Raw genomic sequence first — 57,671 nt, 5'->3', positions numbered from 1 at the left:
CGGCAGTGTGCAGCTTGTGCAAGTGGACTGCGAGCTCTGCCATGGCCTGTGCACGACTCTCAGCGCCGCCCGAAGGCATATTGGTTGCCTGATCCCAACTACATATAGCGCGGAGATGTTCAAAGTTATGAATAGATTGGTAGTGTGCTACTAGTTTTTGATAATTTTTCATTGGTTCTATTTTATTTCTTCAGCAATTTCTGCAATTTTTTGACGTAGCCAGATGTGGCTCGCATCTCTATGTAGCAGTGGGCTCCAAATCATATCAAGCTCAAAAGGGGGAATTGGGAAAGGGGGCTCCAATATTGCCAAAGATGGGTCATCCTTATAAATATTTGCCGCTTTAGAGGGCAAAGTTGCAACAAGGTTTTGCTCTTTGGCTAAGTGAATGGCGACGTGATAGTTGCGTGTAAACGTGGCTATATTTCTATGTTTACCAAAATGAGCAAGTGCTTCATCAACCCAACCAAGCTTTTGCACATCTTCAGGGTCCATACCAACGCCAACACCAAACCCGGTTTTACTAACCCAAATATGTCTCGCTTTCAAATAAGCATCGAGGGTAAAGCTTTCCTTGATTGGGTTATTTGATTTTACTAAGCAACAAAAGCTATCTTTCCAAATTTGCTTGTGGTGAAACGATTGCGGTAAGTTCTCAAAGCGATTAATGGCCATGTCCACTTTGCCATTTTCCACGTCATGAAATGTGACGTCACTAGGTGTCAATATATCCAATGTGGTGTCAGGGGCTTCGTTATGGAGTTTTGCAAGCAGCTTGGGGGCAAGTGTACTTGCAGCGTAGTCACTCGCCATAATCCTAAAAACACGCTTACTTTGGCTGGCTTCAAACTCTCTATTTGGCGCAAGCGTTTCTTCGAGTGTCATTAGGATGCCACGAATTACTGGCTGTAACTCGAGCGCCCTTTCTGTAGGCACCATGCCTTCACTCGTTCGCACTAAAATGGGATCATTAAACAAGTTTCTGAGGCGTTTTAGGCCATTACTCATCGCAGGTTGCGTAATACTGAGTTGGTTAGCAGCCCGAGTGACATTGCACTCTCTAAGGAGAGTGTCCAAGTACACGAGTAAGTTGAGGTCTATTTTACTGATATTCACAGTGTTCCTTTATTCTTATTGTGCTGTCCAAACCGCTGATTTTGGGGATAAGGAAATACGTGTTTCGTTATGTGCTGGCGGATGTTGCGCTGCGCTTGCTGCCAATAATCAGGAGTTAATAATTCTGGATGGAGACGTTCAAATATAGCTCTGAGTTTAGGGTTAGTTAGGACAAAAGTACATAGCTGTTCTGGAAATACGTCATTTGGCGCAAAAGATAGTGCGCTTTCGCCACAATAAAGGTCATTTAATGATGTTTTGGGTAAAGTTTTAAAATTCATTTCGGTGAGGTATTGCACCTCGTCGTAATCGTAGAAAATTACTCGTTTATGGCGGCTCACACCAAAGTTTTTTAGTAACATGTCGCCGGGAAAAATATTAACATGCAACATCTCTTTAATGGCGTGGCCATAATCGTCGATTACAAATTCAGCTTCAGCGTCAGAGGCATCTTGCAGATAGAGATTCAGTGGTGTGATCCTGCGCTCTATATACAAATGTTTAATGACTATGAATTCTTCGTCTTCAATAATACTATTTGCCAACTTGTCCCTCATTTGTTCTAGCAGCTCTGCATCTATTTGACTTTTTCTTATAACCACATTGGAGTATTCAAGAGTATCGGCCATTCTTCCTACGCGGTCATGATTCTTAACTAGTTGGTAGCGCTCTAGTACCGTATCTCTGCCAAAAGGTTTGCTTTCTGAAAATTGGTCCTTAATAACTTTAAAAACATACGGAAAAGTCGGCAAAGTAAACACGAGCATAACCATCCCAGGTGTGCCTGGTGCAACACAAAATTGCTCATTGTGGCTATTTTGATGAGATAGAAACGCACGGTAAAACTCTGTTTTACCGTGCTTGTGAAACCCAATTGAATTATACAGCTCAGCTTGTGTTTTGCTGGGCATAAGTTGATTGAGAAAGCCTACAAGTGCAGATGGAGCATGTGTTTGAACCATAAAATAGGCCCGTGCAAATCCGAAGATTAAGCTCATTTGCGTGCTATTAGTAATGAGCGCATCAATCTTCAATTTGCCGTTTGCGTCATGAAGTACTGCAATGATGAATGGCTGGGTTCCTGTAGAAGAAATAACCCTACCAACAATGTACGCACTTTTATTCCTATAAAAAGGTGTATTCAATATGTCGAAGCGCATTTTAAAATGTTGTTGGTGAGTGTTTGGGGCCTGTTTTATAAATGCTTTTTGCAGTAAGCGAATATCACCTTCAAGATCACCAAATTCACATAGGAAATTAATATTTGAGATAATTTTATGAATGGTTGGTTTTAGTCCATCGACGACAGGGAAGTAGCTTCTGTATTCTGCTTCTACAGGCAGTGTTGTAGCTGAACTAAGCGAACTGGTTACAAATATAAAATTATTATTGAAGTAGCTATGGTGAAAAAGCTGACAAAAAACAGAGTTATAGAAAGTTTCAGCCAACTCAGCTTGAGGGTGGAAAGAGAGTATTTCGATATACGCTTGTTTTACCTGATACCAGAGCTGGTTGTTGACTTGCGAAGTATTAAAATGCAAGCGCAAAATATTAACTGTATCTGATACCCGCTCGTCGTAATGGCTTATCCTAGATTTGTTTACTTTTTCAATAATGTGCCATTGCTGTGTCGCGAATGCGTGAGGTACTTGTTCAGTAATATCTTGAAATAAAGAGTAATGCTTTCTAAACCCAGAAATAATCAAAAAAGCAATTTCTTGAGGGGCCATATAGCCTCCTTGCATGCTGTTGAGCAGAATATCCCAATAAACGGTAGCACTATATTTGTGGATTAATTCCGTTATTGTTTGATACAAATGAAGTTATTGTCTACTCTAGCCCGAAAGTTCTTCAGTTAGCAAACTTAAATGTAAAGCTCAATTAAGATACAAAACAATTATGACAACATTTATTAAGGCAAATTTCATTGAGAGTGTAGCAGGGCAACAGCAGTGCTTTTGATATCTTGTAGATAACGCTACTCCATTCTTTTTAACTTTTTCTCTATTTGTGCAATTTCTTTATTGAGTACTTTTACTTGTTTCAAATAGTCTTTATTGATTGACTTAAGTTGTTGTTTTACATCTTTTACTGTTGCTTTGCGTTTTTCATCATCCATTAGTCGCGTAACTCTGCGCTGTTGCTCTCTTGCAGCTTCATCTCGCTTTCGTCCTAGGATTGCAGCATGTTGCTTCTTGGCCCTTAGTGCATTTTTCAGGTTGCGAATGATCTGTCGTTTTTCAAGCGCATTAAGGGTTTTATAATGCTGTTCAGATGGCACTTTCGCTTGTGGATCAGAATGTGTAAGCGTTAATTGTTGAGCAGAATTAGAGCAAGGGTGCTGACTGAAAACGGTGCTTTTATCGGTAACACATTTATAATACGTGACTGTAGACTTTGCGCTACAAAATAATGGTATTAAAAGTATAAAAAATAACCTGAGTGATGTCATTGCTGAAGCTTCCTTGTTGTTACCTGATTTATAAATATAGACGACAAAGATTAAAAAGGCAGCAATAAAATAAGCGTAAAAAACAACGTGTTTATTAATATATATTAAATATGGATATATTAATAAGCAACTGGCCTAAAGGCCAGATGCTTTACCTGTAAACTGCTTTAGTCGTTTGATACTTTGAACTAAGAAAGGAGTATCCAGCTTTTGGTCTAAATGAAATCCCTCTTTGGCTGAGATTTGCTTATGACTACCATCATGATTGACCAATATAATCCTGTCTTTCTTGTAGGCAATCAAAACACCTTGAGAATAATTTACACCTTGGTTTACGGATTCTGAGCCAACAACATTGCCAAGCATTGTCTGCTGTGCCAATGCACCGCAATTAAAGTGTTGGTCTAGCAAGGTCATCATAATATCATTGCCTTGCATCAGGCCATTATGATTGGAAAAATAAGGTAAGTTTGTGTGCAGTTTTGTTTGTGCCACAATCGACTTATCTATACTTTTTTCAATCACGATATAATTTTTGTCTTCATTCACCTCTGGCATCTTAGGGGAGAACAAAAACGACACTTTGCTGTGTTCAATATCTTGTTCAAGATAATCGAACGGTGTAGCACCAGAAATAGAGAGCGTATTAGCTGTGTTCCATACTGGGGTTAGCCGCCTTTCTGTTACTGTGCTGCGGTAATAAGCAGGTAAACCATAAACCAAGTTAAAATACTGATCTAACGTGTTTGTAGGTACCAGTAACTGTGTCTGTGTAAACCATGCCTTATCGGAAAACAGTGAGTTATCAGTGTCGAGCGGCTCAGTTAAAACAACAATTTCGACTGGTTCAGCATTAAATTCACACGCTGGTAAATTAGCAGGCAGTTGATAGTTGGTGGTCGCGTTTTCCAAACGAACGGTTCTTGCTTGTTGATACTCGTTTAAATCAAGTAGCTCATGCCTTGCGAGCAAAGTTTTTGCTGTTGTCGGGTAGGACAAAGGCAAAACGTTATCTTGCTTAGTGATGTCAAAATAGTTATTTGCATCCGCCCAAACATGCATTAAGTGACTGATAGCAAAGCAACTAACAAGCACACCGGTTGCGTACCTAGGGAACTTATAAGATTTAAGCTGTTCTAGGTGGCGCCAAGCATGATTTCCAACAATCAGCTCAAAGGTCAGAATGGCTGCGACTAAGAGAATTAAAAATAGCGCGGTGGCAAATGATAAGCCATTGATCATACCAACTAAAAGAGAGACTATCTCGGGCAGAGATTGCAAACTAATATGGTAACCCTGTTGGTAATACACAAACGCATCTAAACACAACGTGAGAATACCGAGAGTTGCGATAATGGCCGCCATCCCTCTGATGTGCCTCGGATAGGGGAACACTAAGCTTAATGGGAATACGGTGAGCACAAACGCACAAAAAGTAATAAAACTAGTGTGACTTAGCCATGTGACGAGCATATAAGCCCAACCAGCAATACTGTTTGGTGCAGAGTCCGCTGCTAGATAAGTTAGTGCAATAACAAGCACTAACCCAATATTAGCAAAGGTAAACCAGTGCCCCCAACTTAATAGTTGACTCGCTTTTGACGAAAAAGGACTGTGTGGTGTGAGATTCATTCCGTTATTTTACCGATTGAATAAGCGCCTTAGCGAAATTTTCAGCAACTTCCTGTCTTTTAGTCTCTGGCACATGTTCTTTTACTATGTGCGTGATAGAATTTCCTAAACACATTAGACTCAAATCGACAGGTGCTTTGTGCTCTTGGAGTACATTGATTAAACTATCAACAATTTGTTCTACTTGTTCATTGGAATATTTAGACTGAATTGGCATCGGTTGGTTCAAATTAATAGAGTTACAATTCTTCATATTCTAACACCAGAGGCGTTAAAAACAAAGATGAGCATTGAGGTGAAAAAGCTTGTTGTACATTATGTAGACAAGCGTGACGAAGAAACAGAGATCCATTTACGCGAAAATGAAATGGTGATTAACGATCGTGTAAACGTTTTTATCGAACAATTACACCATGCATATAATGGTAAACCGGGTAAAGGTTACTGTGCATTTGACGGTGATAAAAATAGTACCGTGGCTTCTGCAATGCAAAGTTATCGTAATAGTGAGCTTGGGTTTTGGCACATGACGCAACAAGCGACAGAGGTGCTAAAAGAAGAGCTAAATAAATATGCATTTCACGAAACGGGTTATTTAGTTTTTTGCCATTACCAATACGTAGGTTGCGATTATATGCTGATTGCGCAAATTAGCATCAAAGAGCACTACTCGATTACCTCTGAACTGGATTTGGCAAGCTCTAGACACCTAGATATTTCAAGGATGCAATTAGCAGCTCGCATTGATCTCACTGCTTGGGATACACAAGCAGACGAAAACCGTTATATTTCATTTATTAAAGGAAGGGCAGGGCGTAAAGTTGCTGACTTCTTTTTAGATTTCTTAGGTTGTGCAGAGGGCGTAGACCCTAAGCAGCAATCTCAAACGATGTTACATGCTGTTGAAGATTACTTGTCTGAACAACAGTTTGATAAAGCTGAAAAAGATGGTATCCGAAAAGAAGTTTTTGACTACTGTAATGATTGTATCAACAGTGGCGAAGATGCTGATATCGAGGGGTTATCTGGTACTTTATCTAAGTCTTCTGACGTTCAATTTGAAGATTTTTATAAGGAGCAAGGTTACGAATTGGAAGAGTCTTTTCCTCTAGACAAAAAGACTGTAACAGCGATGGTGAAGTTTTCTGGCATGGGCGGTGGTGTCAGTGTTGGTTTTGAGCGCAAACACTTGGGTGAAAGAGTGGTGTATGACCCAGTTAATGACACCCTTACTATCAAGGGTGTACCACCAAACCTGAAAGATCAGTTAGAAAAGTACTCACAAGAGAATTAAAAAAGGCCTATCGGCCTTTTTTATTTAAGATTCACCGGTGACAACAAATTTAGCTAATTGTTGACCGAGTTTACTTGCAAGTTTACCCATGGCATTACTTTTGGCGGTATCTTGGAAACTAGAGGCTGCCTTAACTTTTGCATTAAAGTGTGCTTTTTCTTCTCCCGCCTCAGTGATAACAAGGAAGCTCTCTGCGAGACTGTAGTAAGTTCCGGACTTATGCATCTCTTGCCAATCAACTCGAAATTGCAGCGCAAAATCGGCGTTTTGTTCTGTGATTTTAATACCTTGACTGGTAAGTGCGCGAGCAAGTAAATCTCTTACTTTGCCATGTTTATCGCTATCAGCTGAAATACTGAAGCTAATGCTATTCAATATTTCGTCGGCCAATGCCTGTTGGTTACGGACGGTGCTAGGCATTGCAACATGAGCAGTCTGAAGCATACTAAGGTATTGATTGAGCTTACTGCGTTTTACAACAAGTTCTTTTAACGCCACAGCACGTTTTAAAATCAGCGTTTTATTACCCGCACTTTGTAAATTAAACTGAGTAATTTCGTCATCTAATGAGTTGATAGACAATTCAGTTTGCATAACTGCTTCTGTGCGATTGAAAGCAGCGAGCGCGTATGCAGTCTGTTGCTGAGTATTAAAATACTCATCTTCAATTTTTACGCCCTGAAGTTGTATGCTAGGCACTTTGGACTGAATAAGCTCATCAATATGAAAAGTCATAGACTTGTCATCAGCTTGTTGCTTGATAGTCGTATTCGCAGATATTGTAACGTTTAGTTGTTTTGCAAGAGCTAAACGAGCTGACTCCTGTGCTGCGAGTTTAGCTTGTTGCATATCTCCAGTGTTTTGAGCGGTTCCTACACCATAAACCATATAATTAGATGTGGGTGTTACAGAGGTCCATTGAGGTGTAGCACTCACAGTATGCTGACTGGCTGAATTTGATTTACAGCCAGTTAACACAGATACGCTTATCAATGCAGCAACGAGTGATTTAGAAGCCAAAACGTGAACGTTCCTGCAGTTTTTGAATTTTCTTTTGTCCATTCCATACCTCACGGTTTGATGTCATATCAATTAGGCGTAAATCAACCTGGTAGAAAGTCACTCGGCTGCCGCCTTGTTCGTCGACAAATGAATTAATGGTGCCAGAAAGTGCATAGTCAGCTCCTTGCTCTTGGCCCATCTCATTTTGCGTTTCAAGGCTTGAGTTAAGCTCTTGATCTTTTCGCTCTTCGCGGATCTCTAATCGAACGTCTTTATTCGCAACAAAGTCAGCTTGACCGCTGCGCAAAATAGAACGCTTTAGATCGTTTAAGAACGTATCCACCGCAATATGTTGATGTGACTTATTGCGTACCGACTGAATGATGATAGCAGGTCTTTGACCTTCTTTTTGTAAGTGATCGTTAACCCATGGGAAGCTTAACATGTCATTGATCATGGCTTCAGCAACGAGTTGTGAGTCCTTTCCGTTCCATTTGTCAGATAATGCAACCTCTTGATTTGCATCTACTCTTTGTACTTTGGTTGAAGAGCAACCTGATACAGCTAGTGTGCATGCGACAATGAGTGGTGTGATTTTTAGCAAGGTTTTATTACATTTCATAACATTTTTTCCATTATAAAAAAGTTGATTCTGGTGCAGTAACACGAGACTGCTGTAAGAACGTGCGGGTGTGCCACAGCGTTATGTTGTCTGATACAGTAACCGCTTCGGATTGCTCAATTACTTTTCCTGAGCTCAGGTGTGTTTTTAAAGTAATCTCATAGGTTCCTTTAGAGAGCGGTATCTGTGCATAGTTGATTTGTGCTGGCAGCGACTGCCACTGTCTTAAGTCAGCCGAAGCTGTAACCGCATTAACAACCGAAGTCGCAAACTTTGCAAATCCGGCAAATGATTGGTCTAACCCTGTTGCGTTAATGGTTTTTTGTGCGGTGATTGCTTTGATGATTTCTCTTGTTAAAGCGACTTGGATTTCTGAGTTTGCATTTCTTAATGCATCTTGTAGTGTCAACAAGCTCACTGAATAAATTTTGTCTAATTCTGCTGTTTTCTTACCATTGACCCAGACTTCTGCGCTTTTGACCTGTTGCTGCAATGGTTCAAGGTAGGTGACAGAAATGCGGCTACCATATTCTAGTGCTTGAACAAGGCCAACGTCCTGCGCATCATCCCAAAGGGGGCCTAGGGGAATTCGCTTCGTCAGGGCGCCCATAGCGACGTCTCCAATGTCTCCCATTGCATAGTTTTGTACAATGTCGAAAACGCTGGTGTCGGCAAACAGCATCTGGAACCACTTCATTTGGGCCCTGCGTTCTTTTTCGGTTCCCCAAAGAATTGGTGTCATGACCAAGGCTTTGGATTCATGATCTGCTTTTAGCAGCAAATTAAACTCTTTTCGTTGCGGGCCAATACCGACATTTTGAATTACATTGAGCAGAGGTGTTTTTGTGACGCTAGGTGCTTTATCTAATTTTTTATTCAGTTTGCGAATTTCATTTTTGTAGCCTCCTGCTTTAGTCATGACGCGAATTAAGTCCGTATGAACTTGGGAAACAATTTTTTTGTCATTGAGGTTGTATTGTTTCGTAAAGCCATTTTCAAATGCACCAAGTGCTCTTTGGTATTGTATTCTAGCTGAGTCCAATTCATTACTACGCTCGAATAGTACACCACTGACGTAATGAGCAAAGGCATCATCTTTGTAATCGATATTAACGAGTAAGTCATTAGGTGCAAAGATTGGCTGGATCAGCCTGTATATTCTATTGGTCAAATCATCCGAAGTCGGTTCGTTGTCACCAGCACTGTTGTAGCCCCCTGTTTGCTCTTTTAAATTACTAAGGTAGGTATCAAGTTGTCTCATTTCTACCATAGCGGAGTCTAAGTATTGCTGCTTATTTGGACCGGCACGATTTGCTAGCGCATTATAATTAAGTGCTTTGTATAGATTAATAAGGGGACGATGATAAATCTTACCTGCATATGTTGTGTAAGTCGGACCACTTACCAAAGCAACCGCAGATTCAACCACACTGATGGTATATTGCGCCTCAATGATATCTTGGGCTTCACTAAGAAGCACATTGCTACGCTCGTAATTACCTTGCAAGTGATTCAGCATCCCCAACTCCAAATAATGCAACAGTTTGCTCTTCCCATTAGGAGAGTAATCAGTTCTGATTGCCTGTTTTGCCGATTCAAAATTGCCTTGTTGCGCTAAAAGAATGGCGCTTTTATTTGCGGGCGTGGATTGGCAGCCCGCCAACAAAGATAAGCACAATAGACATGTGGCAAGATAAAAATGATTAAAAACACTAGATTGCACGTTGACATCCATGACTTGTAAAAAACATATCGGTGACTATACCAACAATTTCAGTTATATTGTCTCCAAGTTTAAGATTTTTTTAGTTTTTTTAAAGAACAAAGTTGTAAAAAATCGTTCTTACAATTTATTACTGTAATTGGCTCAGCCTTTTGATAAATTTAAATCATCGCTTTAGGCAATTAATCTGACGAAGGAAAACACCATGAAACTTAAATCGCTACTTACTACAGTGCTTGTTACAGGGATATTGGCAGGGTGTAGCTCAACAAAAGAGCAGTCTGCCTCTCAATCAAAAGTAAATATACCTGATTGGGTACTCAATCCAACTATTGAGAACGGCATTGCGGCTGCGGATTGTGTAAAATTTTCTGGTAATATCTCTATTGATCAAAAGAGTTCCGTAGCAAATGCGCGTTTAGCGTTAGCGCAACAAATCGAAACACGTATTGAAGGTTTGGATAAAACGTTTGCAAATAGAACGGATGCAAATGATGAGACGACTGTGGGTTCTACATTCAGCTCTGTATCAAAACAATTGACTAAACAAACACTTCGTGGTTCACGCGTAAACAAAGCTGACGTTGTAGAAATTGCTGGAAAAGACTATTACTGTTCTCTAGTTGTGCTATCACCTCAACTAACACAGTCTTTATTTAAAGATGTTATTAAAGAAAGTAAAAAAGACATTAATCCACAAGATGAAAAGTTCCTATATCAAGAGTTTAAAGCTTACAAAGCTGAAAAAGATCTTGAAAAAGAGATTGCTAGATTGACGAATTAATAAAACGCGCCTTTGGGTGCGTTTTTTGCTTGTAAGGATTAAAAAGTGAAGAAAGTACTAGCATTGACTATTTTGTCTCAACTGGTTGCTGGTGTTGTTTATGCCAACAGTACATCGCCTTTTGACGAACTGTCAAAGGAAATGCGAGGCTATGACAGCAAATCCCAGACCTCACCTAGAGATAGTGAATACAGCAGTGAATTTGAACAGTTTAAAGCTGAGCACTTAGGTGAGTATGAACAGTTTGTTGAGCAGCATTTGGCTGAATATGATGCATTTAGGGATGAGTTAATTAAACATTGGGGAGAGGCCAAAGTGGCGTCTCGCAGTGAATATGTCGCTTATTCTGAAGACAGCTTATCGCGCCTTGAAATTGACTTTGAAAATAACGAGTTAGTTTTAAGTATTCGCCATGATGGAGAAGGTGCACCTTCAGAAGCTGAAATCAAACGCGAATTTGAACGTTTTAGGCAATCTGAAAATGCGGTATTACAGAGCTTTTTAAACGGCGAACAAGCAAAGATCAGTGAAGCCTCTACTGATGCTTATAAAATTGATAGAAGCCTCAAAGTTAATGCAATTATTGATGCTAAGGCAAAAATAAAGCAGCAGACGATTGAGCAAAAGCAACTATTAGATAGACAAGCCGACGAACAACTTGCGCTTTCGCAAGGAGATGAAAGTAAAGTTATTGAAAAGTTGAATGGGGATAAAGCTAAGCTAGATCAATTAGAGATCAAGCGGATTCAAAACTTGGCACAATCTGTCAGACAAATTGCCGGACAAAATGACGAGAAGGTGACTAAGGTAACCGTTAAGCTACCACAAGGCAGCTTAGCTAAGAAGCGAGCCTCAAACTATACAGGGCACATTTCCAAGCAAAGTGAACGCTTCGATATAGATTCTAGCTTAGTGCTCGCTGTGATGCATACAGAGAGCCACTTTAACCCATTAGCCAAGTCTCATATTCCAGCGTATGGGTTAATGCAAGTTGTACCAACCAGCGCGGGGGTTGACGTCAATCGCTTTTTATTTAAGATTGATGCACCAATGAGCGCACCATACCTTTTTGTTGTAAACAATAATATAGAAGCTGGAACAGCGTATCTGCATTTATTGAACGACAGATATTTACGGAATATAAAAGACCCGATCAGTAGGAAGTACTGTATGATTGCAGCCTACAATACTGGGGCTGGTAATGTTGCTCGGGTGTTCAATAGCGATGGTTCTAGAAATATCAATAAGGCTGCAAAGGTCATCAACTCCATGTCTTCAGACAGAGTGTTGGAAGCTTTGCAAAGTGGATTGCCTTACGATGAAACTAAGCATTACTTGAAAAAAGTGCTGAAGACCGAAAAGCTATATATTTAATCCGCTCAATCTCTACTTAGTCAGGTTATATATTTTTAAAATATATAACCTGATGAACAGCTAATCCCATTCCATTTATCACTGTATAACACAGTCGTTTCCACTATGTTTATCTAAAAAGCTACGTTTTATATTGAGAGCGTTAATCTAACGCTTTTAGAAGCACTTCACCTATTGATGACAATGAAAGAGACGTCGGTAGAAAGGAATTGAGTCTAACTTAGAGAAAGGTTCACAAAAAACCGGCCACAGTTGTGGCCGGTTTTGTCGATTAGGTATTTCCTAACTGTGTTTACTCAACAGGTGCTGGCGATGCCATTTGCGCACTGGCTCTTGCTGATGGTGCTTTGGAGCCTGAGCCTAAACTGCTGGAGCGAATAATTGTACGCAATTCGTCAGGCATTGCACTTGGTGTAACCGAGTTTGTAGACTCTTCACTTGGACTTGCTTTAGTCATCGGTGATGCAGCGCTTCTGTTAAAACGAACACGTTCTGATGTTGTATGCACAGGTGTAGCCACCTCCTGATGTACCTCAACTGCTTCCGGAGCTGCTTCAGGTTGTGGCGTTTCTGCAACTTCAACAGGCGCTTCATATGTCTCAGCTTTATCTTCAACAACGTCTGTTGATTCTGCTTTTGGCGCTTCTTCCACAGCTTCAATTTGAGCCTCTTGAGAAGAAGACTCTACAGTCACTGGTTGCTCAGCTTCGCACGGTGCCAAATCAGCTTCTTCGTTAGAAGTTGCTACTACAGGCTGATCGATTTGTATATCTTCCACTTGCGATTCTTCAGCATTCGCTTGAATATCAGTTGGCGTTACTTCTGTTTGTGGCTCTTTTAGTTCGACAGGAGCTACTTGAGCAGTTTCGGCTTGCGCTTGTTCTGCAACAACTTCTTGAGCAGGTTCTGTGGTTTCAGTTTGTTCACTTTCAACCTCAGTCGCTTGTGTCGATAGAATACCACCTTCTTCATCCGCGACAACTTCCACTGTAGTTGTTTCTTTTGCAACAACTGGCAGTACTTGTTGAGTTGCTGGAGTCGATTCGACATTTTCAAGTGTCGTATCTACAAGTTCTACTTGGACAGTCTCATGCTGAGGCTGGTTATCAACCGTACGCTGTTGTGCTTCAAATTCAGCAGCAGCTTGATCTGCAACTGGCACGAATGCTGGAGTTGAAGAACGGTTCGGATTGTCGTTACGCTTACGTCGTTGACCAGCAGCTCTAAGGTGACGAGGAGAGCGTCTTGAGCGGGTCTTCGCTTCACGCTTGTCGTCCTGATCTTCTTCAACTTGATTAATCAATGATTGATCACCAGATTCCAAAGTTTCAGCGATAACTACATTTTCCTCTGCTTCTGCAGCCTGAGTTGGCGCAGACTCTTGCACTTTAGGAGACTCACCGTTTTTGTCTTGAGCTTTCGAGTTTGACACAGTCTCAGTGATTGGTGAATCCGCAGCTTCTGATGTTGCAGCAGGCTTAGATTCAACTACCGGAGCTGTTTCTGCAACCTTAGGTGCCTCTGGCTCTTTGACACTTTGCTGAGTATCAGCAGGTGACTGCACGTTTTGCTGCTCAGATTCAATACGAACTTTTTTGCGTAAATTACGTCTTTGACGACGCTGCTTCACAGGTTTTTCTTTAACTTCCTGTTGAGCCTCATCTTTTTGCTCGTTAACTGCTACGTTCTTTGTTTTATCACCATCTGTGCGCTTGCGATTGTTTTGACGACGACGCTTATTGCGATTGTCAGAACGTTCTTGATTTTCATTACGCTCTTTCGTTTCGCTCTTTGATGACTCATTCGAAGCATTTGCATCTTTTTGAGTTTCGTTGCGCCCTTTACCTTTACGGCGCTGGTTGCGACGACGGTTATCTTGCTTGCCACGACGCTTATTGTGTGGTTTTTTCTCTTCCTCTTTCGGCTGTTCTTCTTCAGCAGAGAAAAGGCCTTTCAACCAACTACCAACTCGCGACAACAAGCTTGGCTTCTGCTCAACTGGTTTTGCAGGTGCTGTTTTTGCTGCAGCTTTAGAAGGTGATGTCTGGGCAGCTGGTGCTGGCGCTGATGGCATAGGAACGCCTTTCAAAGCCGGCTCTTCTTTTTGCACAACAGGGGCCATTTGTATTTCTACAGCTTCGGCTTCTGGCTCTGCTACTTGTTCATAACTAGCAAGTTCTGGCACATCATCTTTACGCAAACGTACTACTTCGTAGTGCGGAGTTTCTAAATGCTGATTTGGGATGATGACTACATGGCAATTGTGTCGTTTTTCAATGCGCTGAACTGCACGACGCTTTTCATTCAATAAGAATGAGCCTACTTTAACTGGCACCTGCGCATTAACTTGAGCCGTATTTTCTTTGATAGCCTCTTCTTCAATCAATCTCAAGATTGACAGTGCGATTGACTCGTTTGAACGAATTGTGCCTTGACCACTACAGCGAGGACAAGTGTGCTGGCTAGCTTCACCCAAAGATGGACGAAGGCGTTGACGAGACATTTCCAACAAGCCAAAGCGAGAAATTTTACCAATTTGAACTCGGGCTCTGTCTGCGCGTACAGCTTCTTTTAAACGGTTTTCTACTTCTCTTTGATGACGAGGAGGTGTCATATCGATGAAGTCTATAACAATCAAACCACCTAAGTCTCTCAGCCTAAGTTGTCTTGCAATCTCGTCAGCTGCTTCTAAGTTTGTATTCAAAGCAGTCTCTTCGATATCACCGCCTTTGGTCGCTTTTGACGAGTTGATATCGATTGATGTGAGTGCTTCAGTTGGGTCGATTACAATTGAACCACCTGAAGGAAGTCTTACTTCTCGCTGGAAAGCAGACTCAATTTGACTTTCAATTTGGTAATGAGTGAACAGCGGTACATCATTTTTGTATAATTTAACGCGGTTGATGAAATCAGGTCTGAAGCGTTCAATATGTGCTTTAGCTTCGTCAAAAACACGTTGTTTATCAATCAAGATTTCACCGATATCACGACGTAAATAGTCACGAATTGCACGGAAAATTACGTTACTTTCTTGGTGAATTAAAAATGGAGCCTTGCGACTGTCAGCAGCTTCTTGAATAGCTTGCCAATGCACAAGTAGTGCTTTTAAATCGTATTCTAACTCTTCGAATGACTTACCTACACCTGCGGTACGAACAATAAGCCCCATACCTTTTGGTAGCTTTAAGCGACTTAGAGCTTCTTTTAGCTCTATACGCTCGTCACCTTCGATACGTCTTGAGATGCCGCCTGCACGAGGGTTGTTTGGCATTAAGACTAGATAACTACCAGCTACACTTATAAAAGTTGTTAAAGCCGCACCTTTTTGGCCGCGTTCCTCTTTATCGACTTGAACGATAACTTCTTGGCCTTCTTTAATTACATCTTTGATGTTTGGGCGACCATTGAAAGTGTAACCTTCAGGGAAGTATGTTTTCGCAATTTCTTTAAGAGGTAGGAAGCCGTGACGCTCTGCGCCATAGTCTACAAATGCAGCTTCAAGGGAGGGTTCGATTCGAGTGATTTTGCCTTTATAAATATTGGCTTTCTTTTGTTCGTGACCAGGGCTCTCTATATCAAGATCGTATAGACGCTGGCCATCAACCAGTGCAACGCGCATTTCTTCTTGCTGCGTCGCATTGATTAGCATGCGTTTCATATTCTTATGTACTCTATTTACTTTAATTTACCCACCAACAATTAGCTTTATTTTGGTCGGATAAATTTAACTTACACCATTCTTGTGCGCCAATGCAGGCTGTTTAATTGTTCCTGTTACTGATGCAGTCTCACGACTGGGGAGAAGGGAACTTAGTCTGTTTTAACACTTACTGCCTGATTACTCTCAAAGGCGGGTTAAAAATTAGCTTTCACTTTGCCTACAGAACTCGCTCGGGTTAAACAAACCCGCAAATCTACACAAGACACGATAATTTTGCTTCTATTTACTTGTTTGTCGTGTATGGCCGTAATGGATGAACTGTTACACGCTTCACCTTATGCCAATCACACGTAATAATTGTACTGAGTCGGAGATAAAAGCTTTGGAAATATTAGCTCTGATCTGTATGATCCTCCACCCAAGATGTGCATCACGACAGTATATTTGCGATAAAAAGCAACGCTCGCAAAGTTTGCGAGGCGATTATCCCACTAATAACTGTGTGATAGCAACTAAATTATTACTCAAATCAGTGATTAGGCAATGTCAGAAAAGAATGCTTTACAAGTTACCTTTGTAACTATCACCGAAGATCAGCTAGGTCAACGTGTTGATAACTTTTTAGTAACACACTTAAAGGGTGTGCCAAAAAGTGCGGTTTACAAGATCTTGAGAAAGGGTGAAGTTCGCGTCAATAAGAAAAGGGTTAAGCCCGTATACAAGCTACAGATTGACGACGTAGTACGGATCCCACCGATTAAAACGGCGGAAAAAAGTGAGTTTGTACCAAAGAACTTAGATAAGGTTGCAAACTTAGAAGATTGTATCTTGTATGAAGATAAGTATCTGATTGTAATTAATAAACCTTCTGGTATGGCGGTGCATGGTGGCAGTGGCTTGAGTTATGGTTTGATTGAAGCTATTCGTGCGTTGCGTCCTCAGGAAAAGTCTTTAGAACTCGTGCATAGATTAGACAGAGATACCTCAGGCTGTCTGTTAATCTCAAAAAAACGCGCCGTATTGAAAGGGCTACACGAGCAGCTGCGTGAAAAAACCATGGAGAAGAACTATTGGGCTTTAGTTGCGGGCGAGTGGTCTGCAAAGCACAAAAATGTTACAGAGCCGCTTAGAAAAAACACTCTGAAGTCGGGTGAGCGGGTAGTGCGTGTAGACCATGAAGAAGGTAAAGCCTCACACACGCGATTTAGAGTGTTAGAGCGTTTTGCTGGGTCAACATTAGTACAAGCTTCTCCGGTGACTGGCCGTACGCACCAAATTCGTGTTCACACACAATGCAAAGGGCATCCAATTGCATGTGACGATAAGTATGGCGATCAAGCATTTGATGCGCAAATGCGTAAAAAAGGCCTCGGAAGGCTGTTTTTGCATGCCCGTGAGTTGCGATTCCTTCATCCAAAAACAGAAACCACACTTCATGTTGAGGCGCCATTAGATAAAGCATTGACCGCTTGCTTAAATACGTTAAGAGCCGCTGATGAAGTATAAGTTAGTAATACTGGATTGGGATGGAACTGTTATGGATACAGTTCCGAAAATAGTTAACACTATAAATACGGTTGCTGATCAATATTCGTTCCCTCGTGAGAGTGAAGAAAAAACTAAGAGTATTATAGGGCTTTCACTAGAGAACGCTCTGGAGACTTTATTTCCGGAGCAAGCTAATCGCAGTAGTGAGTTAGCAGCAACATATAAACACGTTTACAAAGAAGTAGACAAGACGCCAACCAGTTTATTTGATGGTGTTGAGCACGTGCTAAAGCAATTAACCGATCAGGGTGTAAAGGTGGCTGTCGCGACGGGTAAAAGTCGTCAGGGCTTGAATCGCTTGATGGAAGAGACAGGCTTGGCTGGCTATTTTGTCACGACACGCACTGCTGATGAAGCTGAGTCCAAACCAAACCCAGATATGTTGAATCAAATTATGTCTGAGCTTGGTATTTTACCATGTGATACGGTTATGGTTGGCGACACCATCATCGATATGGAAATGGCGCGCCTTGCTAACGTTGATGCGATTGGTGTTACCTTTGGTGTTGCGTCAGGCGAGCAATTAAAAGCTGCTGGTGCAAGGTATATTACCAGTCAATTTGCCCAGTTAGTCGATGGACTGCGATAGCACATCGATACCAAACTCGGCTAAAGATTTAGTTAATTCGATGAGAGGAAGTCCAATAAGTGTATTTGGATCTTCTCCTTCGAGTTTTTCAAATAAGCAAATACCCAATCCTTCACTTTTGAAGCTACCCGCACAATTATATGGTTGTTCTGCGTCAAGGTAATTAGAAATTTGGCACTCGGAGAGCGTTCTAAAATGAACATAAAAAGGAACGACTTTAGTGATGCTTTTATTTTTTTCGATACAGTATAAACTGAGCCCAGTATAGAATGTCACCGTTTGTCCACTGAACATGCTCAGTTGTTTGATAGCGTTTTCTTTTGTGTGAGGTTTTCCCAAAATCTGATTATCAAATACAGCGACTTGATCTGAACCAATCACAATGCCTTTTTCATACCTGTTAATTGCGGACTTTGCTTTGGCTTCACTGAGTCGATACACCAAACTTTCAGGAGATTCAAGCGCGATAGGTGATTCATCAATATCTGGTGAGAAACTATCAAATGGTAAACCAATTTTTTTTAAAATTTGCTGCCTAAAAGGTGAGCTTGAGGCTAATATAATAGGTGTGTTCATAAGCGAATTAGTACCTGAACTAAATATTTGACACAAGGATAAGCGTTAGTAGTCGAAAAACAATAGGAAAGTTTATTTTTACTTTGACTAAACCACTAACAATCTATATGATGCAGCCCCTATGCAAAAGGTGAAAATTCCCATCACTCTTGATCCAGGCAGAGCAGCACAGCGCCGAGCTAGTTATGACGGCATTGTTAAGCTTGAAGAACTTTCTCGACTGCAGCAAGTTGTGCAGGATCAGGTAGGTGAAATAGCGGTAACTATTCATTGCGATGTTGATCAGCAAGGTTTGGTGGTTGTTCGAGGCTCAGCTCGAGCTAAGCTAACTGTGTTGTGTCAACGTTGTAATGATGAATTAGGGTTGGATTTGGCTCAAGACTTTGCGTATTCGCCAGTCGGATTAGGTGCAGAGTCGGAAGATCTTCCTGAAAGCTACGATGTGGTGGAGTTAGATGAAGAAGGCGAAATCAATCTTCGACAAATAATCGAAGACGAATTGATTTTGGCGATTCCTATAGTTCCTATGCATGATGAAGCTTCATGTTCTTTTTCTGATAAGCCTGCGAGCTTTGGCGAAATTGAAGCAGAAGAAACTAAACCAAATCCATTTGAGATTTTAAAACAACTTAAGAAAGATTCTTAGGAGAAGGCTAATGGCGGTACAAAAAAGCAAAGTGACACGTTCACGTCGTGGCATGCGTCGTTCACACGATGCTATCAGCGGACCAGCTTTAACTGTAGACCAAGTTTCTGGTGAGACTCATCGTCGTCACCACGTAACTGCTGATGGTTACTACAAAGGCGTTAAAGTAATTTCTAAGTAAGAGATTGCTTGATGCTGACTAATCTAACCATTGCGTTAGATATGATGGGGGGCGATTACGGCCCCCGTTCATCTATTCCTGCGGCAATTCTCGCCGTAAAAAAATATCCCAATTTAACTTTATTACTATGCGGTAATGAAGATGTCTTGCGACAAGCCCTACAAAAAGAAAGTCACCTTGATCATCCTAGGCTTATCGTCAAACACTGTGAGCAAGTTGTAACCAATAATTGCGAACCTGCACATGCGTTAAGAAATAAACGTAATTCCTCTATGCGTATTGCACTCGAATTAGTGAAGTCAGGGCAGGCACAAGCTTGTGTGAGCTCGGGTAATACTGGCGCACTGTTGTCCATGGCACACTATGTGCTCAAAATGCTTCCAGGTATTAAGCGGCCGGCTTTAATCACGTCAATGCCGACAGAAAAAAAACAACCTGTGTATCTTCTTGATCTGGGTGCAAACGTACTCTGCGATCCTGAAACTTTATTCCAATTTGCGATTATGGGCTCCATTGTCGCAGGGGAGGCACTAGATAAAGCACAGCCAAAGGTGAGCTTGCTTAATATAGGTGCAGAAGACATTAAAGGGCATGACGGGATAAAGCAGGCTGCCAAACTGATGTGCGAATGTGAACATTTAAACTATCAGGGCTATTGTGAAGGCAGCGATATTTTCTCGGGTAAATCTGACGTCATTGTATGTGAGGGCTTTGTTGGCAATATTGCGCTGAAAACTTGCGAGGGAATTGCCAAACTTATCATGCTAAAATTCACGAATGCACTTAAAAAACACTTTTTTTACAAGGTTCTTGCATTTTTACTGCGCCCAGTGATAAAAAAACTCTATAAAAAGGTGAACCCCGACCAGTATAACGGAGCAAGTCTGGTAGGATTGCGTGGTATTGTCGTTAAAAGTCACGGAAATGCTTCGAATAAGGCATTTTTAGCAGCTATCGATGAAGCTGTTAGAGAGGTTAATCGACGCATTCCCGAAAAGATACAGACTGCTTTCGAAAGAATGGCAAAAACAGAAGAGGCATCAGTAAGCCAAGATTAAATTAGGTTTAGCTGTTGGTCTCTTTTTGTCGTTTTGAGTGGTTGAGTCTGAGGATAGTAATCCAAGTCATACTGCAGAAGGTTGGTTGCTGAATTAGGCAATGGTCTGAACGCTAAGTATGCAAATTGAAAACGAGTTAAAAGAGCATCGTATGTCACAAAAAATAGCTTTACTTTTCCCTGGCCAAGGCTCGCAGAGTGTTGGCATGTTGTCAGAGTTATTAGAGTCTTCTGAAGTTGTAAAAAATACTTTCGCAGAGGCGTCAGAGGCGCTTGGGTATGATCTACAAGCTTTGGTACTGAATGGTCCTGAAGAAGAATTAAACAAAACACACAAAACTCAGCCTGCTTTATTAACAGCGAGCGTGGCAATTTTCCGTCACTGGAGTGCAAAAAATGTAGACGCTGAATTGGTTTTAGCTGGTCATAGCTTAGGTGAATACTCTGCATTGGTTTGCGCAGATGTGATCAGTTTGGCTGAGGCAGTGAAGCTAGTTGAAAAGCGTGGACTTTACATGCAAGAAGCTGTACCTGCTGGTACTGGCTCTATGGCTGCAATCATTGGTTTAGATGATGATACAATCGCAAAAGTGTGTAACGAGGCTGCAGAGGGGCAGGTTGTCTCTCCTGTAAACTATAACTCGCCAGGACAAGTTGTTATTGCTGGTCACAAAGAAGCTGTTGAGCGTGCGAGTGAAGCATGTAAAGAAGCTGGTGCTAAGCGTGCCTTGCCACTGGCAGTTAGTGTGCCATCTCACTGTGAACTAATGAAGCCAGCTGCAGAGCGTTTAGCTGAAGATCTAGCTGCATTAGAATTTTCAGAGCCTAAATATCCAGTTATTAATAACGTCGATGTTGCAGTAGCTAAAAGCGCTACAGAAATCAAAGAAGCATTGGTTAAACAATTATTCAGCCCAGTTCGCTGGACTGAAACTGTACAAAAGCTTGCTGCAGATAACGTTACTACCGCTTATGAATTTGGTCCAGGCAAAGTGTTGACCGGTCTCGCTAAGCGTATCGACAAATCAGTCAAATGTGCTGCTGCTAATGATTTAGCGTCAGTAGAAAGTGCAGAATAATAGAGAAGAAAAATGTCAAATATTTTTGGTCTAGAAGGTAAAATCGTATTAGTCACTGGTGCTAGTAGAGGTATTGGTAAGTCGGTAGCTCAAACGCTAGTGGCACAAGGTGCAACAGTGCTAGGAACAGCTACAAGTGATTCTGGTGCAGAAAAAATCAGTGAATATCTTGGCGAAAGTGGCAAAGGCTACAAGCTTAATGTAACTGATGTTGAATCAATTGAGTCTGTATTAAAGCAGATTAAAGCTGATTTTGGCGATGTTGATGTTTTAGTAAATAATGCTGGTATCACTCGAGATAATCTACTTATGCGTATGAAAGACGATGAGTGGACAGATATCATTGACACAAATTTAAGTGCAATCTATCGTTTATCAAAAGCGGTACTTCGCCCAATGATGAAGAAAAAGTGTGGTCGTATTATTAACATTGGCTCTGTTGTGGGTACAATGGGTAATGCTGGTCAAGCAAACTACGCAGCAGCTAAAGCTGGTGTCATTGGTTTTTCTAAGTCACTTGCTCGTGAAGTTGCGTCTCGTGGGATTACAGTAAACGTTATCGCACCAGGTTTTATCAAAACTGATATGACTGACGAGCTAACTGATGAGCAAAAAGCTGCTACGCTTGCAAACGTTCCTGCTGGTCGTTTAGGGCAGCCAGAAGAGATTGCGGCAGCAGTTGCATACTTAGCTTCAGATGCTGCGGCTTACATTTCAGGTGAAACATTGCATGTTAATGGTGCAATGTACATGGTTTAAAGATTACAATTTAATTTAAATTTTTGTGATCTTGCCGCAAACGAGCTTGAAATTGGCCTTAAAATAGGCGATAAAGTAAAAAAATATTTCGTAACAGGTTTGACCAGACAAAAAAGTCATGGTCAATCCTTGAATCCATACATGATGCGCCGTAAACTACGCCGCAATCTGAAATTAACGCAAAAAGCGTTTTAATAAAGGAAAGAAGAATGAGCGACATCCAAGAACGCGTAAAAAAAATCATCGTTGAACAACTAGGTGTTAAAGAAGAAGAAGTTAAATCTGAAGCGTCTTTCGTAGACGACCTGGGTGCTGATTCTCTTGATACTGTTGAGCTAGTAATGGCTCTAGAAGAAGAGTTCGACACTGAGATCCCTGACGAAGAAGCTGAGAAGATCACTACAGTTCAGGCAGCGATCGACTACGTTACTGCTCACGCTGAGTAATTAACGGATCTGAAGGGCAGCACTCGCTGCCCTCATTCATTCTACCCCCGCAAAATTTCAAATCCCTTTTTGGAGGAAACCGTGGCTAAACGTCGAGTCGTAGTAACTGGCTTAGGTATGTTGACGCCGCTAGGTAATGATGTTCAGTCAACCTGGCAAGGCCTGTTAGAAGGTCGCAGTGGCATTTCAAATATCACGCATTTTGATACATCGAGTTTTGGAACTAAGTTTGCTGGCTTAGTTAACGACTTTGATGCGACAGAATACATGTCCAAAAAAGACACAAAAAAAATGGACTTGTTTATTCAATATGGTATCGCAGCTGGTGTCCAAGCATTAAAGGATTCAGGTTTAGAGATAACTGAGCAAAACGCAGCCCGTGTAGGTGTAGCAGTTGGTTCAGGTATCGGTGGCCTAACACTCATTGAAGAAAACCATCACAAATTAATTGCAAGCGGCCCTCGCAAGCTTTCTCCTTTTTATGTGCCTTCGACAATCATTAATATGATCTCAGGTCACCTATCCATCATGCATGGACTTAGAGGACCGAATATTTCAATCGTAACGGCTTGTACGACTGGTTTGCATAACATTGGTCACGCAGCTCGTATGATCGCATATGGTGATGCAGACGCGATGGTTGCAGGTGGTGCAGAAAAAGCATCAACTCCAATTGGTATGGGTGGATTCAGTGCAGCTCGAGCGCTTTCGACTCGTAACGATGACCCTCAAGCTGCTTCTCGCCCTTGGGACAAAGACCGTGACGGTTTTGTACTTGCAGATGGTGCTGGTGTGATTGTACTTGAAGAGTACGAACATGCTAAAGCCCGTGGTGCGAAGATCTATGCCGAACTAGTTGGTTTCGGTATGAGTGGCGATGCTTACCATATGACATCTCCACCAGAAGATGGTTCAGGCGCAGCATTGGCGATGGAAAATGCATTGAATGATGCTGGTGTTAACGCTGAGCAAATAGGCTATATCAACGCGCATGGTACTTCGACACCAGCTGGTGATATCGCTGAAACGTCAGCTGTTAAATCTATCTTTGGTGATGCCGCTAACAATGTGATGGTTAGCTCATCTAAATCAATGATGGGTCACCTATTGGGTGCAGCAGGCTCAGTTGAGTCGATCATCAGTATCCTTTCATTGGTTGACCAGAAGGTATCACCGACAATTAACCTAGATAACCCTGATGAAGGATGTGACCTAGATTATGTACCTCATACTGCTCGAGATGCTAAGCTTGATTACGCTTTGTGTAACTCGTTTGGTTTTGGTGGTACGAACGGTTCTTTGTTATTTAAAAAGATTTAATTTAAGTAACGCGAACGAATAAAGCCTGGCATAGCCGGGCTTTTTTATTTTTGGAGAACAAGTATGGATTTAAGTCATAAAGATAGGGGTTTAAATTACGGAGATGGCTTTTTTACAACAGTAAAAATTACCTCTGGAAGACTCGCTTTGTGGGACTATCACCTAGAACGACTCCAAAAATGTGCAAAAGTTTTGGGTTTTCCTGCCTTGGATTACATGAGTTTGACCAGCGATTGTCAAGAGGTCGCTAGGCAACGTAAGTGTGGCTTTTTGAAGGTACTGGTTACTCGAGGGTGTGGCGGTAGAGGCTATGGTGTGCCCGAAAAGCCAAGTCCAACCATCATTATTTCCCAAGGTGAGCTGCCAAGTCATTACGTTGACTGGCAAAGTAAAGGGGTGTCACTTGGCTATAGTGAAATACAACTTGGTCATCAACCTTTGTTTGCTGGACTCAAAACGCTCAATCGCTTAGAGCAGGTGATGATTAAACAGGCTGCTCAAGGTAGTGTGTTTGATGATGTGATTGTCGAGGACATCGCCGGTAATGTCATTGAAAGCTCTGCAAGCAATATCCTTATCGTTAAAAATGGTAAAATGCTAACGCCAAAATTAGATTTGTGTGGCATTTCTGGTGTGTATTTAAGGCATCTATGTAGTCAAAGAGAGATCACTGAGCAAAGGGTGAAACGGCAAGATTTGGAGGCTGCAGATGCCATTTTCATCTGTAATAGCCTGATGGGGTTGGTGCCAGTTAAAGCGCTAGACAAACAAGTATTTGATGTGCAAACTGCTTTGCAGATAAAAGAAGAGATAGAAACGTCTAAATGATCCGCTATTTGTTGTTTGCCATGGTGTTGGTATCCACCATTCTAATTTATATTGGTTATAGTTTATTTGAGAAAGTCCATAATGAGCCCCTTTCTCTTGGCAAGCAGTATGTGCAAGTCGATAGCGGAGAAACATTTACCAGATTGTGCGCCAAGTGGCAGTCTGAGCATGCGTTGAGTAGCTGTTTGCCATACAAGGTGTATAGCAAACTGTTTCCAAGTCGCTTCACGCTTAAGGCGGGCGTCTACGATCTATCCTCTCACACAGTGTTTTCAGCAATAACCAAGATTAACAAAGGTATTAAAGCTGACTTCACATTTACCATTATTGAAGGTGAAAGCTATCAAAGTATTTTTGAAAAGCTTAAAAGTAGTGAATTTCTTGTTTTTGATGTGCAGGAGATTGACGTTAACCAGCACTTCCAATTTGGCAACGCTCATCCCGAAGGGTGGTTATTCCCCGAAACATATCACTATGAAGGCGGTACAAAAGCATCATCCTTAATTGCCAGAGCCCATGGAAAGATGAAACGTTTGCTAGATGAAACCTGGGCTCAAAGAGATCCTAAAATCCCACTTAACAACAAATATGAAGCGTTGATCTTGGCGTCAATCATAGAAAAGGAGTCGGGCACAGCTGCAGAGCGCAGCACGATATCCTCAGTGTTCCATAATCGATTAAATAAAGGGATGCGCCTGCAGACGGATCCTACAGTTATTTATGGTCTTGGAGAGCGCTTTGACGGTGATATAAAACGTGTTCATCTACGAGAGTACACGCCTTACAACACTTATCGTATCGATGGCTTACCTCCCACTCCCATAGCAATGCCATCAAAGGATGCATTGCTCGCGGCAGTTAAGCCAAAGAGTACAGAATACTTTTATTTTGTATCAAAGGGAAATGGAGAGCACCACTTCTCAATAACTCTAAAAGAGCACAATAAAGCGGTAAGAAAGTACATTTTGAAGCGTTAATTACATATGAGCACTGAATCAGTGCTCATTTTTATAGTTTATCGGTTTATGATTATACCTTTCACCTTGGAATGAGTACCGTCATGACAACCTGCTAAGAATATGTCTACGGTTTTGTCGGCCATCATTGCTGCTAGGCCAAGAGAAATAATAGTTTGTGCTTCGTTTTCCGCTTTAGAAAAATATCTATGTTGGCTTGCTTTACCACTTGTGCACTCAGGGCTTGAACTATTTTCAGTGGTGATGTATCCATGGCCAGAATTGATGTCATACCATCTAACGTCGGTTATTTTTGTATTGTGAATCCATTCCGCTTGAGATGAAAAAGTAGCCAGTAAAGCGATAATAGAAAGGACCGTTTTCATTATATAGTACCTGATATGGGTTTTTGGAAAGAGTGTATTTATTTTAAAGCTATGTAAATCAAAAAGTTGTAAGAGTGGTGGATTAATATAAAAGGCTGTAAAAATACAGCCTTCGTCTTTGTGGATTTACTTTGTACTGAATTCTACTTTAAGGGTCTGATTAGTTGTTAAGTTTTCAAATGTATATTGTGTGATCGGACCCAAGCTCACACCATTGACGAAAACGTTTTTAACCTTTGCATCCGTCGCAGCATTAAAAAAGAAAGTTTGCCCTTTGCTGGCGTCAATTAGGACATCGCCATAGGTATCGCCAGTTGGGGTGACTGATCCCAAATGTTTAACTTTAGTTGCTTGCTCTTTGGTAATTAGTTTCCAAGGGTCATAATCAGCAGCGAGTGCACCCGGCGCAGAGTCAGCGTACCATTTCGCTTCAAAATACTGGCCATCATGGTAAACCTGATCGCCTTTGTGATAGATGCTCCCCTGAATGAATGTAGGGCTGGCACCAATGCTCTGGACAGTCACAACCTTTCCATCTGTTAATGGGGTTGGGTTGCGCATCCACTCAACAATATCTTTAAACGGCACGATGCGCACCACAGGTTGGCCATTCACTTTCAAGTTCAATGCATATTGGATGAACTCTTCAATGGCTTGCTGGCGCTCAATAAAGGTGGTTGCTCTACCACCTTGGTCATATTCAGATGCATAAATATTTGCATGTGCGCCATAAAGTAAAGGAGAACGGTTACCAGCTAAGCGCAAATGTAGATTGTGCTTTAGAATTTCAAGCACTTCATCTTTACTCATGGCACTGCCGACCCACATGTTAGTGTCAAATGCGACCATTTTTCCGCCAAGTGGTTTTTCAAAAACGTTAGAGGGTAATTGCCATAATCCAGGGAAGCTGCCAACATCAGGCTTGCCAACGCGCTTAGTCGGCGTTCCGTTGTTCATAGTATAAGGCCAAGGGTTGTTAGTCCCGTTGTATTGATTACCCCAACCCTCTTCAATACTTGTGTCATAAACAAAGTTACCTTTTACTAAAGCAGAGAAAAGGGCATTGTTATGATTCAGGTAGGGCGTTCTGAAGCCGATAATCTCGTTTACGGGAACACCTGGTCCTGCAGCATCATTGGCTCCTGTATTAATTTCATTTGGATCAAAAGGCTTACTCAGCCAATTTTGCGTAATATTAAGTTCTTCTGCCCATTCTTGCTCAGAGAAATTATTAGTATCAGGCCCTCCATCTCGATGACTCCAAGTATGGTTGCCCACTTCATGTCCGTCTAGCCAAGCGTCTCTCCAGGCGTGCTTAATACCAACGGGGTCATTGGCGATAGACTCTATGTATGATGGCGTGTGGTAAAAACTAAATCTTACCGGTGCTCCGTCAAATGTCGCTGCGTTATTTGTTCCTTTTGCATTTTGCAGTTGGCGAGTAAAGTTTGTGATCCAATCCATTCCTTCTTTGGAACCATTGTCGTCAAAGCCAATAGAAATAAAAAGCGGTACTTGCACAGGCCTTAATTGCGCGGGAGGCATTTGACTCCACGGTTGGTTGTCAGAGTAATCGTACTTTGTTGTTTGGATTTTATCACTTGTACTAGATGTAGAAGCTGCATAGGTATGTGCGCAATTTGCAGCGGCCATACTAGAGGCGATACCAAAAGCAATTGAAGTGAGCTTAAACTTCATCATAATTTCCTTTTTTAGAGCCCAGCGCCAAATAAAAACTGATTTGGCGTTGGGCGATGGGTTTTTAGAAGTAGATTTTCAAGCTTAATTGTACTCAAAAATACATTTATAAAACCTTGATTTAGAACATGGGAAGTAAATGGTGTTTTCTTTGTATTATTTTTATAAGTATATAAATCAATGATTTAAATTTATTTCATGAGGCTGTTGAGTAAGGTGATTAAGTCTAATGAATTTGTAATTGTTGCTTATTGTATAATACGAGTTTGTCGCTGAGTGATTGCTGTACAATACTTGTCTCATATGGCTGTATATTGTCTACAAATGTGGTATTTCTATATCCGAAAAATAGTTAAAAATACTCTAGGAGTGGCTCACATGAATAAGCTAAATGCGCTCGCTTTAGCGGTAATGATTGGTATAACAGGATGTGCTCAGGAAACAACATCCAGTAAAATGAACAGTGGCGAAAATGTAGCATCACAGAAGAGTGTTAGTCGCCAAGACGTTGATAAAGTGGTTGAGCACTATACTCGAGAGTTTATTGCACACCAGCCAGCTATGGCGACTTCACTGAAACTAGACAGCACAGACTACGGCACATACGCAAATCGCTTACCTGACTATTCTGTGGCAGGTATGCAAGCCTTGCAAATAGACATGGAGCGTGCTGCCGAGCAATTAAAGCAACTTCAATCGGCTAACCTAGATAATAAAGATCTTTTACATGTTCAGGTAAATGAGGTAATTGCACGTTACTATGCTGGTGACAAGGTATTTGCAGCAGGCTACATAGATACGTGGGGTGGTCACCTGCCATATATTGTAAATCAAATTTCTGGGCCTTTGATGGATGTGCCTGGCGTTTTGCAAAATCAGCACGGTATTGAAAATGAAGCCGATGCGAAAGCATATATTGAACGACTGGGCGCATTTGCCAAAATGGTAGATCAGGTCAGAGATAAGGTTTTGGCTGATGCTAAGAGGGGAGTGATCCTACCTAAGCCGCTATTTCCAAATACCCTTTCATATTTGAATAGTTACACTCAACCAACTGCGCAAGAGCATGTGTTGGTCACTTCGTTTGGAGACAAACTTAGTAAGCTAGATACGCTAGGTGAGCAAGCTAAAGATGACTATGTGGCTTTAGCTGCTAAAGCAATGTCACAAAAGGTATATCCTGCTTTTAAACGTATTTCGAATGAAATGGCAAAGCTTGAAAAGCAAGCCTCTGATAGCGTCGGTATTTGGTCTCAGCCCAATGGTGAAGCATTTTATCAGCATGCGATAACTTACTTAGCAGACTCAGATATGAGCGCTGAGCAAATTCATGAAGTTGGCTTAGCCGAAGTTGAGCGTATTTCTAAAAGAATGGATGAAATCTTACGTGCCAATGGTTACACCAAAGGTTCGGTAAGTGAGAGAATGAAGCAACTTAATGAAGAGCCACGCTTCTTGTTTGCAAATAGCGATGAAGGGCGAGAAGAGTTACTGGAGTTCTTAAGGGGTGAAATTAAGGTTATTAATGAGAAGGCGCCACAATATTTCTCTACCCTACCTCCTCAAAAAGTCGAAGTTAAACGAATCCCTGTAGAAGTGGAAGCTGGTGCACCAGGCGGGTATTACTATGGCCCTTCGTTAGATGGCAGTCGTCCTGGTGTTTTTGCAATTAACTTGAAAGACATGAAAGCAGTACCAAGCTTTGGCTTGAAAACATTGACCTATCATGAAGCGGTGCCTGGGCATCACTTCCAAATTGCTCTGAATATGCTGCAAACTGACATCGGTTTGATGCGTCAAAACGCGTCATTTAATGGTTATATAGAAGGGTGGGCTCTTTATTCTGAACTGCTCGCATATGAAATGGGCATGTATGAGAATGATCCGTTTGGAGACTTAGGTCGCTTACAGGCTGAAGCCTATCGAGCAGCACGTTTGGTGGTCGATACAGGTCTGCACTTTAAAAAGTGGAGCCGTGATGAAGCCATTGCCTACTTCGCTGAAGCAACGGGTTCTGCAATGAGCGATGTTGTTCCGGCAATTGATAGATATATAGCATGGCCTGGCCAAGCTCTAGGATACAAGTTGGGTATGCTGAAGTTTGAAGAATTGAGAAAAGATGCACAAAAAGCTTTGGGAGATAAATTTGATATGACCTCTTTTCATGATGAGATCTTATTAAAAGGTGCTCGCCCATTGGCATTGGTAGAAAAAGATATTGCGCGCTGGGTAGAGAAGCGTCAAGCAATGTAATTACGTTTGAACGAGACAAAGAGGCCTTAGGCCTCTTTTTTTCGCTTTAAATACTGGCTGATACATATTGGTACATATAGTAAATAGCTGTTACGCAATCATTTTTTGATAGGCCATATACTCATGTCAATTAAAACAATGATATGGACACCAATATGAAGCTAAATAGATTAAACCATAAACTTCTCAGTGCGTTTGTGATGTTTGTGTTGAGCGCATGTGGAAGTAATGACGCCAACAATAATCAAGCCACAGCGCAACAAGATACTCAGCCATCTCATCAGCAAATTGCCGAGGAATTAGATTATCAAGCTTTGATTGATGGTCTTGTTTCGAGTGAAGTGCACGGGATTATTTTACATGTCTCAACTCCCGATAGCAGCTTTACAGGGAGTACAGGGCTTGCCAATTTAACAACGCAAGAACCATTGCAGCCAGATGCGGTTTATCATCTAGCTAGTTGTGGTAAAGTTTTTACGGCCTTATTGGCTGTGCAACTACACGAAGATGGTCTTCTAGATTTGGATCACACGTTAGACAATTTGCTGCCAATTGAGACTGTTAGTCAAATTCAGTATGCAGATCAAATCACGCTTCGGCAATTGCTTAATCACAGCAGCGGGATATACAACTACTCGGATCCGAATAACCCTGATTCATACATTGATTTTGTCATGGCAAGCTATGAGCAAGGTGTGTCGAACGAAGATTTAACACAGTTTGCTTACGGGAAGCCAGCGTACTTCAAGCCTGGGGAAGGGGTTAAATATTCCAACAGTAATTATACACTTGCAGGTATGATAATGGACCGAGTACTGGGGCACTCAAATGCATTAGCCATGCGCGATAAAATAATTGATCGATTAGCGCTAAGTAATACTTTCTCGGTGGGCATTGAAAATCAAATTGCACAACTGACTCCCGGTTATGAGAAGCAAGATGATTCGTTTATAAACACAGGCCCGATATTGAGCAAAGTGAATGCATCTTCGACACCTGTAGCTTCAACAGTGGGTGAGCTATCAAGCTTAACCAGACGTATTTTCAAAGACGAAACTTGGCTTTCACCAGCCGTACGCGACGAACTTGTTGGAAATAAAAGCCGCGTTAAAGTCTCAGAAACACAAGATTATGTTTTGGGGTTGTGGAGAGAACAGATCAATGGTCACACTGTATATCATCACAATGGTGGAAACCACGGCTATATCTCAAACAATCTATATATTCCCGAGCTAGATGTCAGTGTTGTTTACTTTCTCAATTGTGGGCTAAGTGAGGCGTGTCAAAATGCGTTTTATACGATTGAGGACAAGGTAATGACAAGCATAGTTGGTGAACGTTAATATGGGTGTAAGCGCGGCTAGAAGGCCGCGCTTCTGGCATTAATCTTCAATACCTCTAAACTTTAAGAATTCAGTATATGTACCTTTAAAGTCAGTGATTTTATTATCTTTGATTTCTAAGATCCGCGTTGCCAATGAGTCTACGAATACACGGTCGTGAGATACGAAGAACAAAGTACCTTTGTATTGCTCCAGCGCTGTATTTAGTGATTCGATCGACTCCATATCCATGTGGTTAGTTGGCTCATCCATAAGCAGTATATTTGGCTTATGCATCATTAACTTACCAAGAAGCATACGACCTTGCTCACCACCTGACAGTACCTTTACAGATTTCTTGATACTGTCTTGTGAAAATAACATTCGGCCTAAAAAGCTACGCAAAACTTGCTCGTCGTCACCTTCTTGGCGCCATTGCCCCATCCATTCCATTAGATCCATGTCTTTCTCAAAATCGTCGGCATGGTCTTGTGCGTAGTAGCCAATATTGCTGTTTTCTGACCACTTAAAGGTGCCGTCACGTGGCTCAAGTTGGCCTGCTAAAGTATTAAGTAAGGTTGTTTTACCCACACCATTTTCACCGATAATGGCAATACGCTCGCCTACTTCAAAAATACCGCTAAATTGACTAAATAGATCTTCTTCAAAGCCTTGAGATAAGTTTTCGATTTCAAGAGAGTTCCTAAATAACTCTTTTGATTGCTCAAATCGAATAAATGGATTTTGGCGACTTGACGCTTTTACTTCGTCTAATTGAATTTTATCAATTTGTTTAGCACGTGATGTTGCCTGTTTTGCTTTTGATGCATTTGCAGAGAAGCGTGCAACGAAAGTTTGTAGCTCAGCGATTTGTGCTTTTTTCTTGGCATTGTCCGCTAATAAGCGTTCTCTGGCTTGCGATGCGGCTGTCATGTATTCATCATAATTGCCTGGATAAACACGCAGTTCACCATAGTCTAGGTCTGCCATATGTGTACAAACACTATTTAAGAAGTGACGGTCGTGCGAAATAATGATCATGGTGCAGTTACGCTCATTGAGCGTGTGCTCTAACCAACGTATGGTGTCGATGTCTAGGTTGTTGGTAGGTTCGTCGAGTAACATAATGTGTGGGTCAGCAAAAAGAACTTGTGCCAATAACACTCGCAGTTTCCAACCTGGTGCAACTTCACTCATTAAACCAAAATGCTGCTCTGTCGGAATACCTACAGCTAACAGGAGCTCACCAGCTTTGGATTCTGCCATGTAGCCATCCATTTCGGCGAACTTAACTTCTAAGTCTGCGACAATCATGCCTTCTTCTTCGCTCATTTCTGGCAAAGAATAAATTCTGTCGCGTTCTTTTTTTACTTCCCATAGCTCTTTATAGCCCATGATCACGGTATCAATTACTGTATATTCTTCATATGCAAATTGATCCTGATTTAGTTTGGCAACACGCTCTTGAGGGTCGTAACTGACGTTTCCACCGGTGGGCTCTAGTTCACCGCTTAAGATCTTCATAAACGTCGATTTACCACAGCCATTCGCACCAATTAGGCCGTAGCGATTACCTTCGCCAAACTTGACGGAGATGTTTTCAAATAGCGGCTTTGAGCCGAATTGTTGCGTGATATTCGCTGTAGAAATCAAAATTTAACACCTTAAATAATTTAAAACGGCGCAACGTTACCTGCTGTTTGTGCCAACTGCAAGCATTGAGTGCCATAAATGTGAGATTAGTTTCATTATGACACTCTAAACTGCGTATTCATATGAACAAGGTGTTTCAAAAGCGCCGGCTTACGCTACTTGTATTGCAAAAGTTTAATTCGCGAGCAAATCGCAACAAACGAACATACCAAGCACTTTTTATTCGCAAAGAAGGGGATAGTTGACTATATATTGATGTATGAAGTGTTAACAAGATAGATATCAAATGCAATTAACCGTTTCAGCTCGCGTAATGAGTGGATTTGCGGCAGTTGTAGTTTTGGCTTGTATTATTTACGCAGTAGCTTTGACAGGGAACATAACTATCGGTGGGTCCGTACAAAAAGTTTCCAAACAAAGTGTACCAACTTTGATTGCTGGTAATAACATGCTGCAGTCTGTACTTTTGGCTCAATTGTCCTTGGTACAACTTGAGAAGGCATCGACCCCCAGTCAAGTACGTGGTATCAAAAATGAATATGATAAACAAAAAAGCACCAATAAAAATGCTATACAGCAACTCCAAGAGCTGACCCAACCTATTGATGAGATTAACCTTACCTTTAAGCAATCTAGGGAGCTGAATAACGCCTTTTTTATGGCATCTGACAAGGCGTTTTCTGATGTCGTTCGTGTTGTTACTCTCGCTCAAAAAACAGCAGAGCTGGCCAGTGAATTTGGTGACATGGGCGATGAAACATTGAGTTATGCATATGACTTAGATGGTCTCTCAGACGATGAAGCCATATCAGATGTGGTAAATAGCTTTGTTGAAAACGTCGAAAATCTTGTTGACGAAGTCAATACAGGGCTGGCATCCAATATAAAGTTCGAAGTGCTGAACGTGCAGTCGGTGGCTAAAGACACACTTGATGAGATGGATAGCCAATTTGCCACAATAAGAGTAGCCCCCGGGATTGCTGGTACTGACCAAGTGGCCACCATGGCCGATAATTTTGCCAGCTTTAAAGGTGCATTGATTGGTACTGAAAGTGCTTTAGCGGCAAGGGTAAATACACTGTCTGAGAAAGAGAAAGTAGCCAAGGGAATTCAAAGCGCCAATGAATCTGCCAACAAACTACAGATGCAACTTAAAGAACTTAATGAACGAATCATCACGCTCACTGATGAAGCACAGAGCGAGGCGAAACTTACAATTGAAGAAAGCCAAACGGTGACAACGTCGCTGACGGTAGTGATGGTGATTCTGTCAATTTTGATAGCTTACTATGTAATAAACAGTATTCGTGGCCCGCTTTATACCATCATAGATCTGATAAACCGCGCAGCGAAGGGGGACTTAACAGTACAATTTTCAGATTTTAAAAAGGACGAGTTTGGTCAGCTTGCGGACAACATGCAGAAATTAATAACGAGTTTAGCGTCGATATTGCGTGAAGTGTCGAACAATTCTCAAGTACTGGCGTCAACTGCAGAGCAAACTAATATCATTTCAGAGCAAAGTTGTAGCAGTGCAGCGCAGCAAAGTGATCAGATGACATCGATGAGCAGCTCTATTTCTCAAATGAAAGAGACCGTTAGTTCGGTTACAAACAGTATTCACGAAACTTTAGAGCATGTTAAGCAAGCCAGTTCAGAAGCATCCTGTGGCGAACAACGTCTTCAAAATAATGTAGCCGAAATCAAAGAGCTCGAAGCGTCCATTGAAAAATCAGCAAATGCGATATCGATGTTAAGTAGTGAATTGGACAACATAAACTCTGTTCTTGCAGTTATTCGTAGTATTGCGGAGCAGACTAACCTACTGGCTTTAAATGCCGCTATTGAGGCCGCTAGAGCTGGAGAGCAAGGGCGTGGGTTTGCGGTTGTTGCAGATGAAGTGAGAACGTTAGCGAGTCGAGCACAAAATGCCACCGAAGAAATTGAAAAAGCCATCAGTGGTTTACAGGAAGGTGCAAGAGATGCAGTGACGACTATGTCGACATCGCAAAAAGAGACACAAGCATGTGTAGAGGGTATTGAGTCTGTTAAAGATACACTTGTATCTATTGTTGGTAGTGTCGAAACGATTAAAGATATGAGCCAGCAGATAGCAGCTGCATCTGAAGAGCAGAGTCTTGCTGCGATGAGCCAATACGAAAACGTTCAGCATATGCATGAAATTACTGAATTAACTTCGAATCATGCAAAAGAAAATCAACAGGCCAGTCGACAGCTCGCTGAAATGGCAGAGACGCTGAGAGCCATGATGAGCCAGTTTAAAACTTAGGAGAATGCAATGAAACTACTATTAGCAATCGGTGCTGTGTCCCTTATGCTTAGCGCTATGCCGACTGAGGTAAAAGCTGGAACTTGTGAAATCAAGTACCTAAGAACGGCTTGCCCGGGTAAAGAAAAGATCAGCTATAAAAAATGTAAGGGCAAGCAAAAGTGCTCTAAGTTCAAAGAGGCCGCTACCGCTGCCGAATGTGGCGAGATGGCGGTAAAGTCATGCAGAAATAAACGTTTGACCATTACTAAATCAAAAGTAATTACGGCCTTGTTTGATGGCCAGCAAATAAAGGCGAGTAATGGTAACGAAGATTTTTGTACTGTGTATGAAAAGGCTGCGGAAGAATTTAATAAGTGTGGTGGATAGCTATTTAGCTGGGCATTTGCCCACCACATAAAATCTTTGTTGGTGGGCTCGTTTTTTCCGAAGCTTTTGTATTTTAAATCCAAAGTTCAGGACAGTAGATTGGATCACTAACTATTTTGACAAAAGCTTAGCTTTTACTTTTCGGCAGAGTATGGATCTTCGGCCATTAGGTAAGCTCTCAGATCCGCTTTTTGAGGATGATTGACCAGCCACTGGCGTATTTCTTTAAGTTTGGTGTAATCTGATTCACCAAATTTGTCTGAATAGATGTCGCTAAAAGACTGAATTGTTGACCGCTCTCGTATTTGGTTCTGATATTGTTGTGTCGCGATGGTATTTAATGAACCAGCTACATCTAGCTGTTTCAATAACGCCCATTCTCCAGCATCAAGCCATATACCGCCTACAGCGACGCTGTAGTCGATTCTAAAATCTGATTTTTCAGAAACTCTGAACTTACGCATAATTGAGCCGGATACAGGGCATAGCTTGGCACGCTTCGAGTCAACAGAATTGATGGTGTCATCTGAGCATGGAAAGCTGAAATCTTCGTTCCTTTCTTTCCAAGCAACAAAGTCTTCTATTAATATCCAATTCCCATTGCAATTAGAGCAAGTATGGGCTCTAAACAATCCATCAAGTAGCGTTGATTTTAAAGTACCATTTTCACAGCTTGTACATTGCATTTTATTTTCCCATGAGATGCCGAGTCCATTTGACTTGGTGAAATATTACAGTCTAGATAGTACGGTTTATTTGAATTAAGTCAATTATTGTATAGTGCGGTCACTTTAACTGACTGAATTAACACGTTGTGGTGGTGTAAAGCTGATATTTATAACTGTTTCGCCGAGTTGGAGCCCACAGCAAGTTAATGGTAGACTCAGTAAAAAATAGAGTGTTGTATATCGCGTTTGTGCCAAAGTCATGGCAGCAAGGGCGTTAACATAATCAATAATCATTTATGATTTTGATTTTTAAGGAATATGTTTTTTATGTGTGAATTGCTCGGCATGTCAGCTAACGTGCCAACAGACATTTGTTTTAGTTTTTCTGGCTTGTTAGAGCGTGGTGGAAATACTGGGCCTCATAAAGACGGATGGGGTATCACCTTTTATGAGGGGAAGGGCTGTCGTACTTTTAAAGACCCTGAGCCAAGTTGTCGCTCAGAAATTGCAAAATTAGTAAAAGCTTATCCTATCAAAAGTGTTTCAGTAATAAGCCATATCAGACAAGGTAATCGAGGCCGAACCTGTTTAGAAAATACTCACCCGTTTACACGAGAATTGTGGGGTAGAGAAATTTCTTATGCACACAATGGACAACTTTCTAACTACAAAGATCTTAAAACGGAATATTACAAACCGGTAGGAAATACAGATAGTGAGCTCGCATTTTGCTGGCTGCTAGATAATATCCGCCAAAAGTACCCTAAGAAGCCATCAAATATGGCAAGTGTATTTCGCTATGCAGCTAAACTTGCAGATCAGCTTAGGGAAAAAGGGGTATTCAATATGCTACTGACAGACGGTGTGTTTGTCTTAGCGTATTGTAGTAACAATCTTCACTGGATAACTCGTAGAGCTCCTTTTGGCAAAGCAACTTTAATCGATGCAGATATGGTGGTTGATTTTCAAAAAGAGACAACACCTAACGACATTGTTACAGTTATAGCGACACGTCCACTTACGAATGATGAACAATGGAATAAAATTGAACCTGGTGAATCAGTGCTATTTAAGCTGGGTGAGAAAGTATAGTGAAGCAGGTGCGTGAAGCACCTGCTTAATCATGTAATTACTGCTTTGGCTTAGCGCTTTGCGACGTCATTTGGATTTGAAATTGTTCGACACCGTCTTTCCCTTTTAGCATTTGTACCAGCATATAATCATATTTTGGTGCAAACCAAGCCATTGCATGGCGCTTGTTACTGTCATAAAGTCTTTTGACTTTGATAGTTTCTACGTTACCAATAGGTAACGTGATGGTCTCTTTACCAACAACCTTGAAGTTGTATAGCCTTACATTGCCGTTTTTATCAATGATAGGGTAACTAAACTGAGTTTTTCCCTCTTTGAGTTCATGCCTCAATTGATTCTGATAAGAGAGCACATCTTGGCGAGATTCATCCCACTCGACTTTTAGAGGGTACTCATATTCTTTTGAAAATAATTGTTTGTTGTCCCTATCAAATTTTATTCTGAAGTTTTTGTCAGGGCGAGTACCTTCACGGTTTAGGCTGTAATGAAGTGGCTTTGTTTCACCATTTTCATATTTAAACAGGCTTTGCTCCGTGCGTTTTTCTGTAAAGATCATCCACTTTACATCTGTTTCATAACTTAACGCGTATGTATTGTCCGCGACTTGCGTAAACTCTCGGGTTGCTTTGCCGTGAATCTTTCCTTTTCTTAATACATTGTATTCGGCTGAATATTCGGTGAGTGTTGAGGCTTGAAGGGAAGAAGAAAAAACAGCGCTCAGGCCTAATAGCAAAGCGCTGTTGATATATGTTTTAGTTGTAATCGACGCCTTGCGCTGGAAGGGGGTCATTGTCAAAAACTGCATAGTCTGCTTCCATTGTTAGTCTGTGTTCGCTGAACCACTTGACCACCAAAGGATAAATGACATGTTCTTGTTTATGTACCCGCTGTGCTAATACGTCTGCAGTGTCGTTTGGCAAAATAGGTACTTTCGCCTGTACTACAACTGGACCTCCGTCTAACTCTTCAGTGACGAAGTGAACACTAGCGCCATGATACTCATCGTTTGCGTCAATTGCTCTTTGATGGGTGTTCAGCCCTTGATACTTAGGCAACAAAGAAGGATGAATGTTCAACATTTTTCCTTTAAATTTTTGCACTAAGCTAGGAGTTAGAATACGCATAAATCCAGCTAATACAACTAAATCTGGATTACAAGAGTCAATTATTTTCGCAAGTTGTTCATCATAGGCTTCACGGCTATCAAACTCTTTGTGACTTAAAACTTGAGTTGGAATATTCGCACGCTCTGCTCGCGTTAGCCCAAAAGCATCTGCTTTATTGCTGATTACAGAGACGATATCACCTTGGATATCGCCGCTTTGACAATGGTCAATTATGGCTTGCAAGTTTGAACCACTGCCTGAGATCAAAACAACGATCCGAGTGGATGCCATTACTCGGCACCACCTAGGATTTCAACTTGCTCTTCACCTTCCGCTGCATCTTGGATTTCGCCAATGTGCCATGCATTTTCGCCTTGAGCAGTAAGGATCTCAATGCTCTGTTCAAGTTTATCAGCTGGTACTACTAGGATCATACCAACACCACAGTTGAATGTACGGTACATTTCATGTGTGCTGATATTGCCGTTTTCTTGAAGCCAATTGAAAATTGCTGGCCATTCCCAGCTATCACCTTTTACGACTGCTTTTGCAGATTCAGGTAGTACACGAGGGATATTTTCCCAGAAGCCACCACCAGTGATGTGTGAAAGAGCGTGTACATCTACTTCTTTTAGAAGCTCAAGGATTGGCTTGACGTAAATGCGAGTAGGCTCAAGTAAATGTTCGCCTAGGGGTTTACCCGCATATTCTTCGTTTGTGTCTGCGCCAGATACTTCAAGTACTTTACGAATTAAAGAGTAGCCATTTGAATGAGGACCACTTGAAGCAAGAGCGATAAGTTGATCGCCAGCTTTTACTTTGCTGCCATCGATGATTTTTGACTTTTCTACTACACCAGTACAGAAACCAGCCATATCGTAGTCATCACCTTCGTACATGCCTGGCATTTCAGCTGTCTCGCCACCGATAAGGGCACAGCCAGACAGCTCACAACCAGCACCGATACCACTTACTACGTCAGCAGCAGTGTCTACGTCTAATTTGCCAGTTGCATAGTAGTCTAAGAAAAACAGTGGCTCAGCACCTTGAACAATCAAGTCATTCACACACATAGCAACTAGGTCGATACCAACCGTGTCGTGCTTTTTTAAGTCAATGGCTAAGCGAAGCTTTGTGCCAACACCATCAGTGCCAGCAACCAAAACAGGTTCTTTATAACCTGTTGGTAGTTCGCATAGTGCACCAAAACCGCCGATGCCACCCATTACTTCTGGGCGGCGTGTTTTTTTCACTACGCCTTTAATGCGCTCTACCAATGCATTACCAGCATCGATATCAACGCCTGCGTCTTTATAGCTCAGAGACTGTTTTTGTTCGCTCACAGGTTTTCCTCAAAATAACAGTATAGATTTGCTTAGAAACGCGCGTATTTTACAACAATTGCGCGAACGCGGCTAGTTGAAAAACGAGGTCGGAGCTTATTGTTGGTGAAAGTTTACGATTAGATTTGGGTATTTGCTTTTAAAGCTGGTTCTTTACCTCGAAGGTACCTTGCTCGCTTGCGTTAGATCAAGGTGTTAGCGTGATTTAAGCGTACTATTTTTCTAGGGGTTGAAGGTACTTACGATTTTAGTCTTTTAATAAATTAGTCGTTAAGGCTTCGGATTTGAGCAAATAGTGGGAGTACCGTTAATAACCTCTAAGTGCAGACCCGATTGACCTTTGCGTTGCAGGAAGTGGAAATGACTATAGGATACGAAAACCTTGTAAAAGAATTGCCTGAGTTTGAGTCTAAAATCTGCAAACTTAAAGCACGCGATCAGCAATTTTCAAAGTTGCTCAATGATTACAATCTACTAGAAAATAGAATTGCGATTTTAAAGGATCGTGCTTGTACCGACGATGGTGCGCTGCTGACTGACTTAAAAAAGCGCAGCCTGACGATAAAAGACAGAATGTATATTATGTTGAAAAATGCTTAAGGTAATTACCTTATGTCAGGCCATCCAGTTTGAGAGCGCACATTTTGAATAATAAACTATACTAAAAACAATATTTCCTCTTGAGTCTTGTTTTTGGAAACATTAAGCCTTTGTTTGATCCTCGTTGGGCTCTCATTTTTGGTGGTTTCTTTTAAACCCGCGATTGAGATATGCCGCATTGCTCAAGCTTCAGGTTGGCGCGTTTTATTTGCACTGATCTGTTTCTTTGTGCTGGGTTATGCAGGGTTCGCCGCTTACGTTTACGACAGTGTAGACGCGTCTCATGTAACATTCGGTTTGTCTACAATTTTGGCTTTGGGTGGTCTGTTCGTTATTGTGGTAGTGAAATTGAGTAAGGCTAGTCTCACCAAACTGCAAAAATCGGTCGATCTTGAAAAGTACAACTCACAACATGACCATTTAACAAATTTAAGAAATAGGCCGCAATGCTTTAAATGTATTGAAAACAGGCAACGTGAAAACGCTCGGTTTTCGGTGGTGCTATACGATTTGTATAACTTGAAGCAAATAAATGACGCCATGGGGCACTTTTTTGGTGATAAGCTACTTGTTGAATTTGCGCAGGCGCTTTCTAATAGCTTATTGCCAGGTAGTGAGCTATTTCGTATCGGTGGTGACGAATTTGTAGTGGTGAGTGAAGCTCGCAATGAATCTGCATTATTTGCACAAAATAACGCAATACTAAGCGCTCTGCATAATGGGCTTGTGGTCGAAGATGTGGCCGTTGACGTTATGTATAGCTCCGGCGCGATTATCAATATCCCTGATGAAAGGACATCTGGCTCTGAGCTACTCAAACGCGCAGATATCGCCATGTATGCGGCAAAAAGAAGCAAACAAAGTCTGGTATTGTTCGATAAAGCCCTACATCAAGGTGTCGTCTCAGAGTTTCACATGCTAAATGATTTCAAGAGTGCACTCGCTCGGGGCGACTTAACTGTTTTTTATCAACCGATTATCGAAGCTTCGAGTAGTAAAGTGCATGGCGTTGAAGCGCTAGTGAGGTGGCCGTCTGACGATGGCGCGTATATATTACCAGAGCGCTTTATACCGATTGCTGAAAAAAACAATATGATTAAGTACCTCAGTGCCTATGTCATAAATACAGTATTCAGTGATTTAAAGATATTACTCCAGTTAAATGCTAATTTAACCGTACACATTAATTTGTCTTGCCAAGACTTGGTGGGAAATAACCTCATTAATGTGCTAACCAGCCAAATTGAAAGTAAGAAAGTTGACCCGAGTAGAATCATCTTCGAACTCACAGAAAGCATGGTAATGACAGATGTTGAACAAACCAAGCAGCTGATAGAGAAGCTCATTGATATGGGGTTTTCCGTGAGCATTGATGATTTTGGTACCGGCTTTTCTTCGTTTTCTATTTTAAAAGAACTACCCATCTCCCAAATTAAGATAGATAAGTCTTTTGTAACAAAATGTCTAGAGCAGGATAAAGATAGAGCAATTATTGAAACTACGCTCTTTTTGGCTAAAAAGCTAGGGTGCTCAGTGGTCGCTGAAGGGGTTGAGAATGATGAAACATCACGATACCTAACTAAGCAGGGGTGCACCTATATTCAAGGTTTCAATATCAGTGAACCGCTTTCACTGGGAGAAGTAAAAGGCTGGATCACCAGTAGCGGCGTAATTCAGACCGCGTTAAGGAAGTATTAAGGTTCGCTTATGTATATTCGCCCGCTTTTTTAAACTGTCTGGGCTATTGAGTAAGTGCAACAAGATTTTGTGTTGTATACATTGTTGAAATTCAAGAGCAACAAAAAGCTGCGCTAATTTGAAACAGATTGCACGCTTCTCAGGTCCATTCTACTAAGCAGAATGTTTCATTCTGTAAAATTCAATACAATTTTTGACAACTTTTGCGATCATATAACCTTAGGATATGGCTTAACATATTCATTTATAAGGGTGTGGTTGAATATGTTGTTATGAACCCACATTTGAGCCATGTGGGACGTTAATTTATTCTGAGAGGATTTGAAATTGAAAAAAGTCGTCAGCTTTTTATTTTTAGTGTTTTGCTCAACGATGGCGATGGCTAATGAGACGCCTTATCAACTGATAACACAAGTTGGTGACGGGCTCTTTGCGGACATAAAGAAAGTGAATGCAGGAGGCAAAGCAACACCAAAGGAAATGCGTGGCATTGTGAAAGAGCGTTTAATGCCACATATCGATACCCGTTTCGTATCGAGAAAGTTATTAGGGAAACATATTAAAGGCTTAAAGCGTCAAGAAGCCATTGAGTTTATTGGTGCTGTGACTCACTACTTAGAAGTCACATATGCGAGTGCACTGATGCAATATAAAGGTCAAGAGATTGTTTTTGAAAAAGGCCCTGTTCCTAAAGATAGCAAGTATGCAACGATCAAGGCGATTATTAAAGAAAGCGCAGGCCCAGATATTGATCTACATTTTAAGTTCCGTAAAGGGAAAGATGGACAGTGGAAAGTGTATGATTTAGTGGCTGAAGGTATCTCGTTGTTAAGTGCGAAACAAAAAGAGATCGTTTCGCGAATTTCCCAAGTAGGCTTAGCGCAGGTAACGACTGAGCTTAAAAGTAAAGGTTAATTAACGCTGTGAGTAATTAGCCTCGAGGAGAAAGAAATTTACCCGTTTCAATCTCCTCGCGTGTTTTAAGCGCAAGCTGCTCAAGTACACCTATGTTTCTTCCACGTGATGTTAACTCGTGCTTTATATCGATGATGTCAACGGCCTCAAAACCGGATAGCTGTGCGATCCGCGCAAAAGTATAGGCATGCTTGAACTTCTTTTGTTTGTAAAAAATGCTCACTAGTGCTTTGTATACTTCTATATCCGGTGTTTCTCCCGCTTGGTTTAACTCTAATACTCGGTAAAGCAGATCTATGGTTTTATCATCGTCAAATTTTGCATAGTAAGTTGCCAAAAACATTTGGATCTCACTGTTATCCTTTACATATGGCTCTTCTTGCATCCTGAGCAATTTATTCATCGCAAATTGGCTATTGTTTCTCGACCAATGGTAATACAAAAGACCCGGGTGATCAGAACCTCGTGTCTCGTGATAAATTCGGTTCATTTCTTTTAAACTAGTAAGGTGACCTTCTACGCGCGAGGTGGTTTTTTCCTTTAGCTTTATGTGTTCTATTTTTGCAGCTAGAGAAATACAAGTGTTGTATGTTTCGAATTTTTTCAGCAGCTGATATTTGTTATCATCGGTAGGATCTTTGTACTCTAAGTAGCGACTAATAATGACAGAAGCTCTTTCTTCTTTACAGTGACTGTCTTTATTGAGGTCACTACAAAAACCTGGCGTTTCGTCACAAACTTTAGCCAGTGTTAACGGTTCCTCGCATCCTGTCATTAATGTGAGTAAAGAAGCACTGACAATAGAAAACATCCACCTATTAGCCATTGTTTATCCTAAATAATTTTTACACGCGCACAACATACCATTTTTGCATCTTTCGAAACAGCCCCAACTCGACGTATGTTATCTAAGTTTAATCTAGATAGTGAGTTTTGTACGACTATTTTATGAATTTTGAATAGAGCAATATTAGGCTAATTGGGCAAGTTCTTAATTTTTAGTAACTAGGCGGGTTGTTTGCGTGTTCCTTTTATGAAAACTTGAGGAAATATCAGGTAAAAGTGGAGAATAATTGCAGATTAAATTAGAATGGCGTTGCCCAGAAGGGCTATCCGTTCAAAAAATTGTTTATTAGGCAGAAAAAATGACCTTATCTCACGAGCAAGAATATCAAAATAGCTGGCAAGAGCGCCAAGATTACGCAGAGAATATGCAACCTATTATTGGTCGCTTATACCGTAACTTAGGTGTTGAAATCGCTGTTTATGGCCGTCCACTTGTCAACACAAGTACAATTGACGTTATCAAAGCACATAAAACAGTTGCACGTTTTGAAGAGACTAAATTGCGTCTTCGTGAAAGCTTCCCATTCTTAGAAGCTATCAGCAAAATGGAGCTTGCACCTGGTCGCATCGATTTAGGTAAGCTAGCTTATGCATATATCTACAAGAATGCAGGTGAAGGCCGTTCAATCGAAGAATACTTGAACAGTGAGCTTGCTGACTTATTAAATAAAGGTACACGTCCAGAACCTCGTGACGTTGTACTATACGGTTTCGGCCGTATTGGACGTTTATTAGCGCGCCTGCTTATCGAGCGCGGCGGCTCTCACGCTGATTTACGTCTTCGCGCAATTGTTGTTCGCGGTGGTCGTGACGGCGATCTAGAAAAACGCGCAAGCCTTCTTCGTCGTGATTCAATCCATGGCCCATTCGACGGTTCTATTACTGTTGATCATGAAAAGAGTGCGATTAAAGCAAATGGTAACTACATCCAGGTAATTTACGCAAACACACCTGAAGAAGTTGATTACACTAAGTACGGCATTGAAAACGCACTAGTTGTTGATAACACGGGCGTTTGGAAAGATGAAGATGGTCTAGGTAAACACCTTAAGTCTAAAGGCGCGTCTAAAGTACTTCTTACAGCTCCTGCAAAAGGTGACATCAAGAACGTTGTTTACGGTGTAAATAATGTAGATATTCTTGGTGAAGACAAGATTGTGTCAGCGGCAAGCTGTACAACAAATGCAATCACACCTGTATTGAAAGCACTTAACGACAAGTTTGGTATCAAGAACGGCCACGTTGAAACGGTTCACTCTTATACAAATGACCAAAACCTAATTGATAACTACCACAAAGCAGAGCGTCGTGGACGCAGTGCTGCATTGAACATGGTTATCACTTCTACAGGTGCTGCAAAAGCTGTAGCTAAAGCACTTCCTGAACTAGCCGGTAAGTTAACTGGTAACGCTATCCGTGTACCAACGCCTAACGTTTCAATGGCTATTTTAAACTTGAACCTAGGTTCTGAGACTACATCTGAAGAGTTAAACGAGTTCTTGCGTGAAACTTCTCTTTACTCTGACCTACGTGATCAAATTGACTATACTGCGTCGACAGAAATCGTATCTACTGACTTAGTGGGTAGCCGTTATGCAGGTGTTGTTGATTCTCAAGCAACAATTGTTGATGGCGACCGTGTTGTACTTTACGTTTGGTACGATAACGAGTTTGGTTATAGCTGTCAGGTTGTACGCGTAATGCGCGATATGGCTGAAGTAGCTTTCCCAAGTCTACCTTAATAAAGGTATGACCATTAAAAAAGCCAGCATTTGCTGGCTTTTTTAGTTTTTGATCGGCGTCATGTGTGTTAGGCTTTCCACAGTTTTTAGCTACATCTAGCTAACATGAATAACAATTCATTGTTTTGCTTCAAGTAGGCAATATTACGGCAATAACCTTGCCAAAAAATTAGGGTAAATATGAGAATCTCAAGTAATTTTGACAGCGGTAATATCAAGGTAATTTCGGCTGAGCAGCCTCACGATATACAGCTTGAAATCAACAAAGACAACAACTCAGACTTTTTTCAATGGTTTCACTTTCGTCTAGAGTCAACTCCTTTTGTCGAGCACAAATTACACATCAACAAATTAGCTGAATCAGCTTATCCTGAAGGGTGGGATGATTATCAGGCTGTGGCCTCATATGACAGACAAACTTGGTTTAGAGTCCCGACCACATATCAAGATGGACAATTGGTTATTGACTTCGAACCAGAATATAGCCACACATTTTTTGCTTATTTTGCACCGTATAGCTACGAGCGTCATTTAGATTTACTCTACAGAGCCCAAAGTCATGATGCGTGTCAAATTGAAACTTTAGGCCAAACCATTGATGGTCGAGATATTAGTCTATTGGTTGTCGGTGAACCCAGTGATGCAAAGAAAAAAGTTTGGATTACGGCACGTCAACACCCTGGAGAAACAATGGCCGAGTGGTTTGTTGAGGGCCTGTTAGAAAAGTTACTAGACGACGAAGATCCGCATGCCGCGGCATTATTGTCTAAAACAGTTTTCTACATAGTGCCAAATATGAATCCTGATGGCAGTGTGAGAGGTCACTTAAGAACTAATGCTAATGGTGTGAACCTAAACCGTGAATGGCAAACGCCTAGCGTCGAGAATTCGCCTGAAGTTTATTATGTATTAGAAAAAATGCGTGCTGTAGGTTTAGATATGTATCTGGACATTCATGGAGATGAAGCTCTTCCGTACAACTTTGTTGCAGGTAGCGAAGGGATCCCAAGTTATGATGCGCGTTTAGCTAGTTTAGAGAACCAGTTTAAAGATGCGTTATTGACAATCACACCAGATTTCCAAGACGTTTATGGTTATCCAAAAGATGAGCCAGGTCAAGCAAACCTGACTGTTGCATCGTGTGCTGTTGGTGAAGAGTTTAAAGCTCTATCTTACACAATAGAGATGCCATTCAAAGATAATGCAGATTTGCCAGATCCACACTTTGGTTGGTCGGATAGACGTTCGTATCAGTTTGGACAAGATACATTAGCTGCAATTGTTAAAGTTGTAGATAACCTAAGATAATCAACAGTAAGGCAGCCCTTTGGGTTGCCTTTTTTATTTATATAACAACAACTAGAAGAGGAAGTGTCGTGGACGTATTAGGAAGTTTTCTTGATAGCCTAGATGCCATGCTTGGAGGCTCGTGGTGGTTTCCATATGTATTGCTGGGGGTGGGGTTCTTTTTTACAGTGTATTTAAAGTTCCCACAAATTCGCTATTTTAAACACGCTTGTCGTGTTGTTACCGGCAAGTATGACAAGAATGCACATGAAGGTGACACAACGCATTTTCAAGCGTTGTCTACGGCATTATCCGGTACGGTAGGTACAGGTAACATAGGTGGTGTAGCACTGGCTATTTCAATCGGTGGTCCAGCTGCACTATTTTGGATGTGGATGACCGCATTCTTTGGTATGACAACTAAGTTTGTAGAAGTAACTTTGTCTCATAAATATCGTGTTAAAACTGCTGATGGTACCATGGCTGGTGGACCTATGTACTACATGGACAGGCGTTTAAACATGAAGTGGCTCGCGGTTTTATTCGCAGTTGCAACTGTTATCAGCTCATTTGGTACGGGTAGCTTGCCGCAAATCAATAATATCGCGCAAGGTATGGAAGCGACATTTGGTTTTGAAAGAATGGCGACTGGTGCTGTTTTATCGATTTTACTAGCGCTTGTTATTCTTGGAGGCATCAAACGTATTGCGGCAATAACTTCAAGAGTAGTTCCTGTCATGGCAGCAGTATACATTCTTGGTGCGTTTGCAGTTATTTTTTACAATATCGAAAATATTGGACCGTCTTTTGTATCAGTTTTCACTAATGCATTTACAGGGTCGGCAGCTGCTGGTGGTTTCCTTGGCGCCTCTTTTGCTTATGCGTTTAACCGCGGTGTAAACCGAGGATTGTTCTCAAATGAAGCAGGTCAAGGTTCTGCCCCAATTGCGCACGCATCAGCAAAAGCAGATGAGCCAGTATCAGAGGGTATGGTATCTATACTAGAACCATTTATTGACACAATCATCATCTGTACATTGACAGGTCTAGTGATATTGTCCTCAGGCGTTTGGACAGAAAAGTTTGAGACCGAATTTGAACGCTCGGGCATGACCTTTATCAAAGGCAATTATGACGAGGCAAACGAAGCAGACAGAGAGCAGCTCTACAAGTATTTGAATGGTCATTCTGACCACCAAGTCGAAGAGTATACCGGTGCGATACAGGTAGTTCAGGGGATTGCGGTCAATAAAGACTTTACCGTAATTCACTCTCGCTCAATTGGCGAAGATATCCGCTTTGGTATTTCCGATGCGCATCAGTATACGGGGACAGTGGACATTGAAAGCGGTACTCCTGTTGACCCAAGCATTACTATCCAAGGTAAGTCGTTGGTCCACTCTGCTGAATTAACAACAAAAGCGTTTACACGAGGTTTCTTTGGAGACAGTGGTAAGTATATAGTGTCTATTGGCTTACTGCTCTTTGCGTTTTCTACAGCCATTGCTTGGTCGTATTATGGTGACCGCGCAATGACTTATTTGTTAGGTCCGCGTTCAGTGATGCCTTATCGTGTATTCTATGTTGCAGGTTTCTTCTGGGCATCATTTGCTGATACGACGCTAATTTGGAAATTGGCAGCCGTAGGTATTGTGGTTATGACGCTTCCTAACTTATTCGGCATTATGGTTTTAAGAAAAGAAATGAAAGAAACCGTTGATGAATATTGGGAAAAGTTTGAAAAAGAGCAAGGTCAAGCTTCTGGAGACGATAAAATCGAAAAATCTCGCGATTTCCAGTAAGACAAATTAGCTTAAACCAAGTAGAATAGGGCGCCATCTGGCGCCTTATTTTTTATTCGGAGTAACTAGAGTATGGCAATTGCCCAATGCCCCAGTTGTAATAAATCGATTTCTTCTAAACATACAGTGTGCCCTCATTGCGATGTAGAGCTCGGCAACATAAGTGAAGACGAATTACGTCGTTTATCTGTGAGAAACCGTATAAAGAAACAGCAGAGCATTACGAATTACTCTTTCTTAGCTCTGATCCTGTTTTTAGGTGGCTTCTTATATATGTACTGGCAACACCCAGTTGAGGGCAGCATAGAGATGTACGCTGCCAAATCAGCCATCGGTATTGGTATGGTTTGGTATTTGATTAATCGCGTGATCTTAGTAATTTTGAAAAAGAAAAAGTGACGATGAATGTAGAGAATTTGGTAAGTAGCATTACCCCAGAATTATTTGAGCGCTTGCAATACGGTGCATCCACAGGTCGCTGGCCTGATGGTACTGAATTGACTGAGGCACAAAAAGAGCAGACTGTTCAACTCGTCATGTTGTATCAAGCAAAAGTCGCAAAGTCGAATGAGCAATTCACGATAAATGAAGACGGTGAAATGGTTCAAAAGTCAAAACGAGAATTGCAAAAAGAATTTAAAGCAGAAAACGAAATAGCTAGGTTCACTGAAAATGATCTTTAAACACTTATTTACACCTAAATGGAAGCACCCAAAAGCGCAAGTGCGTTTAGCGGCGGTGGATAAATTAGATATAACCAAGGATGCGGAAGCACTTACTACGCTTGCATTAGAGGACGACTCGATACAAATAAGAAAAAAAGTCCTCAACAAAATTGATGACCTAGGATTGTGGTGGAAAGTATATAAGCAAGATCAGGCATTAAAAGAAGTTGCGGAACAGCACATTAACCAAGCTGTGCTTTCTGGCTCTCAAATGCTAAGCAATGAGATAAGAGAAGAGTACATTGATCGTTACGCACCAGTTAAAACGTTAGAAAAATTAGCGTTTTCGGATATTGCGTTGGCACAAAGGGTTAAACTTTTAAAACGTATAGCAAATGCCAAGCTAATTGAAAAAGCATTTAAAGAGGGTGATGTGTCACTCCAAGTGGCTTTGCTTGAACTAATTTTCCAATATGAGTTAACCAAAGCGGTATTGAAAAGTGCCCAAGGGGATGCGAAAGCACAAATTGATGCGCATTTGGAATCCGCTAGGCTTGCGAAAGTGATGCCTAAACAAGTTGCTGAACAGGTGAAATTGATCCTTGCAAAGCTCAACGCATTGCGAGAAAAATTAGACTATCAATATGTAGATACACAATTTAAAGAATTAAGTCAGCAGTGGCAATCACTAGAATTAAAGTGGCTTGATGAAGAAGCATTAAATATTCAGTCAGAAAAGTATCACAAATTGACCGAAAAGCTGTCTTTACACATCGGCAAACTAAAAGCACAGCATGAAGAGCTGCTTGCAGAGCAAAAAGCGAAAGAAGACAAGCTTAATGCCATTTCAGACATTAAAACTCAATGTGATAGTTTTGAGTCTGTGGTAAATGATGCTGTGAAAAAACTAGATGTTGAATCACAAGCGTCTTTACAATCTCAGTACGAACAACTTGTAAAATCGCTGGAAGAGTCGCCATATCGTAACGATAAAGAGTTACAACCATTCTTAGATAAAGTGATTGAGCTGAATAAAGTATTGTTGCAGTTGCCTGAAATGATTGCAGCTAGCAAAGAGTTTCAGGTTTCTTTAGAAGCACTGGCTCAAATTGAAGCGAGCGAAGATATTGAACAGCTTGATAGATTGCTGAGTGAGCAAAAACAAGCATACCAAGTTTGTAACAGTGCCCTTAAGTCATTACCGAGTGAACTAAAGAAGCAGGCTAAATCTGAACTAGGTGAAGCTTCAAAGACGTTTTTGTCAGCTATGAAGCCGCTGGTAGATAAACAGCAGCAGTTGCTCAAAGAAGCGCGTAAAAAAGCACGCGATGTACAAAGACTCATCGAGCAAGGCCGTTTTAATATCGCATTTGGTGTATTTAATGGTTTCATCGAAAGCTATGAGCAGTTGACAGCCGGCCATAAAGAGCAAGTTGCAAAGCAACATGAATCATTGCAGGAGCAGTTAGCAGAAGTTAAAGACTGGCAACGTTATGCGTCTGCACCTAAACGAACTGAACTTTTAGAGTCGCTTGACGAAAAGCTAAACGAGACTGATATTGATCCAAAAACGCGTGCAGCGGATGTAAAAATGCTTCGAGTACGCTGGAATGAACTTGGTCGTATTGAAAGCGAAGAGGAAAAACAGCAAGCTAAACAGTTTGATGAGAAGATCGAATTGCTATTCGCACCTTGTAGAGCTTATTTTGCTGAGCAAGAAGAAGCCCGCAAAAAAGTGATTACAGACAGAGAAAAGCTGATTGTTCAAATGCAAGAACTAACTTCATTTTCGGTTGAAGAAGAGGGTGCATGGCGTAAGCTGGAAAGCCAATTTAATCGTGTTAATAAACTTTGGCGCGGTGCTGGCAGTTTAGATTCCCAAACGTATCAGGGGTTAAATAGCAAATACCGCGATGCTTACTCAAAAATCAATGAACGTTTAAGGTCTCACCATCAAAACAATGCTCAGCAAAAACAAGCACTGGTTGATGAAGCACAAGCACAAGTTGACAATGAAAATGTGGCCGAGGCATGTGATGAATTGAAAACGCTACAAAAGAAATGGCAAGGTATTGGCTTTGCAGGTAGCAAAAACGAGCATGTGTTGTGGCAAACATTTAGAAAGCACAATGATGCTGTGTTTGCTAAACGCGAGGAATTAGTTGCGCAGCAAAAACGTGAAAATGCAGAGTTGGAAGCGGAACAGCGTCAAGTACTGGCAAATTTTGATAGTGCAGTAATTGAGGCAAAGACGCAGTCAGAACTTAGCCAGCTACAAGTTGACATCGCGGCACTAGAAGTCCTTGGCGGCTTGGCTAAGATAAAGAAGGCATTGCTTGAGCAAGTGAGCATCAAGTTAAATGAACTATTCTCAACCCTAACTAGGGAAAAGTTTGCTGAATTAGTGAATGCCGTGGAGCAAGGAACGGATATTCCATCTTGCTGGCAGGGTAAAAATGCATTGGGTTTGAGTGCAAACAGCTTGTTGTTGAGGTTGGAAATTTTGACCAATATCGAGTCACCTGAAGGGGAGCAACAGGCTAGAATGGCTGAGCAAGTGGCTTTACTTGATGAAAAGCTGCAAGGTGAGTCTCATAAGTTGGACTTTTACCTTGTCTGTTACTTGGCACAAGCAAACATAGAAGGTGCTGATTTAAGCTCCGAACGTTTACTTAAAGTGCTAAATGCATAAGCAAATTTAAAAAGGCCCATTAGGGCCTTTTTTAGATCAGAGTTTTGAACTGAGCCGTATCCTATCCTTTAGATAAGCGAAACTAAGGCTTGGCTGAGCGATCAGAGCATCGAAGTTATTTTCGTTTTTTACTATGATTGTTGGTGCATAAGGGTTACCAAAGAGCAGAACGCATAACTTCATAGGCCTTGGTTTTCAACATACCATTATCCGCCTGTCTTGTATTCCCCGTATACTTTGCAATGAATTCCGTCTTAAACTCCATAAGCTAATAATTTTTAATACTAAATTTAGGTGTCTCTAACTAGAGATACTGTAGCTGAGATTCGAGTAGGTTGATGTGCCACCGAGTTGTATTTGAATTGACTATTGCATCAAATGGCATACCGTTTATGGCGAACTGAGTAATATTAGTTTGGTAAATGGGAATTATTATCATATAAATGGTGTTTATACCGCGCATTAACTTTATAAATTAGCGTAACGTAGTGAATTTAGTGTATTTTGCGGCACAAACTAATACTAAAAAGTGCTTTTTAGTTAAATGATTACGAGCGCTTTAAAATAGGGTAAAATAACCCTGTTTTATCTATGCGTATTACTGCCTGACGAGGTTTATATGAGTTTGTATACTGAGTACTTGGATGAGATCCAAACCCGTAAAACGGAACAAGGACTAAATCCAAAACCAATTGATAGCGCAGAGCTATTATCTGAAATTATCGCCCAAATTAAAGACGCTGGGCATGAGCACCGCGAAGATTCTCTTAAATTCTTCATCTACAACACACTTCCAGGCACAACTAGCGCTGCTGGTGTTAAAGCACAATTCTTAAAAGAAATTATCCTAGGTGAAGAGACTGTCGCAGAAATCACTGCTGAATTTGCATTTGAACTGCTTTCTCACATGAAAGGTGGTCCTTCAATCGCTGTGCTTCTTGATCTTGCTCTTGGCAATGACGAAGCGGTAGCGAAGCAAGCGGCTGAAGTACTTAAAACGCAGGTATTCCTATACGATGCGGACACTGCTCGCTTACAAGATGCATTCAAAGCAGGCAATGCAGTAGCTAAAGATATCTTAGAAAGCTATGCGAAAGCAGAGTTCTTCACAAAGCTTCCTGATGTTGCAGAAAAAATCGAAGTAGTTACTTTTATCGCAGGTGAAGGCGATATTTCTACTGATTTACTATCTCCAGGTCATCAAGCGCACTCACGTGCTGACCGTGAACTTCACGGCCAATGTATGATCACACCTGAGGCTCAACAAGAAATCGTTGCGCTTAAAGAGAAGCACCCTAACGCGAAAGTGATGCTTATCGCAGAAAAAGGTACTATGGGTGTTGGTTCTTCACGTATGTCTGGTGTGAACAATGTAGCATTATGGGCAGGTACTCAAGCAAGCCCTTACGTTCCGTTTATCAACATCGCGCCAGTTGTTGCTGGTACTAACGGTATCGCACCAATTTTCCTTACTACAGTTGATGTAACTGGTGGTATCGGCCTTGACCTTAAAAACTGGGTTAAGAAAGTAGACGAAAATGGTAATACTGTTACTGACCAGAACGGCGACCCAGTATTAGAAGAAGCATACTCAGTAGCAACTGGCACTGTGCTTACTATCGATACCAAAGCTAAAAAATTATTCAACGGCGAAGAAGAGCTTGCTGATATTTCATCTGCGTTCACTCCACAAAAAGTAGAGTTTATGAAAGCGGGTGGTTCTTACGCGGTAGTATTTGGTAAGAAACTTCAAACACTTGCTGCTGAAACGCTTGGTGTTGAAGCGCCAACTGTTTATGCACCTTCTAAAGAAATTTCACACGAAGGTCAAGGCCTAACTGCTGTTGAGAAGATCTTCAACCGAAATGCAGTAGGCGTTGCTTCAGACACGCCACTACATGCAGGCTCTAACGTTCGAGTTAAAGTTAACATCGTAGGTTCGCAAGATACAACAGGTCCTATGACGTCACAGGAACTTGAAGCAATGGCTGCTTCAACGATTTCACCACTTGTTGACGGCGCATATCAGTCTGGTTGTCACACAGCGTCTGTTTGGGATAAGAAAGCGCAAGCGAACATTCCTAAACTAATGGCATTCATGAATAAGTTTGGCCTTATCACTGCTCGTGACCCGAAAGGCATCTACCACTCAATGACTGACGTTATCCACAAAGTACTGAATGATATTACGGTTGATGACCGTGCTATCATCATCGGTGGTGACTCGCACACGCGTATGTCTAAAGGTGTAGCGTTTGGTGCAGACTCAGGTACTGTGGCATTAGCTTTAGCAACTGGTGAATCTGCAATGCCAATTCCAGACTCAGTTAAAGTTACCTTTAAAGGCAAAATGGCCGAGCACATGGATTTCCGTGACGTTGTACATGCAACGCAAGCGCAAATGCTTAAGCAATTTGGTGGTGAGAACGTATTCCAAGGTCGCATCATCGAAGTGCACATTGGCACGCTAATGGCTGACCAAGCGTTCACTTTCACTGACTGGACCGCAGAAATGAAAGCGAAAGCGTCAATCTGTATTTCAAATGATGAAACGCTTATCAAGTCAATTGAACTTGCTAAGAGCCGCATCCAGATCATGATCAACAAGGGTATGGAAAACGAAGCTAAGACGCTTCAAGGCCTTATTGACCTTGCAGATGAGCGTATCGCTGGCGTTAAGTCTGGTGAGCAACCAGCTCTAGCACCGGATGATAATGCTAAGTACTATGCAGAAGTTGTTGTTGATCTTGACGAAATCGTTGAGCCAATGATTGCAGACCCTGATGTAAACAACGAAGACGTATCTAAGCGTTACACGCACGACGTAATTCGTCCTGTTTCATACTACAACGACAAGCCAGTTGATCTTGGTTTCGTAGGTTCTTGTATGGTTCACAAAGGTGACATGCAGATCATCGCGCAAATGCTTCGTAACCTTGAGAAGCAAAACGGTTCAATCGAATTCAAAGCACCACTAGTTGTTGCACCACCAACATACAACATTGTTGATGAGTTAAAAGCTGAAGGTGATTGGGAAATCTTAGCTAAGTACGCAGGTTTTGAGTTTGACGACGAAAAACCAAAAACAGCTGCACGTACTAAGTACGAGAACATCCTATATCTAGAGCGCCCTGGATGTAACCTATGTATGGGTAACCAAGAAAAAGCTGAACCTGGTGACACTGTAATTGCAACTTCTACGCGTCTATTCCAAGGCCGTGTTGTAGCTGATACATCAGAGAAGAAAGGTGAGTCGCTACTTGGTTCAACCCCTCTAGTTGTTCTTTCAACTGTACTTGGTCGCTTCCCAACTATGGTTGAGTACAAAGCAGCAGTTGAAGGTATTGACCTGACAGCGTTCACTCCGCTTGAAGAAGAACTAACAACTAAGTTTGGTTCTGAGCAAGCAGTGCCGGTTAAAGTTGTTTAATCAGTAACGATTGAGAACTAGAAAAAGCGCGTCTTGTACGCGCTTTTTTATTTCAATTTAGTGCATTGTTGTATTTGTGAATGAACCGTCTAGGCCTTTAGGGCATCTGATTTTATATAGTTTATTTTTGATCTATCTAGACTGATATACAGAAAACCTGTCACGTCTAATGCCTGGACTTGTGATGGTCAAAGTATAGTTACCTGTATAATTCGGTTTGTATGTTCCTACCACAACTTTGTAGGTACCAGCAGGTAAGTTGGTACGAATTTTAGAATCATATCCATCTCCGCTATCATCGTCTCTAAGGATTTCACCATTAGGTTTGATAAGTGTTAAGTATGCATCTCCTGCATGACCATCAAGATAGAGTTCAACATAGTCACTGTATTGTTGAGTAAAGGTAAATTCAGGATTGTATTGGTGGTTATAATCTTGGCCTCCTGAACTGCTCCAGCTGCCACCCGCTGAAGTACTCAAATTGAAATTCCATATACTTTGTTTAGGAAGTGGACGATTTGTGCTTGGGTTAGCTCTTAGGGCATCTAGAAATAGCTCATTAAACCCCATATCGTTGTAACCCATAGCTCGAAATGAATCCCCTAATGGTCGAACTGATATCGTGCCATTCATTAACCAAATTTCCCACTTTTGGGCGCTTGAACCATTGCAAGGGTTTGAGTTCACCAAGGTTGCATACCCTTGGTCTGTCATGCATCTGTCGCTATATCTAGAAGGAGAAATTGTGTAGTAGGATTTTTCTACAGCGTTAACTTTATAGCCTTTAGTTTCTACTAGACTAGACTCTGAACAAAAAAACAGTTGACGATTCCAGCTTGAAGCGCAGTAATCTCTCATAGCCGATTCTTTGTAAAGCGAAAGCTTGGGCTGTAACCAAAGAGAGTCACTCATTATAGCGACACTATCGAGTGATTGTACGGACACGCTGGCCGATAAAATGGTTGAAAATATTAAGGCAATTTTGTATCTGTTCATGTTTCTTTCCTTACTTGTTGAGTTTCAAGATAGAAAATAGGAAAGCCGTAATAACTATCAATTACAAAGCTATTACATGGGGGAAATAGAAAAGCAGTGCGGTTGTTTGAACAGCCCATTAAACAGGTTGGCTGCGTATATTGTTTTTAGAGCGATTCAGACTAAAATTTTTCAGATCAAGTTCGTTTATTGTTATGAGTTTTGATTGGTTATGGTACTGGATGAAGGCTTCATTTAAGTCACCTCAATACGAGACTTGTTCGAGTGTCCCATCTAAAAAACTTAATGAGGAATTTAATTATAATGCTTGAGACCAGCAATTTTTATTTTCAAAACTATGAACAGTGGCGCCACGCTATTACGGTAAAGTGCAATATAAATTTAACCCCAGAGTATGCTCGCAGCCGAATTGTGTCGCTTCAAAATTCGAACGATCGCCATACACAAGAGTTTTCTGCCAAATATGGTGATGCCTACTTACAGCAGGTTATCGAGTGGTTCGCGCGCGCTGAACAAGAGAGTTAGACATTCAAGTACAGAGCTTTTTTATTGTTCTGATTGTGCTCAGGTTACAAAGCGAGGTTTTGTTTCTCAAGTGTAAGCATGCGTAATATTTCTATCTAGAAAGGTGGACTAATTTTGTAAGGAAATTCAATCTTTATAAGGAAGATAAAATGAAAACTTATGTTCTATTCATAATGCTGATTGCACTGTACATTTGTTCACCTATTACTCGAGCTGCTCAACTTCCACACACGGATCATTTTGAAGTGTCAAAACTGTATGGCGATGTAAGCACTCAAGCTTTTGATTTTTATACCATGCTGGGCAAAGGCACTGGCTGGAAGCTAGCACTATATGGCAATCGAAGGCTTGCGGTGCATATTCTCAGTGCATTGAATGCGTCTGCAGATAGGAGCTTGTACGGTTTTCAAGCGAAAGATATTGACGGTATGACGTTATCTACTCGTCAAATTTACAATGTTTTTATGAATGGCAATGGTAATAATTGGTATAGCTGTGGAAATGGGTTTGTTGTCACTGGAATGTATTTCTATGATGAAGGAGATAGAAGCGTCGAACGGTTTGAGTGTACTAGAGTGTTAGGAAAATCGTCTTCTTCTTCCCATAGTTACAAGTATGCAGATATTAATGTGTAACTCCACCCAATTT

General features: G+C 41.3%; 51 protein-coding genes (1 of these 51 running past the window's edge). 31 read left to right on the top strand and 20 right to left on the bottom strand.

Annotated features, from left to right (window positions below):
* From N475_RS22865 to N475_RS22840, 6 genes are all read right to left on the bottom strand, one after another.
* Positions 1 to 172 carry the beginning of a carboxypeptidase M32 gene (locus N475_RS22865; RefSeq protein ID WP_063366020.1) on the bottom strand. 1,301 nt of this gene lie to the left of the window's left edge, so 172 of the gene's 1,473 nt are visible here — the first part of the coding sequence; the start codon lies at positions 170 to 172; its stop codon lies off the left edge, out of view.
* Between the two features lie 5 nt (positions 173 to 177).
* Positions 178 to 1,116 carry a LysR family transcriptional regulator gene (locus N475_RS22860; RefSeq protein WP_063366019.1) on the bottom strand — a complete coding sequence of 313 codons (939 nt, stop codon included), beginning with the start codon at positions 1,114 to 1,116 and terminating at the stop codon, positions 178 to 180.
* Positions 1,113 to 2,846 (bottom strand): bifunctional isocitrate dehydrogenase kinase/phosphatase, encoded by a 1,734-nt coding sequence (gene aceK / locus N475_RS22855; protein WP_063366018.1) that lies wholly within the window; start codon positions 2,844 to 2,846, stop codon positions 1,113 to 1,115. The genes N475_RS22860 and aceK overlap by 4 nt, the downstream gene beginning before the upstream one ends.
* A 248-nt stretch (positions 2,847 to 3,094) precedes the next feature.
* Complete coding sequence (locus N475_RS22850) at positions 3,095 to 3,568, bottom strand: DUF4124 domain-containing protein (protein WP_063358330.1); 474 nt, start codon at positions 3,566 to 3,568, stop codon at positions 3,095 to 3,097.
* Positions 3,569 to 3,703: 135 nt separating this feature from the next.
* Entirely contained in the window at positions 3,704 to 5,200 is a 1,497-nt protein-coding gene (locus N475_RS22845) for a DUF3413 domain-containing protein (protein ID WP_063358331.1), read from the bottom strand.
* 4 nt (positions 5,201 to 5,204) lie between these two features.
* On the bottom strand, positions 5,205 to 5,417 hold the full coding sequence (locus N475_RS22840; RefSeq protein ID WP_063358441.1) for a YejL family protein: 213 nt from the start codon (positions 5,415 to 5,417) through the stop codon (positions 5,205 to 5,207).
* A 66-nt stretch (positions 5,418 to 5,483) separates the two neighbouring features.
* Between N475_RS22840 and yejK the strand changes: the two genes are divergently transcribed.
* A complete protein-coding gene (yejK, locus tag N475_RS22835) occupies positions 5,484 to 6,494 on the top strand; it encodes a nucleoid-associated protein YejK (RefSeq protein ID WP_063358332.1) in 1,011 nt (336 codons plus the stop codon).
* A 24-nt stretch (positions 6,495 to 6,518) separates the two neighbouring features.
* On the opposite strand, the gene N475_RS22830 is transcribed toward yejK, so the two are convergent.
* The 3 genes from N475_RS22830 to N475_RS22820 are packed head-to-tail and all read right to left on the bottom strand — an operon-like array spanning position 6,519 to position 9,841.
* Positions 6,519 to 7,514, bottom strand: coding sequence for an LPP20 family lipoprotein (locus N475_RS22830; protein WP_063358333.1), 996 nt, complete (start codon positions 7,512 to 7,514; stop codon positions 6,519 to 6,521).
* Positions 7,504 to 8,118, bottom strand: coding sequence for a penicillin-binding protein activator LpoB (locus N475_RS22825; RefSeq protein WP_063358334.1), 615 nt, complete (start codon positions 8,116 to 8,118; stop codon positions 7,504 to 7,506). Before N475_RS22825 ends, N475_RS22830 begins: the two co-directional genes overlap by 11 nt.
* A gap of 13 nt (positions 8,119 to 8,131) precedes the next feature.
* Positions 8,132 to 9,841 carry a COG3014 family protein gene (locus N475_RS22820; protein WP_155730955.1) on the bottom strand — a complete coding sequence of 570 codons (1,710 nt, stop codon included), beginning with the start codon at positions 9,839 to 9,841 and terminating at the stop codon, positions 8,132 to 8,134.
* Between the two features lie 205 nt (positions 9,842 to 10,046).
* Between N475_RS22820 and N475_RS22815 the strand changes: the two genes are divergently transcribed.
* Positions 10,047 to 10,625 carry an LPP20 family lipoprotein gene (locus N475_RS22815; RefSeq protein ID WP_063358336.1) on the top strand — a complete coding sequence of 193 codons (579 nt, stop codon included), beginning with the start codon at positions 10,047 to 10,049 and terminating at the stop codon, positions 10,623 to 10,625.
* 45 nt (positions 10,626 to 10,670) lie between these two features.
* A complete protein-coding gene (locus N475_RS22810; protein WP_063358337.1) occupies positions 10,671 to 11,999 on the top strand; it encodes a murein transglycosylase domain-containing protein in 1,329 nt (442 codons plus the stop codon).
* A gap of 292 nt (positions 12,000 to 12,291) precedes the next feature.
* Here N475_RS22810 and rne read toward each other — a convergent pair whose 3' ends face one another.
* On the bottom strand, positions 12,292 to 15,657 hold the full coding sequence (gene rne / locus N475_RS22805; RefSeq protein WP_063366017.1) for a ribonuclease E: 3,366 nt from the start codon (positions 15,655 to 15,657) through the stop codon (positions 12,292 to 12,294).
* A 546-nt stretch (positions 15,658 to 16,203) separates the two neighbouring features.
* Here rne and rluC point away from each other — a divergent pair.
* Both rluC and N475_RS22795 read left to right on the top strand, forming a co-directional pair.
* Positions 16,204 to 17,166 (top strand): 23S rRNA pseudouridine(955/2504/2580) synthase RluC, encoded by a 963-nt coding sequence (gene rluC / locus N475_RS22800; protein WP_063358339.1) that lies wholly within the window; start codon positions 16,204 to 16,206, stop codon positions 17,164 to 17,166.
* On the top strand, positions 17,156 to 17,797 hold the full coding sequence (locus N475_RS22795) for an HAD-IA family hydrolase (RefSeq protein WP_063358340.1): 642 nt from the start codon (positions 17,156 to 17,158) through the stop codon (positions 17,795 to 17,797). The genes rluC and N475_RS22795 overlap by 11 nt, the downstream gene beginning before the upstream one ends.
* Here the strand turns inward: N475_RS22795 and N475_RS22790 are convergent.
* Complete coding sequence (locus N475_RS22790; RefSeq protein ID WP_063358341.1) at positions 17,777 to 18,373, bottom strand: Maf family protein; 597 nt, start codon at positions 18,371 to 18,373, stop codon at positions 17,777 to 17,779. The genes N475_RS22795 and N475_RS22790 overlap by 21 nt on opposite strands.
* Before the next feature lie 121 nt (positions 18,374 to 18,494).
* On the opposite strand from N475_RS22790, the gene yceD reads away from it, so the two are divergent.
* From yceD to mltG, 9 genes are all read left to right on the top strand, one after another.
* Positions 18,495 to 19,019 (top strand): 23S rRNA accumulation protein YceD, encoded by a 525-nt coding sequence (yceD, locus tag N475_RS22785; protein ID WP_063358342.1) that lies wholly within the window; start codon positions 18,495 to 18,497, stop codon positions 19,017 to 19,019.
* 10 nt (positions 19,020 to 19,029) lie between these two features.
* Positions 19,030 to 19,200, top strand: a complete 171-nt coding sequence (gene rpmF, locus N475_RS22780) for a 50S ribosomal protein L32 (protein WP_023400289.1) — start codon at positions 19,030 to 19,032, stop codon at positions 19,198 to 19,200.
* Between the two features lie 11 nt (positions 19,201 to 19,211).
* Positions 19,212 to 20,258, top strand: coding sequence for a phosphate acyltransferase PlsX (gene plsX, locus N475_RS22775; RefSeq protein WP_063358343.1), 1,047 nt, complete (start codon positions 19,212 to 19,214; stop codon positions 20,256 to 20,258).
* Between the two features lie 151 nt (positions 20,259 to 20,409).
* Positions 20,410 to 21,336, top strand: coding sequence for an ACP S-malonyltransferase (gene fabD, locus N475_RS22770; protein ID WP_063358442.1), 927 nt, complete (start codon positions 20,410 to 20,412; stop codon positions 21,334 to 21,336).
* Between the two features lie 12 nt (positions 21,337 to 21,348).
* Complete coding sequence (gene fabG / locus N475_RS22765) at positions 21,349 to 22,095, top strand: 3-oxoacyl-ACP reductase FabG (protein WP_063358344.1); 747 nt, start codon at positions 21,349 to 21,351, stop codon at positions 22,093 to 22,095.
* A 209-nt stretch (positions 22,096 to 22,304) separates the two neighbouring features.
* Positions 22,305 to 22,541, top strand: coding sequence for an acyl carrier protein (gene acpP, locus N475_RS22760; protein ID WP_010374019.1), 237 nt, complete (start codon positions 22,305 to 22,307; stop codon positions 22,539 to 22,541).
* Between the two features lie 81 nt (positions 22,542 to 22,622).
* On the top strand, positions 22,623 to 23,861 hold the full coding sequence (gene fabF, locus N475_RS22755; protein ID WP_063358345.1) for a beta-ketoacyl-ACP synthase II: 1,239 nt from the start codon (positions 22,623 to 22,625) through the stop codon (positions 23,859 to 23,861).
* Positions 23,862 to 23,924: 63 nt separating this feature from the next.
* Positions 23,925 to 24,689 (top strand): aminodeoxychorismate lyase, encoded by a 765-nt coding sequence (gene pabC, locus N475_RS22750; protein ID WP_063358346.1) that lies wholly within the window; start codon positions 23,925 to 23,927, stop codon positions 24,687 to 24,689.
* Positions 24,686 to 25,666, top strand: a complete 981-nt coding sequence (gene mltG, locus N475_RS22745) for an endolytic transglycosylase MltG (protein WP_063366016.1) — start codon at positions 24,686 to 24,688, stop codon at positions 25,664 to 25,666. The genes pabC and mltG overlap by 4 nt, the downstream gene beginning before the upstream one ends.
* A 38-nt stretch (positions 25,667 to 25,704) precedes the next feature.
* On the opposite strand, the gene N475_RS22740 is transcribed toward mltG, so the two are convergent.
* The gene (locus N475_RS22740; protein ID WP_063358348.1) at positions 25,705 to 26,031 is read right to left on the bottom strand and encodes a hypothetical protein; all 327 of its coding nucleotides are present in this window, start codon (positions 26,029 to 26,031) and stop codon (positions 25,705 to 25,707) included.
* A 126-nt stretch (positions 26,032 to 26,157) separates the two neighbouring features.
* Positions 26,158 to 27,732: a hypothetical protein gene (locus N475_RS22735; RefSeq protein ID WP_081216020.1), complete on the bottom strand. Its 1,575-nt coding sequence runs from the start codon at positions 27,730 to 27,732 to the stop codon at positions 26,158 to 26,160.
* A gap of 375 nt (positions 27,733 to 28,107) precedes the next feature.
* Here N475_RS22735 and N475_RS22730 point away from each other — a divergent pair, with 375 nt between their 5' ends.
* Complete coding sequence (locus tag N475_RS22730; RefSeq protein WP_063366015.1) at positions 28,108 to 29,982, top strand: DUF885 domain-containing protein; 1,875 nt, start codon at positions 28,108 to 28,110, stop codon at positions 29,980 to 29,982.
* Positions 29,983 to 30,137: 155 nt separating this feature from the next.
* A complete protein-coding gene (locus N475_RS22725; protein ID WP_063358351.1) occupies positions 30,138 to 31,325 on the top strand; it encodes a serine hydrolase domain-containing protein in 1,188 nt (395 codons plus the stop codon).
* A 39-nt stretch (positions 31,326 to 31,364) separates the two neighbouring features.
* On the opposite strand, the gene N475_RS22720 is transcribed toward N475_RS22725, so the two are convergent.
* Positions 31,365 to 32,957, bottom strand: a complete 1,593-nt coding sequence (locus N475_RS22720; protein WP_063358352.1) for an ABC-F family ATPase — start codon at positions 32,955 to 32,957, stop codon at positions 31,365 to 31,367.
* A 286-nt stretch (positions 32,958 to 33,243) separates the two neighbouring features.
* Here N475_RS22720 and N475_RS22715 point away from each other — a divergent pair, with 286 nt between their 5' ends.
* Positions 33,244 to 35,247, top strand: coding sequence for a methyl-accepting chemotaxis protein (locus N475_RS22715; RefSeq protein WP_063366014.1), 2,004 nt, complete (start codon positions 33,244 to 33,246; stop codon positions 35,245 to 35,247).
* A gap of 9 nt (positions 35,248 to 35,256) precedes the next feature.
* Positions 35,257 to 35,616, top strand: a complete 360-nt coding sequence (locus N475_RS22710) for a hypothetical protein (protein WP_063358354.1) — start codon at positions 35,257 to 35,259, stop codon at positions 35,614 to 35,616.
* Positions 35,617 to 35,750: 134 nt separating this feature from the next.
* On the opposite strand, the gene N475_RS22705 is transcribed toward N475_RS22710, so the two are convergent.
* A complete protein-coding gene (locus N475_RS22705) occupies positions 35,751 to 36,302 on the bottom strand; it encodes a zf-TFIIB domain-containing protein (protein ID WP_063358355.1) in 552 nt (183 codons plus the stop codon).
* 309 nt (positions 36,303 to 36,611) lie between these two features.
* On the opposite strand from N475_RS22705, the gene N475_RS22700 reads away from it, so the two are divergent.
* Positions 36,612 to 37,376 (top strand): class II glutamine amidotransferase, encoded by a 765-nt coding sequence (locus tag N475_RS22700; protein ID WP_063358356.1) that lies wholly within the window; start codon positions 36,612 to 36,614, stop codon positions 37,374 to 37,376.
* A 37-nt stretch (positions 37,377 to 37,413) separates the two neighbouring features.
* On the opposite strand, the gene N475_RS22695 is transcribed toward N475_RS22700, so the two are convergent.
* Genes N475_RS22695 through purM form a run of 3 tightly spaced genes read right to left on the bottom strand, consistent with a single transcriptional unit; the run spans position 37,414 to position 39,825 of the window.
* Positions 37,414 to 38,181: a DUF3108 domain-containing protein gene (locus N475_RS22695; RefSeq protein WP_193343341.1), complete on the bottom strand. Its 768-nt coding sequence runs from the start codon at positions 38,179 to 38,181 to the stop codon at positions 37,414 to 37,416.
* Positions 38,129 to 38,773, bottom strand: coding sequence for a phosphoribosylglycinamide formyltransferase (purN, locus tag N475_RS22690; protein WP_063358357.1), 645 nt, complete (start codon positions 38,771 to 38,773; stop codon positions 38,129 to 38,131). Before purN ends, N475_RS22695 begins: the two co-directional genes overlap by 53 nt.
* Positions 38,773 to 39,825, bottom strand: coding sequence for a phosphoribosylformylglycinamidine cyclo-ligase (gene purM, locus N475_RS22685; protein ID WP_063358358.1), 1,053 nt, complete (start codon positions 39,823 to 39,825; stop codon positions 38,773 to 38,775). The genes purN and purM overlap by 1 nt, the downstream gene beginning before the upstream one ends.
* 360 nt (positions 39,826 to 40,185) lie before the next feature.
* Here purM and N475_RS22680 point away from each other — a divergent pair, with 360 nt between their 5' ends.
* The 3 genes from N475_RS22680 (at position 40,186) to N475_RS22670 (ending at position 43,038) form a co-directional block, all read left to right on the top strand.
* A complete protein-coding gene (locus N475_RS22680; RefSeq protein WP_063358359.1) occupies positions 40,186 to 40,425 on the top strand; it encodes an HP1242/YdcH family protein in 240 nt (79 codons plus the stop codon).
* 93 nt (positions 40,426 to 40,518) lie between these two features.
* A complete protein-coding gene (locus tag N475_RS22675) occupies positions 40,519 to 42,123 on the top strand; it encodes a putative bifunctional diguanylate cyclase/phosphodiesterase (protein ID WP_081216022.1) in 1,605 nt (534 codons plus the stop codon).
* A 321-nt stretch (positions 42,124 to 42,444) separates the two neighbouring features.
* The gene (locus tag N475_RS22670; protein ID WP_405127411.1) at positions 42,445 to 43,038 is read left to right on the top strand and encodes an MlaC/ttg2D family ABC transporter substrate-binding protein; all 594 of its coding nucleotides are present in this window, start codon (positions 42,445 to 42,447) and stop codon (positions 43,036 to 43,038) included.
* Positions 43,039 to 43,054: 16 nt separating this feature from the next.
* Here the strand turns inward: N475_RS22670 and N475_RS22665 are convergent, their stop codons facing one another.
* Positions 43,055 to 43,864: a DUF2989 domain-containing protein gene (locus N475_RS22665; protein WP_227008432.1), complete on the bottom strand. Its 810-nt coding sequence runs from the start codon at positions 43,862 to 43,864 to the stop codon at positions 43,055 to 43,057.
* A 319-nt stretch (positions 43,865 to 44,183) separates the two neighbouring features.
* On the opposite strand from N475_RS22665, the gene N475_RS22660 reads away from it, so the two are divergent.
* The 7 genes from N475_RS22660 (at position 44,184) to N475_RS22630 (ending at position 55,502) form a co-directional block, all read left to right on the top strand.
* The gene (locus tag N475_RS22660; RefSeq protein ID WP_063358361.1) at positions 44,184 to 45,626 is read left to right on the top strand and encodes a glyceraldehyde-3-phosphate dehydrogenase; all 1,443 of its coding nucleotides are present in this window, start codon (positions 44,184 to 44,186) and stop codon (positions 45,624 to 45,626) included.
* Between the two features lie 180 nt (positions 45,627 to 45,806).
* Positions 45,807 to 46,934 (top strand): M14 family metallopeptidase, encoded by a 1,128-nt coding sequence (locus N475_RS22655; RefSeq protein ID WP_063358362.1) that lies wholly within the window; start codon positions 45,807 to 45,809, stop codon positions 46,932 to 46,934.
* A gap of 68 nt (positions 46,935 to 47,002) precedes the next feature.
* On the top strand, positions 47,003 to 48,715 hold the full coding sequence (locus N475_RS22650; RefSeq protein WP_063358363.1) for an alanine/glycine:cation symporter family protein: 1,713 nt from the start codon (positions 47,003 to 47,005) through the stop codon (positions 48,713 to 48,715).
* 72 nt (positions 48,716 to 48,787) lie between these two features.
* Positions 48,788 to 49,114: a hypothetical protein gene (locus N475_RS22645; protein WP_063358364.1), complete on the top strand. Its 327-nt coding sequence runs from the start codon at positions 48,788 to 48,790 to the stop codon at positions 49,112 to 49,114.
* A 2-nt stretch (positions 49,115 to 49,116) separates the two neighbouring features.
* Positions 49,117 to 49,398 carry a YeaC family protein gene (locus N475_RS22640; RefSeq protein WP_063358365.1) on the top strand — a complete coding sequence of 94 codons (282 nt, stop codon included), beginning with the start codon at positions 49,117 to 49,119 and terminating at the stop codon, positions 49,396 to 49,398.
* Positions 49,388 to 52,072: a DUF349 domain-containing protein gene (locus N475_RS22635; protein ID WP_063366013.1), complete on the top strand. Its 2,685-nt coding sequence runs from the start codon at positions 49,388 to 49,390 to the stop codon at positions 52,070 to 52,072. The genes N475_RS22640 and N475_RS22635 overlap by 11 nt, the downstream gene beginning before the upstream one ends.
* 619 nt (positions 52,073 to 52,691) lie before the next feature.
* Complete coding sequence (locus N475_RS22630; protein ID WP_081216023.1) at positions 52,692 to 55,502, top strand: bifunctional aconitate hydratase 2/2-methylisocitrate dehydratase; 2,811 nt, start codon at positions 52,692 to 52,694, stop codon at positions 55,500 to 55,502.
* A gap of 132 nt (positions 55,503 to 55,634) precedes the next feature.
* Here the strand turns inward: N475_RS22630 and N475_RS22625 are convergent, their stop codons facing one another.
* Positions 55,635 to 56,498 (bottom strand): hypothetical protein, encoded by an 864-nt coding sequence (locus tag N475_RS22625; RefSeq protein ID WP_063366012.1) that lies wholly within the window; start codon positions 56,496 to 56,498, stop codon positions 55,635 to 55,637.
* A 303-nt stretch (positions 56,499 to 56,801) separates the two neighbouring features.
* Between N475_RS22625 and N475_RS22620 the strand changes: the two genes are divergently transcribed.
* Together N475_RS22620 and N475_RS22615 are read left to right on the top strand one after the other, a co-directional pair.
* Positions 56,802 to 57,023 carry a hypothetical protein gene (locus N475_RS22620; protein ID WP_063366011.1) on the top strand — a complete coding sequence of 74 codons (222 nt, stop codon included), beginning with the start codon at positions 56,802 to 56,804 and terminating at the stop codon, positions 57,021 to 57,023.
* A gap of 149 nt (positions 57,024 to 57,172) precedes the next feature.
* Positions 57,173 to 57,658 carry a hypothetical protein gene (locus N475_RS22615; RefSeq protein WP_063366010.1) on the top strand — a complete coding sequence of 162 codons (486 nt, stop codon included), beginning with the start codon at positions 57,173 to 57,175 and terminating at the stop codon, positions 57,656 to 57,658.
* Positions 57,659 to 57,671: the final 13 nt, after the last annotated feature.

This window comes from Pseudoalteromonas luteoviolacea DSM 6061, assembly GCF_001625655.1.
Lineage (GTDB): Bacteria > Pseudomonadota > Gammaproteobacteria > Enterobacterales > Alteromonadaceae > Pseudoalteromonas > Pseudoalteromonas luteoviolacea.
Note: the sequence above shows the minus strand (reverse complement) of the source record. Positions and strands in the feature narration are given on the sequence as shown.

What these genes read in the sequence shown, in the direction of transcription:
- aceK (WP_063366018.1), bottom strand. Translation starts at nt 2,846, where the DNA reads ATGGCCCCTCAAGAAATTGCTTTTTTGATTATTTCTGGGTTTAGAAAG.
- N475_RS22850 (WP_063358330.1), bottom strand. Translation starts at nt 3,568, where the DNA reads ATGACATCACTCAGGTTATTTTTTATACTTTTAATACCATTATTTTGT.
- N475_RS22845 (WP_063358331.1), bottom strand. Translation starts at nt 5,200, where the DNA reads ATGAATCTCACACCACACAGTCCTTTTTCGTCAAAAGCGAGTCAACTA.
- N475_RS22840 (WP_063358441.1), bottom strand. Translation starts at nt 5,417, where the DNA reads ATGCCAATTCAGTCTAAATATTCCAATGAACAAGTAGAACAAATTGTT.
- yejK (WP_063358332.1), top strand. Translation starts at nt 5,484, where the DNA reads ATGAGCATTGAGGTGAAAAAGCTTGTTGTACATTATGTAGACAAGCGT.
- N475_RS22825 (WP_063358334.1), bottom strand. Translation starts at nt 8,118, where the DNA reads ATGAAATGTAATAAAACCTTGCTAAAAATCACACCACTCATTGTCGCA.
- N475_RS22815 (WP_063358336.1), top strand. Translation starts at nt 10,047, where the DNA reads ATGAAACTTAAATCGCTACTTACTACAGTGCTTGTTACAGGGATATTG.
- rne (WP_063366017.1), bottom strand. Translation starts at nt 15,657, where the DNA reads ATGAAACGCATGCTAATCAATGCGACGCAGCAAGAAGAAATGCGCGTT.
- rluC (WP_063358339.1), top strand. Translation starts at nt 16,204, where the DNA reads ATGTCAGAAAAGAATGCTTTACAAGTTACCTTTGTAACTATCACCGAA.
- N475_RS22795 (WP_063358340.1), top strand. Translation starts at nt 17,156, where the DNA reads ATGAAGTATAAGTTAGTAATACTGGATTGGGATGGAACTGTTATGGAT.
- N475_RS22790 (WP_063358341.1), bottom strand. Translation starts at nt 18,373, where the DNA reads ATGAACACACCTATTATATTAGCCTCAAGCTCACCTTTTAGGCAGCAA.
- yceD (WP_063358342.1), top strand. Translation starts at nt 18,495, where the DNA reads ATGCAAAAGGTGAAAATTCCCATCACTCTTGATCCAGGCAGAGCAGCA.
- rpmF (WP_023400289.1), top strand. Translation starts at nt 19,030, where the DNA reads ATGGCGGTACAAAAAAGCAAAGTGACACGTTCACGTCGTGGCATGCGT.
- plsX (WP_063358343.1), top strand. Translation starts at nt 19,212, where the DNA reads ATGCTGACTAATCTAACCATTGCGTTAGATATGATGGGGGGCGATTAC.
- fabD (WP_063358442.1), top strand. Translation starts at nt 20,410, where the DNA reads ATGTCACAAAAAATAGCTTTACTTTTCCCTGGCCAAGGCTCGCAGAGT.
- fabG (WP_063358344.1), top strand. Translation starts at nt 21,349, where the DNA reads ATGTCAAATATTTTTGGTCTAGAAGGTAAAATCGTATTAGTCACTGGT.
- acpP (WP_010374019.1), top strand. Translation starts at nt 22,305, where the DNA reads ATGAGCGACATCCAAGAACGCGTAAAAAAAATCATCGTTGAACAACTA.
- pabC (WP_063358346.1), top strand. Translation starts at nt 23,925, where the DNA reads ATGGATTTAAGTCATAAAGATAGGGGTTTAAATTACGGAGATGGCTTT.
- mltG (WP_063366016.1), top strand. Translation starts at nt 24,686, where the DNA reads ATGATCCGCTATTTGTTGTTTGCCATGGTGTTGGTATCCACCATTCTA.
- N475_RS22740 (WP_063358348.1), bottom strand. Translation starts at nt 26,031, where the DNA reads ATGAAAACGGTCCTTTCTATTATCGCTTTACTGGCTACTTTTTCATCT.
- N475_RS22735 (WP_081216020.1), bottom strand. Translation starts at nt 27,732, where the DNA reads ATGATGAAGTTTAAGCTCACTTCAATTGCTTTTGGTATCGCCTCTAGT.
- N475_RS22730 (WP_063366015.1), top strand. Translation starts at nt 28,108, where the DNA reads ATGAATAAGCTAAATGCGCTCGCTTTAGCGGTAATGATTGGTATAACA.
- N475_RS22725 (WP_063358351.1), top strand. Translation starts at nt 30,138, where the DNA reads ATGAAGCTAAATAGATTAAACCATAAACTTCTCAGTGCGTTTGTGATG.
- N475_RS22715 (WP_063366014.1), top strand. Translation starts at nt 33,244, where the DNA reads ATGCAATTAACCGTTTCAGCTCGCGTAATGAGTGGATTTGCGGCAGTT.
- N475_RS22710 (WP_063358354.1), top strand. Translation starts at nt 35,257, where the DNA reads ATGAAACTACTATTAGCAATCGGTGCTGTGTCCCTTATGCTTAGCGCT.
- N475_RS22705 (WP_063358355.1), bottom strand. Translation starts at nt 36,302, where the DNA reads ATGCAATGTACAAGCTGTGAAAATGGTACTTTAAAATCAACGCTACTT.
- N475_RS22700 (WP_063358356.1), top strand. Translation starts at nt 36,612, where the DNA reads ATGTGTGAATTGCTCGGCATGTCAGCTAACGTGCCAACAGACATTTGT.
- N475_RS22695 (WP_193343341.1), bottom strand. Translation starts at nt 38,181, where the DNA reads ATGCAGTTTTTGACAATGACCCCCTTCCAGCGCAAGGCGTCGATTACA.
- purN (WP_063358357.1), bottom strand. Translation starts at nt 38,773, where the DNA reads ATGGCATCCACTCGGATCGTTGTTTTGATCTCAGGCAGTGGTTCAAAC.
- N475_RS22680 (WP_063358359.1), top strand. Translation starts at nt 40,186, where the DNA reads ATGACTATAGGATACGAAAACCTTGTAAAAGAATTGCCTGAGTTTGAG.
- N475_RS22665 (WP_227008432.1), bottom strand. Translation starts at nt 43,864, where the DNA reads ATGGCTAATAGGTGGATGTTTTCTATTGTCAGTGCTTCTTTACTCACA.
- N475_RS22660 (WP_063358361.1), top strand. Translation starts at nt 44,184, where the DNA reads ATGACCTTATCTCACGAGCAAGAATATCAAAATAGCTGGCAAGAGCGC.
- N475_RS22655 (WP_063358362.1), top strand. Translation starts at nt 45,807, where the DNA reads ATGAGAATCTCAAGTAATTTTGACAGCGGTAATATCAAGGTAATTTCG.
- N475_RS22645 (WP_063358364.1), top strand. Translation starts at nt 48,788, where the DNA reads ATGGCAATTGCCCAATGCCCCAGTTGTAATAAATCGATTTCTTCTAAA.
- N475_RS22640 (WP_063358365.1), top strand. Translation starts at nt 49,117, where the DNA reads ATGAATGTAGAGAATTTGGTAAGTAGCATTACCCCAGAATTATTTGAG.
- N475_RS22635 (WP_063366013.1), top strand. Translation starts at nt 49,388, where the DNA reads ATGATCTTTAAACACTTATTTACACCTAAATGGAAGCACCCAAAAGCG.
- N475_RS22630 (WP_081216023.1), top strand. Translation starts at nt 52,692, where the DNA reads ATGAGTTTGTATACTGAGTACTTGGATGAGATCCAAACCCGTAAAACG.
- N475_RS22625 (WP_063366012.1), bottom strand. Translation starts at nt 56,498, where the DNA reads ATGAACAGATACAAAATTGCCTTAATATTTTCAACCATTTTATCGGCC.
- N475_RS22620 (WP_063366011.1), top strand. Translation starts at nt 56,802, where the DNA reads ATGCTTGAGACCAGCAATTTTTATTTTCAAAACTATGAACAGTGGCGC.
- N475_RS22615 (WP_063366010.1), top strand. Translation starts at nt 57,173, where the DNA reads ATGAAAACTTATGTTCTATTCATAATGCTGATTGCACTGTACATTTGT.